General features: G+C 75.7%; 53 protein-coding genes and 1 tRNA gene (1 of these 54 only partly in view). 39 read left to right on the forward strand and 15 right to left on the reverse strand.

Features of this window, described 5'->3' with window-relative positions:
• The first annotated feature begins 145 nt into the window (after positions 1 to 145).
• From K8Z61_RS16410 to K8Z61_RS16440, 7 genes are all read left to right on the forward strand, one after another.
• The gene (locus tag K8Z61_RS16410) at positions 146 to 1,594 is read left to right on the forward strand and encodes an NAD(P)H-hydrate epimerase (protein ID WP_224131099.1); all 1,449 of its coding nucleotides are present in this window, start codon (positions 146 to 148) and stop codon (positions 1,592 to 1,594) included.
• Positions 1,591 to 2,823: an alanine racemase gene (gene alr / locus K8Z61_RS16415; protein WP_224131101.1), complete on the forward strand. Its 1,233-nt coding sequence runs from the start codon at positions 1,591 to 1,593 to the stop codon at positions 2,821 to 2,823. Before K8Z61_RS16410 ends, alr begins: the two co-directional genes overlap by 4 nt.
• A complete protein-coding gene (locus K8Z61_RS16420) occupies positions 2,820 to 3,956 on the forward strand; it encodes an alpha/beta fold hydrolase (protein ID WP_224131102.1) in 1,137 nt (378 codons plus the stop codon). Before alr ends, K8Z61_RS16420 begins: the two co-directional genes overlap by 4 nt.
• Positions 3,953 to 4,906: a tRNA (adenosine(37)-N6)-threonylcarbamoyltransferase complex ATPase subunit type 1 TsaE gene (gene tsaE, locus K8Z61_RS16425; RefSeq protein ID WP_224131103.1), complete on the forward strand. Its 954-nt coding sequence runs from the start codon at positions 3,953 to 3,955 to the stop codon at positions 4,904 to 4,906. The genes K8Z61_RS16420 and tsaE overlap by 4 nt, the downstream gene beginning before the upstream one ends.
• A 168-nt stretch (positions 4,907 to 5,074) precedes the next feature.
• On the forward strand, positions 5,075 to 8,755 hold the full coding sequence (gene mfd, locus K8Z61_RS16430; protein WP_374227987.1) for a transcription-repair coupling factor: 3,681 nt from the start codon (positions 5,075 to 5,077) through the stop codon (positions 8,753 to 8,755).
• 72 nt (positions 8,756 to 8,827) lie between these two features.
• Positions 8,828 to 9,556, forward strand: coding sequence for a SurA N-terminal domain-containing protein (locus K8Z61_RS16435; protein ID WP_224131105.1), 729 nt, complete (start codon positions 8,828 to 8,830; stop codon positions 9,554 to 9,556).
• Complete coding sequence (locus K8Z61_RS16440) at positions 9,553 to 9,981, forward strand: MazG nucleotide pyrophosphohydrolase domain-containing protein (protein WP_224131106.1); 429 nt, start codon at positions 9,553 to 9,555, stop codon at positions 9,979 to 9,981. Before K8Z61_RS16435 ends, K8Z61_RS16440 begins: the two co-directional genes overlap by 4 nt.
• A gap of 41 nt (positions 9,982 to 10,022) precedes the next feature.
• On the opposite strand, the gene K8Z61_RS19420 is transcribed toward K8Z61_RS16440, so the two are convergent.
• The 3 genes from K8Z61_RS19420 to K8Z61_RS16455 form a co-directional block, all read right to left on the reverse strand.
• A complete protein-coding gene (locus K8Z61_RS19420) occupies positions 10,023 to 10,937 on the reverse strand; it encodes a hypothetical protein (protein WP_308116793.1) in 915 nt (304 codons plus the stop codon).
• 97 nt (positions 10,938 to 11,034) lie between these two features.
• A complete protein-coding gene (locus K8Z61_RS16450) occupies positions 11,035 to 11,526 on the reverse strand; it encodes a tetratricopeptide repeat protein (RefSeq protein WP_224131108.1) in 492 nt (163 codons plus the stop codon).
• 81 nt (positions 11,527 to 11,607) lie between these two features.
• Positions 11,608 to 12,735, reverse strand: coding sequence for a hypothetical protein (locus K8Z61_RS16455; protein ID WP_224131110.1), 1,128 nt, complete (start codon positions 12,733 to 12,735; stop codon positions 11,608 to 11,610).
• Positions 12,736 to 12,847: 112 nt separating this feature from the next.
• Here K8Z61_RS16455 and eno point away from each other — a divergent pair, with 112 nt between their 5' ends.
• The 10 genes from eno (at position 12,848) to K8Z61_RS16505 (ending at position 20,043) form a co-directional block, all read left to right on the forward strand.
• Positions 12,848 to 14,125, forward strand: a complete 1,278-nt coding sequence (eno, locus tag K8Z61_RS16460; RefSeq protein WP_224131112.1) for a phosphopyruvate hydratase — start codon at positions 12,848 to 12,850, stop codon at positions 14,123 to 14,125.
• Positions 14,126 to 14,139: 14 nt separating this feature from the next.
• A complete protein-coding gene (locus K8Z61_RS16465) occupies positions 14,140 to 14,811 on the forward strand; it encodes a septum formation initiator family protein (RefSeq protein ID WP_308116794.1) in 672 nt (223 codons plus the stop codon).
• Between the two features lie 77 nt (positions 14,812 to 14,888).
• Positions 14,889 to 15,374 (forward strand): DUF501 domain-containing protein, encoded by a 486-nt coding sequence (locus tag K8Z61_RS16470; protein ID WP_224131114.1) that lies wholly within the window; start codon positions 14,889 to 14,891, stop codon positions 15,372 to 15,374.
• The gene (locus tag K8Z61_RS16475; protein WP_224131116.1) at positions 15,359 to 16,264 is read left to right on the forward strand and encodes a Ppx/GppA phosphatase family protein; all 906 of its coding nucleotides are present in this window, start codon (positions 15,359 to 15,361) and stop codon (positions 16,262 to 16,264) included. Before K8Z61_RS16470 ends, K8Z61_RS16475 begins: the two co-directional genes overlap by 16 nt.
• 193 nt (positions 16,265 to 16,457) lie before the next feature.
• Positions 16,458 to 17,030: a phage tail protein gene (locus K8Z61_RS16480; RefSeq protein WP_224131117.1), complete on the forward strand. Its 573-nt coding sequence runs from the start codon at positions 16,458 to 16,460 to the stop codon at positions 17,028 to 17,030.
• Positions 17,031 to 17,072: 42 nt separating this feature from the next.
• Positions 17,073 to 17,591 carry a glycine cleavage system protein R gene (locus K8Z61_RS19425; RefSeq protein ID WP_224131119.1) on the forward strand — a complete coding sequence of 173 codons (519 nt, stop codon included), beginning with the start codon at positions 17,073 to 17,075 and terminating at the stop codon, positions 17,589 to 17,591.
• Entirely contained in the window at positions 17,588 to 18,160 is a 573-nt protein-coding gene (def, locus tag K8Z61_RS16490) for a peptide deformylase (protein WP_224131121.1), read from the forward strand. Before K8Z61_RS19425 ends, def begins: the two co-directional genes overlap by 4 nt.
• Before the next feature lie 42 nt (positions 18,161 to 18,202).
• A tRNA-Leu gene (locus K8Z61_RS16495) sits at positions 18,203 to 18,276 on the forward strand.
• Positions 18,277 to 18,338: 62 nt separating this feature from the next.
• A complete protein-coding gene (locus K8Z61_RS16500; RefSeq protein ID WP_224131122.1) occupies positions 18,339 to 18,995 on the forward strand; it encodes a bifunctional 2-polyprenyl-6-hydroxyphenol methylase/3-demethylubiquinol 3-O-methyltransferase UbiG in 657 nt (218 codons plus the stop codon).
• A 166-nt stretch (positions 18,996 to 19,161) separates the two neighbouring features.
• Positions 19,162 to 20,043 (forward strand): Bax inhibitor-1/YccA family protein, encoded by an 882-nt coding sequence (locus K8Z61_RS16505; RefSeq protein WP_224131125.1) that lies wholly within the window; start codon positions 19,162 to 19,164, stop codon positions 20,041 to 20,043.
• A gap of 199 nt (positions 20,044 to 20,242) precedes the next feature.
• On the opposite strand, the gene K8Z61_RS16510 is transcribed toward K8Z61_RS16505, so the two are convergent.
• Positions 20,243 to 21,298 carry an SGNH/GDSL hydrolase family protein gene (locus tag K8Z61_RS16510; protein ID WP_224131126.1) on the reverse strand — a complete coding sequence of 352 codons (1,056 nt, stop codon included), beginning with the start codon at positions 21,296 to 21,298 and terminating at the stop codon, positions 20,243 to 20,245.
• Between the two features lie 87 nt (positions 21,299 to 21,385).
• Here K8Z61_RS16510 and K8Z61_RS16515 point away from each other — a divergent pair, with 87 nt between their 5' ends.
• The 3 genes from K8Z61_RS16515 to K8Z61_RS16525 all read left to right on the forward strand — a co-directional run bounded on the left by K8Z61_RS16515 (position 21,386) and on the right by K8Z61_RS16525 (position 24,593).
• Positions 21,386 to 22,786, forward strand: coding sequence for a cystathionine beta-synthase (locus K8Z61_RS16515; RefSeq protein ID WP_224131128.1), 1,401 nt, complete (start codon positions 21,386 to 21,388; stop codon positions 22,784 to 22,786).
• Between the two features lie 155 nt (positions 22,787 to 22,941).
• Positions 22,942 to 23,412 carry a Zn-ribbon domain-containing OB-fold protein gene (locus tag K8Z61_RS16520; protein WP_224131129.1) on the forward strand — a complete coding sequence of 157 codons (471 nt, stop codon included), beginning with the start codon at positions 22,942 to 22,944 and terminating at the stop codon, positions 23,410 to 23,412.
• On the forward strand, positions 23,409 to 24,593 hold the full coding sequence (locus K8Z61_RS16525; protein WP_224131131.1) for a lipid-transfer protein: 1,185 nt from the start codon (positions 23,409 to 23,411) through the stop codon (positions 24,591 to 24,593). Before K8Z61_RS16520 ends, K8Z61_RS16525 begins: the two co-directional genes overlap by 4 nt.
• A 28-nt stretch (positions 24,594 to 24,621) precedes the next feature.
• Here the strand turns inward: K8Z61_RS16525 and K8Z61_RS16530 are convergent, their stop codons facing one another.
• Positions 24,622 to 25,572 carry an adenylate/guanylate cyclase domain-containing protein gene (locus K8Z61_RS16530; protein WP_224131133.1) on the reverse strand — a complete coding sequence of 317 codons (951 nt, stop codon included), beginning with the start codon at positions 25,570 to 25,572 and terminating at the stop codon, positions 24,622 to 24,624.
• 105 nt (positions 25,573 to 25,677) lie between these two features.
• Here K8Z61_RS16530 and K8Z61_RS16535 point away from each other — a divergent pair, with 105 nt between their 5' ends.
• Genes K8Z61_RS16535 through K8Z61_RS16545 form a run of 3 tightly spaced genes read left to right on the forward strand, consistent with a single transcriptional unit; the run spans position 25,678 to position 30,120 of the window.
• Positions 25,678 to 26,703 (forward strand): universal stress protein, encoded by a 1,026-nt coding sequence (locus K8Z61_RS16535; RefSeq protein WP_224131134.1) that lies wholly within the window; start codon positions 25,678 to 25,680, stop codon positions 26,701 to 26,703.
• Between the two features lie 4 nt (positions 26,704 to 26,707).
• On the forward strand, positions 26,708 to 28,102 hold the full coding sequence (locus K8Z61_RS16540; RefSeq protein ID WP_224131135.1) for a magnesium chelatase: 1,395 nt from the start codon (positions 26,708 to 26,710) through the stop codon (positions 28,100 to 28,102).
• On the forward strand, positions 28,099 to 30,120 hold the full coding sequence (locus K8Z61_RS16545) for a VWA domain-containing protein (RefSeq protein WP_224131137.1): 2,022 nt from the start codon (positions 28,099 to 28,101) through the stop codon (positions 30,118 to 30,120). The genes K8Z61_RS16540 and K8Z61_RS16545 overlap by 4 nt, the downstream gene beginning before the upstream one ends.
• Positions 30,121 to 30,235: 115 nt before the next feature.
• Here the strand turns inward: K8Z61_RS16545 and K8Z61_RS16550 are convergent, their stop codons facing one another.
• A complete protein-coding gene (locus K8Z61_RS16550; RefSeq protein WP_224131138.1) occupies positions 30,236 to 31,099 on the reverse strand; it encodes a cobalamin-binding protein in 864 nt (287 codons plus the stop codon).
• A 134-nt stretch (positions 31,100 to 31,233) separates the two neighbouring features.
• Between K8Z61_RS16550 and K8Z61_RS16555 the strand changes: the two genes are divergently transcribed.
• Genes K8Z61_RS16555 through K8Z61_RS16570 form a run of 4 tightly spaced genes read left to right on the forward strand, consistent with a single transcriptional unit; the run spans position 31,234 to position 33,828 of the window.
• On the forward strand, positions 31,234 to 32,010 hold the full coding sequence (locus K8Z61_RS16555) for a TSUP family transporter (RefSeq protein WP_224131140.1): 777 nt from the start codon (positions 31,234 to 31,236) through the stop codon (positions 32,008 to 32,010).
• Positions 32,011 to 32,012: 2 nt separating this feature from the next.
• Positions 32,013 to 32,747, forward strand: coding sequence for a VOC family protein (locus tag K8Z61_RS16560; protein ID WP_224131141.1), 735 nt, complete (start codon positions 32,013 to 32,015; stop codon positions 32,745 to 32,747).
• Positions 32,748 to 32,794: 47 nt separating this feature from the next.
• On the forward strand, positions 32,795 to 33,310 hold the full coding sequence (locus K8Z61_RS16565; protein WP_224131142.1) for a DinB family protein: 516 nt from the start codon (positions 32,795 to 32,797) through the stop codon (positions 33,308 to 33,310).
• Positions 33,311 to 33,318: 8 nt separating this feature from the next.
• Positions 33,319 to 33,828: a GNAT family N-acetyltransferase gene (locus K8Z61_RS16570; RefSeq protein ID WP_224131143.1), complete on the forward strand. Its 510-nt coding sequence runs from the start codon at positions 33,319 to 33,321 to the stop codon at positions 33,826 to 33,828.
• Positions 33,829 to 33,871: 43 nt separating this feature from the next.
• Here the strand turns inward: K8Z61_RS16570 and K8Z61_RS16575 are convergent, their stop codons facing one another.
• The 3 genes from K8Z61_RS16575 to K8Z61_RS19430 form a co-directional block, all read right to left on the reverse strand.
• Positions 33,872 to 35,203 (reverse strand): AarF/ABC1/UbiB kinase family protein, encoded by a 1,332-nt coding sequence (locus tag K8Z61_RS16575; protein ID WP_224131145.1) that lies wholly within the window; start codon positions 35,201 to 35,203, stop codon positions 33,872 to 33,874.
• A gap of 63 nt (positions 35,204 to 35,266) precedes the next feature.
• Complete coding sequence (locus K8Z61_RS16580) at positions 35,267 to 35,881, reverse strand: hypothetical protein (RefSeq protein ID WP_224131147.1); 615 nt, start codon at positions 35,879 to 35,881, stop codon at positions 35,267 to 35,269.
• Positions 35,882 to 35,970: 89 nt separating this feature from the next.
• The gene (locus tag K8Z61_RS19430; RefSeq protein ID WP_224131148.1) at positions 35,971 to 37,059 is read right to left on the reverse strand and encodes an RDD family protein; all 1,089 of its coding nucleotides are present in this window, start codon (positions 37,057 to 37,059) and stop codon (positions 35,971 to 35,973) included.
• A 179-nt stretch (positions 37,060 to 37,238) separates the two neighbouring features.
• On the opposite strand from K8Z61_RS19430, the gene K8Z61_RS16590 reads away from it, so the two are divergent.
• The 3 genes from K8Z61_RS16590 (at position 37,239) to K8Z61_RS16600 (ending at position 39,940) form a co-directional block, all read left to right on the forward strand.
• Positions 37,239 to 37,928, forward strand: a complete 690-nt coding sequence (locus K8Z61_RS16590; RefSeq protein ID WP_224131150.1) for a hypothetical protein — start codon at positions 37,239 to 37,241, stop codon at positions 37,926 to 37,928.
• Positions 37,929 to 38,071: 143 nt separating this feature from the next.
• Positions 38,072 to 38,359, forward strand: coding sequence for a DUF1330 domain-containing protein (locus tag K8Z61_RS16595; protein ID WP_224131151.1), 288 nt, complete (start codon positions 38,072 to 38,074; stop codon positions 38,357 to 38,359).
• A 72-nt stretch (positions 38,360 to 38,431) separates the two neighbouring features.
• Entirely contained in the window at positions 38,432 to 39,940 is a 1,509-nt protein-coding gene (locus K8Z61_RS16600) for a hypothetical protein (RefSeq protein WP_224131152.1), read from the forward strand.
• A 9-nt stretch (positions 39,941 to 39,949) separates the two neighbouring features.
• On the opposite strand, the gene K8Z61_RS16605 is transcribed toward K8Z61_RS16600, so the two are convergent.
• Positions 39,950 to 40,912, reverse strand: a complete 963-nt coding sequence (locus K8Z61_RS16605) for an excalibur calcium-binding domain-containing protein (protein ID WP_224131154.1) — start codon at positions 40,910 to 40,912, stop codon at positions 39,950 to 39,952.
• Positions 40,913 to 41,375: 463 nt separating this feature from the next.
• Here K8Z61_RS16605 and aqpZ point away from each other — a divergent pair, with 463 nt between their 5' ends.
• On the forward strand, positions 41,376 to 42,104 hold the full coding sequence (aqpZ, locus tag K8Z61_RS16610; RefSeq protein ID WP_224131155.1) for an aquaporin Z: 729 nt from the start codon (positions 41,376 to 41,378) through the stop codon (positions 42,102 to 42,104).
• A 63-nt stretch (positions 42,105 to 42,167) separates the two neighbouring features.
• Here aqpZ and K8Z61_RS16615 read toward each other — a convergent pair whose 3' ends face one another.
• Entirely contained in the window at positions 42,168 to 42,716 is a 549-nt protein-coding gene (locus tag K8Z61_RS16615) for a hypothetical protein (protein ID WP_224131157.1), read from the reverse strand.
• A 178-nt stretch (positions 42,717 to 42,894) separates the two neighbouring features.
• On the opposite strand from K8Z61_RS16615, the gene K8Z61_RS16620 reads away from it, so the two are divergent.
• On the forward strand, positions 42,895 to 44,895 hold the full coding sequence (locus K8Z61_RS16620) for a fatty acid desaturase (protein ID WP_263431242.1): 2,001 nt from the start codon (positions 42,895 to 42,897) through the stop codon (positions 44,893 to 44,895).
• 33 nt (positions 44,896 to 44,928) lie between these two features.
• Here the strand turns inward: K8Z61_RS16620 and K8Z61_RS16630 are convergent, their stop codons facing one another.
• Positions 44,929 to 45,531, reverse strand: a complete 603-nt coding sequence (locus tag K8Z61_RS16630; RefSeq protein ID WP_224131158.1) for a TetR/AcrR family transcriptional regulator — start codon at positions 45,529 to 45,531, stop codon at positions 44,929 to 44,931.
• Between the two features lie 67 nt (positions 45,532 to 45,598).
• Here K8Z61_RS16630 and K8Z61_RS19435 point away from each other — a divergent pair, with 67 nt between their 5' ends.
• The 3 genes from K8Z61_RS19435 to K8Z61_RS16645 are packed head-to-tail and all read left to right on the forward strand — an operon-like array spanning position 45,599 to position 49,016.
• On the forward strand, positions 45,599 to 46,636 hold the full coding sequence (locus K8Z61_RS19435) for a patatin-like phospholipase family protein (RefSeq protein WP_224131159.1): 1,038 nt from the start codon (positions 45,599 to 45,601) through the stop codon (positions 46,634 to 46,636).
• Positions 46,637 to 46,647: 11 nt separating this feature from the next.
• Positions 46,648 to 48,180, forward strand: a complete 1,533-nt coding sequence (locus tag K8Z61_RS16640; RefSeq protein WP_224131160.1) for an NAD(P)/FAD-dependent oxidoreductase — start codon at positions 46,648 to 46,650, stop codon at positions 48,178 to 48,180.
• Entirely contained in the window at positions 48,177 to 49,016 is an 840-nt protein-coding gene (locus K8Z61_RS16645) for an SDR family oxidoreductase (protein WP_224131162.1), read from the forward strand. Before K8Z61_RS16640 ends, K8Z61_RS16645 begins: the two co-directional genes overlap by 4 nt.
• A 6-nt stretch (positions 49,017 to 49,022) precedes the next feature.
• On the opposite strand, the gene K8Z61_RS16650 is transcribed toward K8Z61_RS16645, so the two are convergent.
• Positions 49,023 to 49,472, reverse strand: a complete 450-nt coding sequence (locus K8Z61_RS16650) for a MarR family winged helix-turn-helix transcriptional regulator (protein WP_224131164.1) — start codon at positions 49,470 to 49,472, stop codon at positions 49,023 to 49,025.
• A 90-nt stretch (positions 49,473 to 49,562) separates the two neighbouring features.
• Between K8Z61_RS16650 and K8Z61_RS16655 the strand changes: the two genes are divergently transcribed.
• Complete coding sequence (locus K8Z61_RS16655; RefSeq protein WP_224131165.1) at positions 49,563 to 51,047, forward strand: MFS transporter; 1,485 nt, start codon at positions 49,563 to 49,565, stop codon at positions 51,045 to 51,047.
• A 55-nt stretch (positions 51,048 to 51,102) separates the two neighbouring features.
• Positions 51,103 to 52,818: a PP2C family protein-serine/threonine phosphatase gene (locus K8Z61_RS16660; RefSeq protein WP_224131167.1), complete on the forward strand. Its 1,716-nt coding sequence runs from the start codon at positions 51,103 to 51,105 to the stop codon at positions 52,816 to 52,818.
• Between the two features lie 10 nt (positions 52,819 to 52,828).
• Here the strand turns inward: K8Z61_RS16660 and K8Z61_RS16665 are convergent, their stop codons facing one another.
• Both K8Z61_RS16665 and K8Z61_RS16670 read right to left on the reverse strand, forming a co-directional pair.
• Complete coding sequence (locus K8Z61_RS16665; RefSeq protein ID WP_224131168.1) at positions 52,829 to 53,083, reverse strand: hypothetical protein; 255 nt, start codon at positions 53,081 to 53,083, stop codon at positions 52,829 to 52,831.
• A 78-nt stretch (positions 53,084 to 53,161) separates the two neighbouring features.
• Positions 53,162 to 54,304 carry an acyl-CoA dehydrogenase family protein gene (locus tag K8Z61_RS16670; protein ID WP_224131170.1) on the reverse strand — a complete coding sequence of 381 codons (1,143 nt, stop codon included), beginning with the start codon at positions 54,302 to 54,304 and terminating at the stop codon, positions 53,162 to 53,164.
• A gap of 119 nt (positions 54,305 to 54,423) precedes the next feature.
• On the opposite strand from K8Z61_RS16670, the gene K8Z61_RS16675 reads away from it, so the two are divergent.
• Together K8Z61_RS16675 and K8Z61_RS16680 are read left to right on the forward strand one after the other, a co-directional pair.
• On the forward strand, positions 54,424 to 55,014 hold the full coding sequence (locus K8Z61_RS16675; protein ID WP_224131172.1) for a TetR/AcrR family transcriptional regulator: 591 nt from the start codon (positions 54,424 to 54,426) through the stop codon (positions 55,012 to 55,014).
• Positions 55,014 to 55,635 carry the 5' portion of a nitronate monooxygenase family protein gene (locus tag K8Z61_RS16680; RefSeq protein WP_224131174.1) on the forward strand. It continues 359 nt past the right edge of the window, so only the first 622 of its 981 coding nucleotides appear in the window; the start codon lies at positions 55,014 to 55,016; the stop codon falls past the right edge of the window. Before K8Z61_RS16675 ends, K8Z61_RS16680 begins: the two co-directional genes overlap by 1 nt.

The following is a 55,635-nucleotide window of genomic DNA, read 5'->3' on the forward strand; positions in this document are numbered from 1 at the left end:
GCCGCCCCCCCCCCCCCTGCCCCCCCCCCCCGGGGGGGGGCCCCCCCGCCCCCCCGCCCCCCCCCACGCCCGCCGACCAGCTCGCCGACCAGCGCTGCCGGCGTCGCAGGCGGAGACGCGCGGCGGCAGCGGCTACGGTGGCCGGATGCGCCAGGCCCACTCCGTCGAGCAGATCCGGGCGGCCGAGGCGGCGCTGATGGCCCGCCTGCCCGAGGGTGCGCTGATGCAGCGGGCGGCGACCGGGCTGGCGACGGCCGTCCTCGACCTGCTCACCGGCACCGGCGGCGCCTACGGACGCCGGGTGCTGCTGCTCGTCGGCCCCGGGGACAACGGCGGCGACGCGCTGTGGGCGGGCGCGCGGCTCGCGCGGCGCGGGGTGGCGGTCGAGGCGTGGCAGCTCACCGAGCGGGTGCACCGCGAGGGCGCGCAGGCGCTGCGGGCGGCCGGCGGCCGGATCCATCGCCGCACGAGGAGCCTGGCCGCGGCCGAGGCGCCCGACGTCGTCCTCGACGGGATCCTCGGCATCGGCGGACGCCCCGGCCTGCCCGGCGCCGCGCAGGAGGCGCTGGCCGCGATCGACGCGCTGCCGCGGCGTCCGCTCCTGGTGGCCGTCGACCTCCCCTCGGGCGTCGCCGCCGACACCGGCGAGCTCGACGGGCCGCACGTTCGCGCCGACCTGGCCGTCACCTTCGGCACGCACCGCGTCGCCCATCTCGTCGACCCCGCCGCGGGGGCCTGCGGGACGGTGCACCTCGTCGACCTCGGCCTGGACGCGCACCTCCCCGACCCACGGGTCGAGGGGGTGCAGCCGGCCGACGTCGCGGCGCTGCTGCCGCGACCGCGACCCGAGGACCACAAGTACACCCGCGGCGTCGTCGGCGTGCGGGCCGGCTCGGCGACGTACCCGGGCGCGGGCCTGCTGTCCGTGGCCGGCGCCGCCTGCGGACTGGCCGGGATGGTGCGGTTCGTCGGGGACGCCGCCGTGGCCGAGCGCGTCCGTCAGGCGCACCCCGAGGTCGTGGGCGAGGGACGCGTGCAGGCCTGGACGGTCGGCTCCGGCGGCGGGGACGACGCACAGCGCCACCTGCGCGAGGCGCTCGCCGACGGCGTCCCGACGGTCGTCGACGCCGACGCGCTCGCGCACCTCGAGCCCGGCGACGGCCGCGACTCCCTCGTCCTCACCCCGCATGCCGGCGAGCTCGCCCGCCTGCTCGGGGTCGAGCGCGCCGCCGTCGAGGCCGCCCCGCTGGCGCATGTGCGCCGCGCCGCCGAGCAGCACGGCAGCGTCGTGCTGCTCAAGGGCGCCCGCACCCTCGTCGCGCATCCGGACGGGCGGGTGCGCGCCACCGCGAGCGGCCCGCCCTGGCTGGCCACCGCCGGCGCCGGCGACGTGCTCGGCGGGCTGATCGGCGCGCTCCTCGCCGCCGGGCTGGCCCCGCTCGACGCGGCGAGCGTCGGCTCCTGGCTGCACGGGGCGGCAGCGACGCGAGCCTCGGCCGGCGGTCCGATCGTCGCCGGCGACGTCGCCCGGGCGCTGTCGCAGACCCTCCGCGACCTCCTCCGCCCGCCGGGTTCGGCACAATCACCCGCATGACCGCGGAGGAGAGGGCGCAGATCGTCGTCGACCTCGCGGCGATCCGGCACAACGTCGCCCGGCTCCGCGAGGTCGCCGGCGTGCCGGTGATGGTCGTGGTCAAGGCCGACGCCTACGGCCACGGCATGGTGCCGGCGGCCCGCGCGGCCCGCGAGGCCGGCGCGACCTGGCTGGGGGTCGCGAGCCTGGACGAGGCGGTGGCGCTGCGGGCTGCGGGCGACGAGGGTCGGCTGCTCGCGTGGCTCGTCGTGCCCGGCGAGGACTGGGCGCCGGCGATCGCCGCGGACGTCGACGTCACCGCCTACGACCTCGACCACCTCGAGGCCGTCGCCGAGGCGGTGGCCGTCACCGGTCGTCCCGCCCGTCTGCAGCTCAAGGTCGACACCGGCCTCTCCCGCGGGGGCGCTCGCCGCGAGGAGTGGGCCGCGCTCGTGGCCGCTGCCCGGGCCGGCGAGGTGGCCGGCACCTGGCGCGTCACCGGCATCTGGTCGCACCTGGCCTGCTCCGACGAGCCCGAGCATCCGGCGAACGCCCGGCAGGAGGCCGCGTTCCGCGAGGCCCTGGCGGTCGCGGACGACGCCGGCCTGCGCCCCGAGGTGCGGCACCTGGCCAACTCCGCGGGCGCCCTGCTGCTGCCCTCGACCCGCTTCGACCTCGTCCGCTGCGGGCTGGCCGCCTACGGCCTCGACCCCGCGCCCGGACGCCTGCCGGCCGGGGTCGACCTGCGTCCGGCGATGACGGTGCGCGCCCGCCTGGCGCTGGTGAAGCCGATCGCCGCCGGTGACGCGGTCTCCTACGGCCACACCTGGACGGCCGCCGCGCCCACGGTCGTCGGGCTCCTCCCCGTCGGGTATGCCGAGGGCGTGCCGCGGGCGGCCGGCAACCGCGCCGAGGTGACGGTGGCCGGGCGCCGCGCACCGGTGCGCGGCGTCGTGTGCATGGACCAGCTCGTCGTCGACCTCGGCCCCGAGGCCGCCGAGCACGCCGGCGAGGACGCCGTCCTCATCGGCCCGGCCCCCGCGCCCACCGCCCAGGAGTGGGCGGGGTGGTGCGACACCATCTCCTACGAGATCGTCACGCGGCTCGGCGGCCGGTTCGCGCGGCGCCACGTCGACTCCGCGCCGGCGTCCGGCACCGCCGAGCCGACCGAGCCGACTACCGAGCCGACCACCGAGATGACCACCGAGCCGGCCTCGGTGCCGACCGCCGTGGGGGAGGGCGGGCGATGAGCGAGGAGTCGGGCCCCGGCGCGCGGGTGCGCCGCGTCGTCCTGCGGGCCGCCGGCGCGGCCGCCGGCCTCGCGCTGGCGGGCACCGCGGTGCAGGTGGCACGGCAGAACCGCGTCATCCACCGCCGCGACGCCGGCGAGCGCGTCCCGCTGGGCTCCCTGCGCGCGCCCGCGCGGACCGTGGTGGCCGACGACGGCCTCGCGCTGCACGTCGAGGTCGACGAGCCGGAGTCCGCGGTCGGCGGGCCGCAGGGGGAGCGCCCGGGCCGGGTCGCACGCCTGGCCGGCCGGAGCGCGCCGCCGGCGCTGACGGTCGTCTTCGTGCACGGCTACGCGCTGAGCCTCGACTGCTGGCACTTCCAGCGCGCGGCCTACCGGGGCCTGGTGCGCACCGTCTTCTACGACCAGCGCTCGCACGGGCGGTCGGGCCGCTCCGACCGCGAGCACGCGACCATCGACCAGCTCGGCCTCGACCTGCTCGCCGTCCTCGACTCCGTCGCCCCGGAGGGCCCGGTCGTGCTCGTCGGGCACTCGATGGGCGGCATGACGATCGTCGCGCTCGCCGAGCAGCACCCCGAGCTGTTCGGCGACCGGATCGTCGGCACCGCCCTGATCTCCACCACGGCCGGCGGGCTCGACCCCGGCCGGATCCTGCTCCCGATGGTGCCCGCCCGGCTCGGCGGCCGCGCCGTCGCCGGCACCGTCGGCGTGCTCTCGCACGGCCACCGCTCGGTCGACCGGCTGCGCCGGGTCGGCCGCGCCGTCGCCACGGTCGCCACCGACGCCTTCGCGTTCGGCGGCGAGGTGCCCGCCGAGCAGGTGCGGTTCGTCGACGCGATGCTCTCGGCCACCCCGTTCGAGGTGGTCGCCCAGTTCTTCCCGTCCTTCCGCAGCCTCGACAAGTTCCACGCCGTCGAGGTGCTGGGCCGGGTGCCGACGTCGATCGTCTGCGGCACCGCCGACCGCCTCACCGGCATCGGCCACAGCCGCAAGCTGCACAGCCGGATCGCCGGATCGCGGCTGCTCGAGTGCGAGGGGGCCGGACACATGGTGATCATGGAGCGCCACGGGCAGGTGGACGCCGAGCTCGACCAGCTGCTCGCGGCCGCCGCCGAGCGGGTGGCGCGCCGGTGAGCGGCGTGGCCTTCGCGGTGCGGCCCGCCGGCGTCGAGGACGCCGCGGCCGTGCTGGACGTCGTCCGGACGGCCTTCGCGGCGCGCCCCCCGCTGGACCCGCCGGCCGACGCGCTCGCCGAGACCGAGGCCGGCATCGCCGCGCGCCTCGCCGCCGGCGGCGGCCTGGTGGCCGAGGTCGACGGCCGGGCGGTCGGCACGGTCCTGCTCGACCGGCAGGACGACGTCGTGTGGCTGCGGCGCTTCGGCGTGCTGCCCGAGCACCGGGGCGCCGGCATCGCCAGCGGGCTGGTCGACGCCGCCGTCGACGCCGTGCGCGAAGGGCACCCGGACGTCGCGGCGCTGGCCGTCGTCGCCCGCGAGGAGCTGCCGCGCACGGTGCGGTTCTGGGAGGCGCACGGGTTCCGCGAGGTCGGACGCGCCGCACCGCTGGTGCACCTGCGCCGGCCGCTGCGGCTGGAGCGGCGCGGCGTCCCGACCGCGGAGTCGATGCGCGAGCTCGGACGCGAGCTGGCCGGGCGTCTGGGCCGCGGCGACCTCGTCGTGCTCACCGGCGACCTCGGCGCGGGCAAGACGACGCTCACCCAGGGCCTCGGCGAAGGCCTCGGCGTGCGCGGCGGCGTCACGTCCCCGACCTTCGTCATCGCCCGCGTCCACCCGTCGCTGGCCGACGGGCCCGCGCTCGTGCACGTCGACGCCTACCGCCTCGGCGGCGTCGCCGAGCTCGACGACCTCGACCTCGACACCTCCCTCGACGACGCCGTCACGGTCGTCGAGTGGGGCGAGGGGCTGGCCGAGGGGCTCGCGGAGTCGCGGCTGGAGGTGCGGATCGTCCGGCCCGCGGTGGCGCCGGGCGACGACGGCCTCGACCCGCGGATCGTGGAGGTGCTCGGCGTCGGGCCCCGCTGGGCGGACGTCGATCTCGGCCGCGCCGCGCCGGCCGACGCCTGACCGCCCGACCCCGCCGAGCCCGCCCACCCCGCCGACCCCGCCGTCCGGGCGGTCCGGACGTCGGGCCCGGCCCGTAGGATCGACCCGGCCGCGCGGCCCTCGCGCCGGCCCCACCCCCGTCCGTCGCCGGACCGGGGGCGATCGTGCTGCACCCCCGGAGGAAGCCCCGTGCCCACCACCGCCCCGTCCGACGCGTCCGTCGCCGCGCCCGCCTGCGCCTCCGGGTTCACCCGGGCCGTGCTGGCCCAGCCCGTGCTCGCCGAGGTCCTCGACGCCGCCGGCGGATCCGGCCCGGGCCGGCTGCGCACCCTCGACCTCACCGGTCCGGAGGGGCTGCGGCCGTTCCTGGCCGCGGGGCTGGCGGCCGGCGGCCGGACGCTGCTCGTCGTCACCGCCACCAGTCGCGAGGGCGAGGACCTCGTCGCGGCGCTCGCCGACCCCGCCTTCGCCGGTCTCCTCGACCCCGCGCAGGTGGCGTACTACCCGAGCTGGGAGACGCTGCCGCACGAGCGGCTGAGCCCGCGCAGCGACACCGTCGGACGCCGGCTCGCGGTGCTGCGGCGCCTGCAGAACCCTGGCGACGACGCCGCGAGCGGGCCGGTGCGGGTCGTCGTCGCGCCGGTGCGCTCGGTGCTGCAGCCGCAGGTCAAGGGGCTCGGCGACCTCGCGCCGGTCGAGCTCTCGGTCGGCGACTCCGCCGAGCTCGACGACCTCGTGACCCGCCTGGCCGGCGCCGCGTACAGCCGGGTCGACCTGGTGGAGAAGCGCGGCGAGTTCGCGGTGCGCGGCGGCATCGTCGACGTCTTCCCGCCCACCGAGGAGCACCCGCTGCGCGTCGAGCTCTTCGGCGACGACGTCGAGGCCATCCGCTCCTTCTCCGTGGCCGACCAGCGCACCATCGAGCCGGTCGACCGGCTCTGGGCGCCGCCGTGCCGCGAGCTGCTGCTCACCGACGCCGTCCGCGCCCGCGCGGCCGAGCTCGGCCGCGCCCACCCCCGGCTGCTCGAGCTCACCGACAGGATCGCCGCCGGCATCGCGGTCGAGGGCATGGAGTCGCTCGCCCCCGTGCTCGTCGACGAGATGGAGCTGCTGGTCGACGTGCTGCCGGCCGACGCCCAGGTGCTCGTGCTCGACCCCGAGCGGGTCCGTCGCCGGGCGCACGACCTGGTGGCCACCAGCGAGGAGTTCCTCGGCGCCAGCTGGGCCGCGGCCGCGTCGGGCGGCGAGGCGCCGATCGACCCCGTCGACCTCGGCGCGGCGTCGTACCGCAGCCTGGCCGACGTCCGCGAGCACGCGCTCGAGCGCGGCCAGGCCTGGTGGTCGATGAGCCCCTTCGGCCTCGCGCCCGACGTCGACGAGCCGGCCGGGACGGGCCACGCCGGCGCCGCCGTCAGCGCGGCCGACGCCGGCGTCCCGACCCGGGCGCTCGGCGCCCAGCCCGCCGAGGCCTACCGCGGCGACCTCGAGCGCGCCGTCGCCGACGTCGCCCGGTGGCGCGCCGACGGCTACCGGGTGCTCGTCGTCCAGCCCGCGCCCGGCCCGGCGCAGCGCACCGTCCAGGTGCTCGGCGAGGCCGACGTCCCGGCCCGGCTCGACCTCGAGGCGGGCGTCGAGGACGGCGTCGTGACGGTCTCGTGCGGCACTCTCGCGCACGGCTTCGTCGACGACGAGCAGCGGCTGGTCCTGCTGACCGGCGAGGACCTCACCGGCCAGCGCTCCTCCACCCGCGACATGCGCCGCATGCCGGCGCGCCGCAAGCGGCAGATCGACCCGCTCGAGCTCAAGGCCGGCGACTTCGTGGTGCACGAGCAGCACGGCGTCGGCCGGTTCGTGGAGATGAGGCAGCGCGAGGTGCAGGGCGCCACCCGCGAGTACCTCGTGCTCGAGTACGGCGCGTCCAAGCGCGGCGCCCCGCCGGACCGGCTCTACGTGCCGGCCGACGCGCTCGACCAGGTCACCCGCTACGTCGGCGGCGAGCAGCCCAGCCTCGACCGGCTCGGCGGGGCCGACTGGGCCAAGCGCAAGAGCCGCGCGCGCAAGGCGGTGCGCGAGATCGCCGCCGAGCTGATCAAGCTCTACGCGGCGCGTCAGGCCACGCAGGGCCACGCCTTCGGCCCCGACACCCCCTGGCAGCGCGAGCTCGAGGACGCCTTCGCGTTCACCGAGACCGTCGACCAGCTCGTCACGGTCGACGAGGTCAAGCGCGACATGGAGCGCACCGTCCCGATGGACCGGCTGATCTGCGGCGACGTCGGCTACGGCAAGACCGAGATCGCGGTGCGCGCGGCGTTCAAGGCGGTGCAGGACGGCAAGCAGGTGGCCGTCCTCGTCCCGACGACGCTGCTGGTCACCCAGCACCTCTCGACCTTCACCGAGCGGATGTCGGGCTTCCCGATCGTGCTCAAGGGCCTCTCGCGGTTCCAGAGCGACAAGGAGGCCGCGGAGGTGCTCAAGGGCCTGGCCGACGGCAGCATCGACGTCGTCGTGGGCACGCACCGGCTGCTCAACCCCGACATCCGGTTCAAGGATCTCGGGCTGATCATCGTCGACGAGGAGCAGCGCTTCGGCGTCGAGCACAAGGAGCAGATGAAGCGCCTGCGCACCAGCGTCGACGTGCTGTCGATGAGCGCGACGCCGATCCCGCGCACGCTCGAGATGGCGATCACCGGCATCCGCGAGATGTCGACGATCACCACGCCGCCCGAGGAGCGCCACCCGGTGCTCACCTACGTCGGCGCCTACGAGGACCGTCAGGTGGTGGCGGCGATCCGTCGCGAGCTGCTCCGCGACGGCCAGGTGTTCTACATCCACAACCGGGTCAACTCGATCGAGAAGGCCGCCTCGCGCCTCACCGAGCTCGTCCCCGAGGCGCGCGTGGCCACCGCGCACGGCCAGATGAACGAGAAGCAGCTCGAGCAGGTGATGCTGGACTTCTGGGAGAAGCGCTTCGACGTGCTCGTCTGCACCACGCTGGTGGAGTCGGGGCTGGACGTCTCCAACGCCAACACGATGATCATCGAGCGCGCCGACACCCTGGGCCTCAGCCAGCTGCACCAGCTGCGCGGCCGGGTCGGACGCTCCCGCGAGCGCGCCTACGCCTACTTCCTGTACCCGGCCGAGAAGCCGCTCACCGAGACCGCGCACGAGCGGCTGGCCACCCTGGCCCAGCACTCCGACCTCGGCGGCGGCATGGCGATCGCGATGAAGGACCTCGAGATCCGCGGCGCCGGCAACCTGCTCGGCGGCGAGCAGTCGGGCCACATCGCGGACGTCGGCTTCGACCTCTACGTGCGCCTGGTCGGCGAGGCGGTCGCCGACTTCAAGGGCGAGGCCGAGCAGGAGCTGGACGAGGTGCGCATCGAGCTGCCCGTCGACGCCCACCTGCCGCACGACTACATCCCCTCCGAGCGCCTGCGCCTGGAGATGTACAAGCGGCTCGCCGAGGTCCGCACCGACGAGGACGTCGACGCGATCGAGGAGGAGCTGCGCGACCGCTACGGCGAGGCGCCGCTCGTCGTCCTCTCGCTGCTGCTGGTCGCGCGCTTCCGCGCCCGGGCCCGGCAGGCCGGCATCGGCGAGGTGACGATCGCGGGCCGCAACGTGCGCTTCGCGCCGGTCTCGCTGCCGGAGTCGCGGCAGGTGCGGCTGCAGCGGATGTACCCGAAGTCGCTGATCAAGGCGAACGTCGACACCATCCTCGTGCCGCGTCCGCAGACCGCGGTGATCGGCGGCAAGCCGCTGGACGGCATCGCGCTGCTGCAGTGGGCGCGCCAGGTGATCGACGCCGTGATCGACCCGGTGGCCGAGGCCCAGCCGGCAGCCTCGGGCGGGTCCGGGCGCGGGGCCTGACGTCGGGGGCGGACCGGTGCTTCAATGGCGCCGGTCACACCCGTCCCGGCCCCGTCGCCACCAGGAGATCCCGTGCGCCGCTCCGTCACCCGGTCCGTCCTCCCGTCCGTGCTGCGGTCCTCGCTCCGCCCCGCCGTGGCCGCCACGGCGCTCGGACTGCTCGCCGCGTCGACCACCGGCTGCGGGGTGTCCGACCGGACGCTGCGGCCCGGCGTCGCGGCCGTCGTCGACGGCACGACGATCTCCCAGCGCGACGTCGACGACGCCGCCCAGCCCACCTGCGACGTCCTGCGCCTGGACCCCAGCCGGATCGGGCCGGGTCTCACCGGCTACCAGCTGCGGGCCGCGGTGCTCGGCCGGCTCACGCTGAAGGTGATCGGCGACCGCGTCGCGCGGGAGAACGGCGTCGACGGCGCCGCCCTCTACCGGCAGGTCGAGGACGCCGTCCGGTCCAGCCTGCCGGCCTCGCTGCCGCAGGCCACCCGGGACGCCGCGACACCGGTCTTCGCCGCCGGCGACTACGTCAACGAGGTGCTCGACCGCGCCGTCACGGCTCGCCTCGGCGCGAGCGCGCCCGCCCAGGTGCGCACCGCGGCGGGCCAGCAGATCCTGGCGAACGCGCGGGCCGCGACGACGACCGAGACCTCGCCGCTGTTCGGCCCGATCGACCCCGACGCCGCGCCCAGCCCGCCGGCCGGCCTGTCGGTGCCCGTCAGCGAGGTCGCCGCCGCGGCGGCCGCTGCGAGCCCGGCGCCGGAGGCGATCGCGGCGCTGCCGGCCGAGCAGCGCTGCACCGCGTGACGTCCGGATCGGTGCCGCCCGAGGCCGCGGGCGAGCGCGGGGAGCCGCTGCTGGAGTTCCGCGCGATGATACGGCTGCTACGCGCGGAGTGCCCGTGGAAGCGCGCGCAGACCCACGAGAGCCTCCTGCCGTACCTGCGCGAGGAGGCCGACGAGGTGGCCGAGGCGATCGCCGAGGGCGACCCCGACCACCTGCGCGAGGAGCTCGGCGACCTGCTGCTGCAGGTCTACTTCCACGCCGCGATCGCCGAGGAGGCCGGGCGGTTCACGATCGACGACGTCGTGGCGGGGCTGGCGGAGAAGATGCGCCGCCGCAACCCGCACGTGCTGGGCACGCCGGAGCAGGTCGCGGCCGCCCGCGGCCTCGACGCCGAGGGCGTCTCCGCGGCCTGGGAGCGGATCAAGGCCGCCGAGCGCGAGGGGTGACCTCGCGCCCGACGGCCTCCTCGACGGCGTCGCTCAGGGGATCAGGCCACCGGCGCCGTCGCGCAGATCACGTACAGGGTGACCGGGTTCGAGTTCTGGGCGTAGGCGGCGGCCGCCCAGTACCGCGCGGTCGAGCCGTCGGTCGCCGGGGTCCCGGCCGAGTCGGTGGCGGGGTAGGTGTCGCCGGTGATGTCCGACATGCCCTTGTACCCGCCGCCGATGGCGACCTCGCCGAGGTTGCAGGCGACGGTGCGGGTCGACGGGCCGGGCACGTCGTAGGTGACGGACGCCGTCCGCACCGTGATCGATCCGGCGAGGCTCCCCGCCGGCCCCGTGGCTCCGGTCGGTCCCGTCGGGCCGGTCGCGCCGGCGGCTCCGGCCGGGCCCGTGGCGCCGTCCGTGCCCGCGATGCCCTGCGGGCCCGTCGGACCGGTCGGTCCGGTGGCGCCCGTGGCCCCGGTCGCGCCGTTCGTGCCGGCGATGCCGGGGGTGCCGGGCAGGCCCGGGAGGCCCGGGGTGCCGGGCAGGCCGATCGGGCCGGTCGGGCCGGTCGGGCCCGTGACGCCGTTCGCGCCCGCCGGGCCGACGAGGCCGTCGAGGCCCGCAGCGCCGGTCGGACCCGTGGGGCCGGTCGCGCCGGTGGCTCCGGTCGCGCCCGTGGCGCCCGTGGCGCCGGCCGGGCCGGCCAGGCCGTTCTCGCCGGCGGGGCCCTGCGGGCCGGTGGCGCCGCGGCCGTTCCAGGCGATCGGCGTCTCGCCGGCCTTGCACGCGCGACCGGCCGGGACGACGCGCAGCACGCCGTCCTTGCTGAAGCAGCCGGTGACGACGCCGTTGCGCTGGCCGGGCACGGAGTCGTCGGGCGCGGCGAAGGCCGGGGCGGAGGCCAGGAGGCCGGCGGAGGTGGTGGCGAGGAGCGCCACCGAGGTCAGGACGTTGCGGGTCCGTCGAGGGGTCATGCGGGGATCCACCTTCCATGGTGTGGCCCGCGCCGGTCGATCCGGGCGGGTCGGCGCGGCGTCGCTCTCGGGACGACGCCGCGGGCTCGGGTGCGGCTCAGCTCGCCGCGAGGCGGCGCTCGGCCTGGGTCAGACGGGAGCGCGCGGCCGCGTCGGTCGGCTGGAGCCGGACGACGCGGCGCCACAGGGCGACGGCGCCGCGCAGGTCCTCGGTCTCGGTGAGCACGGCCAGGTTGTGCAGGGCCGGCACGTACCGCGGGTCGAGGCGCAGCGCGGTGGCGTAGTGGCGCACGGCGTCGAGCCGGCGTCCGGTCTGCTGGGCCACCAGCCCGAGGTCGTAGTGGCCGTAGACGTTGTCGGGCTCGCGCTCGACGACGGTGGTGAACGCGGCCTCGGCGGCCTCGACGTCGCCGGCCCGCAGGTGGGCTGCGCCCTGGTCGAGCAGCTGGTCGGTCGGCACCGGCGCCGACTGCGCTGCGGGCTGCTCGTGGGAGCAGCCGGCCAGCGAGCCCAGGGCGCCGGTGAGCAGCAGGGTCGGCGCGAGCGCGAGGGCCGCACCGCGGACGCGGAGCCGGGAGCGAGTGGTCACGAGCCGCCGATCGGCCCCGCGTCCGGACGCCTGAGGGGTTCTCGGCCCCGATCTGAAGAGGGGTCCTAGTGCCCGTCAGCGTCAGGCGGGCTCGGCCCGGAGGGCCTCCACGGCGTAGCGCAGGTTCTCCTCGATCCGCGGCCGGTGCTCCGCCGGCAGGTCGGGGTGCGCGAGCGCCTGCTCGGCCGCCGCCCGCGAGGTCGTCGGGTCGCCGATCCAGTAGGCCGCGATCGCCAGCTCGTCCAGCGCGCGCCAGCCGTGGGCCGAGGCGTCGACGAACAGGACGTCGGTGGTCGGCGGCAGCGCGACCGCCTGTCGGGCGACCAGGGCGGCGAGCGGCCAGCGCGGACCGTGCTCGCGGCACCAGCGGGCCAGCTCGACGAGCGGCTCGGCGCGGGTCGGCCGGCTCGCCCAGGCGTCGAGGTGGCGCCCGATGACGACCTCGGGCGGCAGGTCGAGCCGCTCGGAGAGCAGCGCCACCTGGAAGCGGGAGAACCAGACCTCCTCGTCCCAGCCGCCGAGCGCGACGCGACGCTCGTAGGCCGCCAGCGCGTCGGCGTGCCGGCCGAGGTCGCGCAGGGTCTGGGCGAGGTAGAAGGCCGAGCGGGCGTCGTCGGGGTCCTCGGCCAGCGCCCCCTCGAGCAGGCGCAGGTCGCGCTCGAACTTGACCGTGCGGCTCGAGCCGTCGGCGTGGTCGACGAACCACGCCCCGGTGACCAGCGTCGGCGTCACGCCGTCGACCGCGACGTGCTCGTGGGTGACGCCGTGGTAGCGGGCCTCGGCGTCGGCGCGCACCAGGCGCACGTTGGCGTAGTGCAGCGCGCCGGCCCGCTGCTCGAGCAGGTGCAGCGGCAGGGTCAGCCGCTCGCGGAAGGCGGGGTCGTCGACCCGCAGCTCCATGTCGGCGTCGCACAGGAGCAGGTACGTCGGCCGGCCCTCGGGGTCGGGGTGCTCGGCGCACCAGGCGCGGGCGAGGTCGAGCCCGTCGTTGCGCGCCTGCGCGAAGTCGCGGAACGCGCCGTGCCCGACCGTGCCCGGCACCCCGTGCCGCTCGAGGACGCCGCGGATCACCTCCGGCGTGCCGTCGGTGGAGCCGGTGTCGAGGATCGCGCAGGCGTCGATCCAGGGGGCGGCGGCGGCGAGCGAGCGCTCGATGATCGCCGCCTCGTCCTTGACGATCATGGTCAGGCACAGCCGGACGTCGCTCACGGGCCACGACTCTAGGGCGCGCTGTCCAGCGCCCCGGCTCCCGGCGGCGCCGGGGCGGCGCGCGGCACTAGGCTGCGGCTCGTCCGTCACCCTCGCTCAGGAAGTGTTCACCGTGGCATCCATCGAAGCAGTCGGCGCCCGCGAGATCCTCGACTCCCGCGGCAACCCCACCGTCGAGGTCGAGGTCGTCCTCGACGACGGCACCTTCGCCCGCGCGGCCGTCCCGAGCGGCGCGTCCACCGGTGCGTTCGAGGCCGTCGAGCTGCGTGACGGCGGCGACCGCTACGCCGGCAAGGGCGTCGAGAAGGCCGTCGACGCGGTCAACCTGACGATCGCCCCCGCGGTCGAGGGGCTCGACGCCGATGACCAGCGCCTGCTCGACCAGACGATGCTCGACCTCGACGGCACCCCCAACAAGGCGCAGCTCGGCGCGAACGCCATCCTCGGCGTCTCGCTCGCCGTGGCGCGGGCCGCGGCCGACTCCGCGGGCCTGCCGCTGTTCCGCTACGTCGGCGGCCCCAACGCCCACGTGCTGCCGGTGCCGATGATGAACATCCTCAACGGCGGCGCCCACGCCGACACCAACGTCGACATCCAGGAGTTCATGATCGCTCCGGTCGGCGCCCCCACCTTCAAGGACGCCCTGCGCAGCGGCGCCGAGGTCTACCACGCGCTGAAGTCGGTGCTGAAGGCCCGCGGCCTGGCCACGGGCGTCGGCGACGAGGGCGGCTTCGCCCCCGAGCTGCCGTCGAACCGCGCGGCGCTCGACCTCATCGCCGAGGCGATCGAGAAGACCGGCCAGACCCTGGGCCGCGACGTCGTGCTCGCGCTCGACGTGGCCGCCACCGAGTTCCACTCCGAGGGCCGCTACGCCTTCGAGGGCGCGCAGAAGACCGCCGAGGAGATGACGGCCTACTACGCCGAGCTCGTCGCCGCCTACCCGATCGTCTCCATCGAGGACCCCCTCGACGAGGACGACTGGGAGGGCTGGAAGGCGATCACCGACCAGCTGGGCTCGAAGACCCAGCTCGTCGGCGACGACCTCTTCGTCACCAACGTCGAGCGGCTCTCCCGCGGCATCGCCGGCGGCCAGGCCAACGCCCTGCTGGTGAAGGTCAACCAGATCGGGTCGCTCACCGAGACCCTCGACTCCGTCGACCTCGCGCACCGCAGCGGCTACCGCTGCATGATGAGCCACCGCTCCGGCGAGACCGAGGACACCACCATCGCCGACCTCGCCGTGGCCACCAACTGCGGCCAGATCAAGACCGGCGCCCCCGCGCGCTCGGAGCGGGTCGCGAAGTACAACCAGCTGCTGCGCATCGAGGACGTCCTCGGCGACGCGGCGCGCTACGCCGGTGTGTCGGCGTTCCCGCGCTTCGCCTCCTGAGTCACTCTAGGCACGTGAGCCCCGATCCCCGACGCACCGCGCCCCGGGGGTCGGGCCCCCGTGCCCGCACCGGCCCCGGCCGTCCCGAGGCCGGACGGGTCTCGACGGGCTCGACCACCATGCGGGGCGGCTCGACCACCGCGCGGGGCGGCTCGACCACCGCGGCGGGCTCCGGCGCAGTCGGCCGGGGTTCGCTCGGCGGCGGTGCCGGCCGGGGCGAGACGGGCGGACGTCGTCGGCCCCGGCTCACCGGCCGGGCGGCGATCCTCGTCCTCGTCCTCGCGGTGCTGACCGTGTCCTACGCCTCGTCCGCCCGGGCCTACCTGCGGCAGCGGGCCGATCTCGAGCAGGTGCAGGGCGACATCGCCCGCAAGCAGCAGGAGATCAAGCGGCTGCAGGCCGAGAAGGACCGCTACCAGGACCCCGCGTTCCTCGCCCAGACCGCGCGCGAGCGGTTCGGCTACTGCGCCGCCGGCGACACCTGCTACGTCGTCCTCGACCGCGACGGCACCCCGCTGCGGGCCGAGTCGCGGCTCGGCGACCCGACCGACGTGGGCGGTCCGACCACCCCGCGCGCCTGGTGGGACGACGCGTGGCGCTCCGCCCAGGTCGCCGGCGACCCGCCGCAGGACTCCCAGGCGCCTCCGGCCACCCTGATCGACGGCTCGAAGGAGCCCCGGGGCTGAGCCCGGGCGAGCCCGACCCGCCCCCACCGCGTCCCGCCCCCACGCCCACCCAGACCCCCGCCCATCGAAGGACCACCGTGATCGATCCCGCCGACGAGGCGGCCGTCGAGGCCCAGCTCGGTCGCGCTCCGCGCGGCATCCACGCCGTCGGCCATCGCTGCCCCTGCGGCAGCCCCGACGTCGTCACCACCGAGCCGCGCCTGCCCGACGGCACGCCGTTCCCCACCACCTACTACCTGACTTGCCCGCGGGCGGCCTCGCGCATCGGCTCGCTCGAGGGCGGGGGGCTGATGAAGGAGATGGAGGCCCGGCTGGCCGAGGACCCCGAGCTCGCCGCGGCCTACGCGGCGGCGCACGAGCGCTACCTCGCGGCCCGCGCCGAGCTCGGCGAGGTCGAGGAGATCGCCGGCATCTCGGCGGGCGGCATGCCCACCCGCGTCAAGTGCCTGCACGTGCTGGCCGGGCAGTCGCTGGCCCAGGGTCCGGGCGTCAACCCGCTGGGCGACGAGGTGCTCGAGCGGCTCGGCGCCTGGTGGGAGGAGGGGCCGTGCGTGCCCCGGTAGCCGCCATCGACTGCGGCACCAACACGATCAAGCTGCTCATCGGCGCGCTGCCGGACGTCGCGGTGCGCACCTCGCGGATGGTGCGGCTCGGCCAGGGCGTCGACGCCACGGGGCGGCTCGCCCCGGAGGCGCTGGACCGGGCGTTCGCGGCGATCGAGGAGTACGCCGACCTGATCGCCGCTCACGACGTCGCGCCCGAGCACGTCCGCTTCTGCGCCACCTCCGCGACCCGCGACGCCGAGAACGCCGCCGAGTTCGCGGCCGGGGTCGAGGCCCGGCTCGGCGTGCGGCCCGAGGTGCTCAGCGGCACCGAGGAGGCCGCGCTGGCCTACGCGGGCGCCGTCCGCGGGCTCGCCGACGCCGCGCGTCCGGTGCTCGTGATCGACGTCGGCGGCGGCTCCACCGAGCTGATCCTCGGCGACGCCGAGCCCACCGCGGCGCACTCGATGGACATCGGCTCGGTGCGGCTGACCGAGCGGTTCCTGCGCTCCGACCCGCCGACGGCCGACGAGGTCGCCGCCTGCGTCGCGCACGTCGACGCCCAGCTCGACGCCTGCCCGGTCGACCCGGCCGCGGGCGCGACCGTCGTCGGCGTGGCCGGCACCTTCACCTCCGTCGCCGCCGGCGTGCTGCGGCTCGCCGCCTTCGACCCCGACGCGATCGACCACGCCCGGCTGCCGCTGGCCGACGTCCACCGGCTGTGCGACGCGCTGGTGGCGATGACCACCGCCCAGCGCCTCGAGCTCGGCTGGATGCACCCGGGGCGGGCCGACGTCATCCCCGCCGGGGCGATCATCGTCAGCCGGGTGCTGGCCCGGGCGAGCGTCGGGCACCTGGTCGTCGCCGAGGCCGACATCCTCGACGGCATCGCCTGGTCGATCCCGACCTGACCCCGGTGCCCGGCTCCGGCGCCGCTCACGGTGATCGAGCCGCGGTCACGGTGATCGAGCCGCGGTCACGGTGATCGGGCCGCGGTCACGGGGATCGAGCCTGTCGAGATCCGCACGCAGCAGGGCCCGTCCGGGCCATGGCGGGGCGTCGCGGGCCGTCCCTAGCGTGGGCAGCCCGTCGTCAGGAGTCCCCATGCCGTCCGAGCCCGTCCGCACCGCCGTCGTCGCGACCCTCGCCGCCCTCGGCGGCGCGCTGCTCGCCGTCCCGATCGCCGCGACCGCCCGCGGCGCCGATCCGGCTCCCGCGCCCGCCGCCACGAGCCCCGAGCGGGCGACCGCCCCGGTGGTGCTCTGCGTCGCCCGACGCGGGGGAGCGGTGCGGGTCGTCTCGAGCACCGCGCGCTGCCGCGACGCCGAGCGGGCGGTTGTCGTCCCGACCGTACGACGCGGGCCCGCCGGACCGGCGGGACCCGCCGGTCCGGGCGCTACCGTGCTCGGCACCGACACCTCGGACGCGGCCGAGGGACGTCAGGCCGACTGCACCGTCGGCGAGGTGCGCCTGTTCGCGGGGGCGGTCGGCGACGCCGTGCCCGCCGACGGCCGCGAGCTGTCGATCAATCAGAACAACGCCCTGTTCGCCCTGATCGGCAACCGGTTCGGCGGCGACGGCCGGACCACGTTCGCGCTCCCCGATCTGCGGGCGGCGGCGCCGAACGGCCTCACCTACCAGATCTGCACGACCGGCACGTTCCCGACCGCGCCCTGAGGTCGGGCCGGGCTCGGGTCCGCGGGCTGCCAGAATGCGCCCGTGACCTCGCTCGCCATCACCGTCCTCGGGCACGACCGGCCCGGCATCATCGCCGAGACCACCGGACGCCTCGCCGACCTCGGGCTCAACCTCGAGGACTCCACCATGACGCTCCTGCGCGGCCAGTTCGCGATGATGCTCGTGTGCGCCGGCGACGTCGCGCCCGCCGCGATCGAGGACGCGCTGGCCCCGCTCACCGCCGACGGCACGCTGGACGTCAGCGTGCGCGAGGTCGTCCCGGGGGCCGCCGGCGCGGCGGTCGGCAGCAGCTGGGTGCTCACCGTGCACGGCGGCGACCGTCCCGGCATCGTCTCCTCCGTCGTCGGCCGGGTGGCCGCCGTCGGCGGCAACATCACCGATCTGACGACGCGCCTGGCCGGCGACCTCTACCTGCTGGTCGCCGAGATCGACCTCCCGGCCGGCACCGACGTCGACGCCGTCCGCGCCGCGATCGCCGAGGCCGCCGAGGCCCTCGGCGTGGGCGCGTCGCTGCGCGCGGCGGAGGCCGACGACCTGTGAGCACCGCACCGGCCGGCGTCAACGAGCGGGTCGCGACCTGGACCGAGGCCGAGCTCGGCCTTGAGGGACGCGTGCTCGACGTCGTCCGCGCGCCCGCGTCCGTCCTCTCGACCGTCGGCGCGCCGGTCGACCCGACGTCCGAGGAGTCCGTCCGGCTGGCCGCCGACCTGGTCGCCACCATGCGCGTCAGCCCCGGCTGCGTCGGCCTGGCCGCCCCGCAGGTGGGCGTGAGCGCGCAGATGTTCTGCGTCGACGTCTCCGAGCACCCCAAGACCCGCGAGCACCACGGCACGTTCGTGCTCTGCAACGCCGAGGTGGTGGAGTCCAGCCGCAACGAGAAGGCGCGGGAGGGGTGCATGAGCGTCCCGGACCTCACCGGCGACGTGAAGCGCGCGTCCCGCGTCACCGTGCGCGGGCAGCTGCCCGGCACCGGGGAGGAGGTCGTCCTGGCTGCCGTGGCGTTCGAGGCGCGGGCGCTGCAGCACGAGATCGACCACTGCCAGGGGCTGCTCTTCCTCGACCGGGTGGCCGGGGCGCACGCGATCTACCAGCGCAAGACCTACCTGTAGCGCCTGCGTGCCGCGACGTCCCGTGCTTCGCTGACGGGCGAGGCCCCCGTATCCCAATCGGCAGAGGAAGCCGTCTTAAACACGGCGTGGTGTGGGTTCGAGTCCCACCGGGGGCACCGAGCCGACGTCCGCGCGACGGCCGGCGGGCGACACGCTCCGGATCTGGGAGGATCGGCCGGTGACCCACCACCACCATGACCCCGCCGCGCACGACGCCGACCCGACCTGGGTCTACAGCGCCGGCTACTGGGACGAGCGGTACGCAGGCGACCGCGTGTGGAGCGGGCGGGTCAACAGCCGGCTCGTCGAGCAGACCGCCGACCTGACGCCCGGCCGGGCGCTCGACGTCGCCTGCGGGGAGGGCGGGGACGCCGTCTGGCTCGCCGCGCAGGGCTGGGAGACCTGGGCGGTCGACGTCTCGCCGGTGGCCGTCGCGCGCACCGGGGCCCATGCCGCCGAGCGCGGCGTCGCCGTCACGGCGCGGGTGTGGGACGGCCTGTCCGGCGACCCGCTGCCCGGGGCACCGTTCGACCTCGTCACCGCGCACTTCCTCCACCTCCCGCCGCAGCTGCGCGCGGTCGTGTACCCCCGGCTGGCCGACGCCGTCGGCACCGGCGGACGGCTGCTGGTGGTCGGGCACCACCCGTCCGACGTCGAGACCGGAGTCCGGCGTCCGCACGGCGACGGCCTGCTGCTCACGGCCGCCGACGTCGTCGGCCTGCTGGACGCCGCCGCCTGGGAGGTCGAGGTCGCCGACGAGCCGACCCGCGAGCAGCTCGTCGACGGCGCTGCGGTCGTCGTCCGCGACACCGTGGTGCGGGCGCGACGGCGCTGAGCTGCCCGGGCCGATCACGGCCGGCCAGGGCCGATCCGGGCCCACCCCGCCAGGTGCTGTGGATCTCCTGAGATCGGGAACCATCCCAGCGTGACCGGCGTTGACCCGGTACACGGCGAGTCGTCACGGAGGCGACCGCCAGGCCTCCAGGGAGGAGACCGAGACCATGCAGAGCAACAACCCGGTGTTCCGCCGGTCCGAGGAGTTCAACCGCTCCGGCGCGAACGCGTACGGCACACAGACCTACCCCGGCTACGGCAGCGACCCCTCCACGTGGGGCGTCGGCTCGCCGGGAGACCCCCAGGGCTACGGCCTCGCCCCCACTCCCACCGCCTCCGGCGGTCGGATGACGATCGACTCGGTCGTCCAGAAGACGGGGGTGAGCATCGGCCTGGTCGTCCTGGCCGCCATGGCGACCTGGATCCTGACGCCGAGCATCGAGACCCTGCCCGACGGCACCGTCGACACCAGCGGCCTCGGCACGCTGTTCGCCGCCGCCACGCTCGGCAGCCTCGTCGCCTTCGGCCTCTCGATGGTCAACTCCTTCAAGCGGGTCGTGAGCCCCGGCCTCGTGATGGCGTTCGCCGTCGCCGAGGGCGTCGCGCTCGGCGGCCTCAGCAAGGTGTTCAACATCGTCTACCCCGGCGGCAACGTCGTGCAGGGCGCCGTGATCGGCACCTTCGCCGCGTTCGGCGGCACGCTCGCGGCCTACAAGTTCCTGAACATCCAGGTCGGCGACAAGTTCCGTCGCTTCGTGTTCGCCGCCGTGCTGGGCATGGTCGGCCTCTCGCTCATGGAGCTCGTGCTCAGCCTGTTCGGCGCCCAGATCGGCCTGTTCGGCGTCAGCGGCCTCGGCATGCTGACCGCCGTCGCCGGCCTCGTGCTCGGCGTGTTCATGCTGATCCTCGACTTCGACTTCGTCGAGCAGGGCATCCGCAACGGGCTGCCCGAGCGCGAGTCGTGGACCGCCGCGTTCGCGATGACCGTCAGCCTGGTCTGGATCTACACCAACCTGCTGCGCATCCTCGCCTACTTCCAGCAGGACTGATCGCGACGCGGGTCCGTCCCGTGGCCTGATCGGAGGGCCCGTCCGAGCTCCGGCTCGGGCGGGCCTTCGTCGTTCCCGGGGCTCGGTTCGCCGACGTCCGGGCCGACATGTCAGGGGAAGCTGGACGTTGTCAGGGGAAGTTTCACCTGACAACGTCCGGTTTCCCCGGATATCCGGGGAAACCTGCGCGCGCGCCGGATCAGCCGACCGGCACCGGCGCACCGGCGTCGGCGGCGCCGTCGCCCGAGTCGGTCTCGACGTCGTCGGGGGCCTCGCTGGCGGTGTCGTCGCGGCGTCGGCGATGCCGCAGCTCGACCCAGCGGCCCCGGACGCCGAGGCGGGCGCCGCCGATCTCGGTGCCGCCGAGCTCGGTGCCGGGGTGGTTGACGGCGCGGATCGCGGCGTCGGTGATCGGCAGGACGCCCTCGCCGCGGACGGTCTCGAGGGACAGCTCGCGCTCGTCGACGACGCCGAGCGCGGCGAGCGTGCTGGGCAGCAGCACCGAGGCGAGGCGTCGGTAGCCCTCGGCGGAGGGGTGGAACTGGTCGGGGCCGAACAGCAGGGCGGGGGTGGCGGCGAACTCCGGGCCGAGGATCGAGCCGAGCGAGACCGTGCGTCCGCCCTCCTCGAGCACCGCGATCGTCTGGCCCGCGGCGAGCCGACGCGACCAGGCGCGCGCCACCTGCTTGAGCGGCGGGGCGATCGGCTTGATCGTGCCGAGGTCGGGGCAGGTGCCGACGACCACCTCGACGCCGGACTCGCGCAGCCGACGCACCGCCTCGGCGAGGTGGCGCACCGAGACGGCCGGCGGCGTCACGTGCGTGACGTCGTTGGCGCCGATCAGCAGCACGGCGACGTCGGGCTGCGAGGGCAGGATGCGGTCGATCTGCTCGTCGAGGTCGCCGGTGCGCGCGCCGACCACGGCCACGTCGCGCAGGTGGACGCGGCGGTCGGCGTGGGCCGCGACCCCGCTGGCCAGGAGCGCGCCGGGCGTCTCCTCGACCCGCTCGACCCCGTAGCCGGCGGCGCTGGAGTCGCCGAGCACCGCGATCTTGATCGCCGGGCCGGGACGTCCGCGGCCGTACCAGCCGGTGGGGTCGGGGGGCGGGGTGGTGAGGATCGGGCCGATCGCCTTGCGGGCCCACTTGGCCTCCAGGGTGAGGACGCCGTAGAGGCCGGCGCCCAGCACCGAGACCCCGCCGCCGCCGAGGGCGGCCGCGGATGCCAGACGTCGCGCCGCGCTCGCTCTGCTCACGCTCGCAGTCTAGGGATCCGCAGCACCGCCCGTCGGGGGCTGCTCCTCGGGGTGAGGGCGGCGCCCCGGCGGGCCTAGGGTGACGACGTGGACTACGTCGACTCCCTGCTCGACCTCATCGGCGACACCCCGCTGCTGAGGCTCGGACGCACCCTGGACCTGCCCGCCGACACGGACCCGACCGGTCCGCTCGTGCTGGCCAAGATCGAGTACCTCAACCCCGGAGGCTCGGTGAAGGACCGCATCGCGACCCGGATGATCGAAGCCGCCGAGGCCTCCGGCGAGCTGCAGCCGGGCGGCACGATCGTCGAGCCGACGTCCGGCAACACCGGCGTCGGGCTGGCGATGGTGGCGCAGGCGAAGGGCTACAAGTGCGTCTTCGTCTGCCCCGACAAGGTCAGCGAGGACAAGCGCAACGTGCTGCGGGCCTACGGCGCGGAGGTCGTCGTCTGCCCGACGGCCGTGCCCCCCGAGCACCCCGACTCCTACTACAACGTCTCCGACCGGCTCGCCTCGCAGCCCGGCGCCTGGAAGCCCAACCAGTACGCCAACCCGCACAACCCGCGCTCCCACTACGAGACCACCGGCCCGGAGATCTGGCGCCAGACCGAGGGGCGGATCACGCACTTCGTGGCCGGCGTCGGCACCGGCGGCACGATCTCGGGCATCGGGCGCTACCTCAAGGAGCAGAACCCCGACGTCCGCATCATCGGAGCCGACCCGGCCGGGTCGGTGTACTCCGGTGGCACCGGGCGTCCGTACCTGGTCGAAGGCGTCGGCGAGGACTTCTGGCCCGACACCTATGACCGCGGCCTGCCCGACCGGATCATCGAGGTCTCCGACGCCGACTCCTTCGCCTACACCCGCCGGCTGGCCCGCGAGGAGGCGCTGCTCGTCGGCGGCTCGTCCGGCATGGCCGCCTTCGCCGCGCGTCAGCTGGCCCACGAGCTCGCCGGCACGCCGGAGGGACGCGACGCGGTGATCGTGGTGCTGCTGCCCGACTCCGGACGCGGCTACCTGACCAAGGTCTTCAACGACGAGTGGCTCGCGCAGTACGGCTTCCTCACCGGCGCCGAGCGCGACGGCCGGACGGTCGGGGAGGTGCTGCGCGGCAAGTCGGGCGGTCTGCCCGACCTGGTGCACACCCACCCGGCCGAGACCATCGCCGAGGCCGTGGCGATCCTGCAGGAGTACGGCGTCTCGCAGATGCCGGTCGTGCGCGCCGAGCCGCCGATCGTCGCCGCCGAGGTGGCCGGCTCGGTCTCCGAGCGGGCGCTGCTGGATGCGCTCTTCGCCGGCCACGCCCGGCTCACCGACCCGGTCGAGGACCACATGTCCGGCCCGCTGCCGACGATCGGCTCGAACGTCCCCGCGCAGGACGCCGTCACGCTGCTGGAGTCGGCCGACGCCGTGCTCGTGCACGAGGACGGCAAGCCGGTCGGCGTGCTCACGCGTCAGGACCTGTTGGCGTTCCTGGCGCAGGGGTAGGCGTCAGGACGCGTGACAGTTTCATCGGTCAGCCGATGAAACTGTCGCTTGCACGCTGAAGTTTCAGCGTCCAGGTGACAGTTTCGTCGGTCAGCCGATGAAACCGCCCGGCCCAGCCCCCTAGAATCAGAACACGTTCTAGTTCTGGAGGCACCATGACCGCCACGCCGGCGATCGAGGGCTGGTTCACCACCGACCCCGAGCCCGCGCTCACCGCCGACCGCTGCACCACCTGCGGCACGGTGTTCTTCCCGCCCACGGCCGCGGCCACCGGGTTCTGCCGCAACCCGGGCTGCGACGGCGAGACGTTCGAGTCCGCGTCGCTCAGCCGCCGGGGGACGGTGTGGTCGTACACCGACGCGCAGTACCGGCCGCCGGCGCCGTACGTGCCGGCCACCGACCCCTACGAGCCGTTCGCGCTCGCCGCCGTCGAGCTGCCCGAGGGCCTGGTCGTGCTGGGCCAGGTGGCGGAGGGCTTCGGCGTGGCCGACCTGCGGGTCGGGGCCGAGGTCGAGGTCGTCGTCGAGACGCTCCACGTGGAGCAGACCGACGACGGACCGGTCGAGCGCACCATCTGGCGCTGGCGTCCCATCGCCCCGGCGCGCGCCGAGGAGGTCGTGGCATGAGCGACGTGGTGGTGGCCGGCGCGGGCATGCACCCGTGGGGCAAGTGGGGCCGCAGCTTCGTCCAGTACGGCGTCCACGCGGCGCGCGCGGCGCTGGCCGACGCCGGCGTCCCGTGGACCGACGTCGACCTCGTCGTCGGCGGCGAGACCGTCCGCAACGGCTACGGCGGGTACGTGGCCGGCTCGACGTTCGCCTCGGCGCTGGGCTGGAACGGCGCGCGCATCGCGACGTCCTACGCCGCCTGCGCCACGGGGGCGCAGGCGATCGACACCGCGCGGGCGCGGATCCTGGCCGGCCTGAGCGAGGTGGCGCTGGTGGTCGGCGCCGACACCACGCCCAAGGGGTTCCTCGCGCCGAACGCCGGCGAGCGCTGGGACGATCCCGACTGGCTGCGCTTCCGCCTGCTGGGCATGACCAACCCCGCCTACTTCGCGCTCTACGCGCGGCGCCGCATGGACCTGCACGGCGCGACCAGCGAGGACTTCGCGCGGGTCAAGGAGAAGAACTCCCGCCACGGCCTGCACAACCCCCACGCGCGCTACCGCAAGGAGGTCAGCGCCGGCGAGGTGCTCGCCTCGGCGATGGTCAGCGACCCGCTGCACCTGCTCGACATCTGCGCCACCAGCGACGGCGCGGCGGCCGTCGTCCTGTGCAGCCGGGACTACGCCGAGCGCCTCGGGCTGCGGGAGCCGGTGCGGGTGGCGGCCGTCTCGACCGTGGCGCCCACCTTCCCGAACACGGTCATCGACATGCCGCTGCTGGCCACCGACGCCTCCGGCGGCGCGGCGCCGGCGCGCACGTTCAAGGAGTCGCTCGCCGACGCCGCCTACGAGGAGGCCGGCCTCGGACCGGAGGACGTCGACGTCGCGGAGGTCTACGACCTCTCAACCGCGCTGGAGCTGGACTGGATCGAGGACCTCGGGCTGTGCAAGCCCGGTGAGGCCGAGGTGCTGCTCCGGGCGGGGGACACGACGATCGGCGGGCGCATCCCGGTGAACCCGTCGGGCGGGCTGGCCTGCTTCGGCGAGGCCGTCCCGGCGCAGGCGATCGCCCAGGTCTGCGAGCTCACCTGGCAGCTGCGCGGGCAGGCGACCGGACGTCAGGTCGAGGGCGCCCGGGTCGGCATCACCGCCAACCAGGGTCTCTTCGGCCACGGCTCGAGCGTGATCCTGACGCGCTGAGCCGGGCGTCGCAGCACTGGGGCCGCGCTCAGTCCCGGGAGTCGGTGCCGGGCAGGACGCCGGCGGCGTCCTGAGCAGCGTCCGCTGCGGCGTCCCCCGGGAGCCCGTCGCGCGCGGCGGCGTCCCAGCGCAGCCGCCACAGCCGGTGGCGGCCGGGCAGGCCCTTGAGCTCGGCGTCCCCGGCCGACTCCACGACCACCTTGCGGTGCCCGCGCGCGGCCTGCGCCACGGCGTCGCTGAGCAGCACCTCGCCGCCGCCGGCCAGCGACGCGACGCGCGCGGCCAGGGCGACGTTGCGGCCGAAGTAGTCGCCGTCGCGGGAGATGACGGTGCCGGTGTGCACGCCGATGCGCACCCGCACCGGCGTCAGGCGCAGCCGCGGGTCCAGCGAGCGGGCCAGGGAGCGCTGGATCGAGCGGGCGGCGAGCACGGCCGCGGTCGGGTCGCGGAAGGCGACCATGAACCCGTCGCCGGCGGTCTTGACGACCTGCCCGCGTCGTCGCTCGATCGCGCCGCGCACCAGCGCGTCGTGCGCCTCGAGCACCTTGACCCAGGTGCGGTCGCCGAGCCGGTGGTTGAGCGCGGTGGAGTCCTCGATGTCGGAGAAGAGCAGCGTGACGCTGCCGTCGGGCGCCGCGATCTCGAGGATGTCGGGCCGCCGCTCCAGCGCCCAGGCGGTGAGGTCGTCCAGCGACATCGCCAGCAGGCCGGTGACGCCGTGCCGCCGCACCCGGGCGGCGGTCTCGACCGCGGTGCCCACCATCGTCCGCAGGGCCCGCTCGGCCGTCGTGGCGCCGGTGGCCGGACGCAGCGCGGTGTCGAGGTCGGCCTCCAGGCGTCCGATCCGCTCCCGGGCCGCGGCGAGGTCGGCCGCGAGGCCGGAGGCGCGGCGCCGCAGCGCCAGCACGAGGACGCCCAGCGCCACCGCCGCGACCGCCACGACGGCCAGCGCGAGCCGGGTGGCGGCGAGCGTCGTCACGCAGCAGAGGGTAGCGATCGGCCCGGCCGCAGCGGGACCAAAGGACCCCGCGGCGGGGCTCCGCGCCCCTGCCGCGCGGACCCCGCCGACGGTTGGCTGTCCACCATGACCTCCCCGTCCGTCCACCCGACGCTGTCGTCCGACGACCCGACGCCGCTGGAGCCCGGCTCGGTGGTCGTAGGCGTCGACGGCTCGGGCGCCTCCGACCACGCGCTGCGCTGGGCCGCGGAGCAGGCCGTGGGCCTGCGTCGGCCGCTCGCGGTGGTGCACGCGGTGCCGCCCGTCGCCTCGCCCGTCGCCGGGTGGCGGGAGTCCGCCGACGTCGACGTGCTGCGCGACGCGCTGAGGGTCGAGGGTCGGGCCCGGCTCCTGGCCGCCCAGCTGCGGCTGCACGAGCGCCACCCCGGGCTCGCGGTGCGCGTCGTGCTGCGCGACGGGGACCCGCGGGTCGTCCTGCCGGAGGTCGCCGCGGACGCCGCGCTGCTCGCTGTCGCCCCGCGCGGGGTCGGCGGCGCCGCCCACCTGCTGCTCGGCTCGGTGAGCGCGACCCTCGCCCGGCACGCGGTGGTGCCGACCGCCGTGGTGCGCCGCGGCCCGGGTCCGAGCCGCGGCGTGCTCGTCGGCGTCGAGGGCACCCCGGCGGGCTGGGACGTGCTCGAGGCGGGCTTCCGGCTCGCCTCGGCCCGCGGCTGGCGGCTGACCGCCCTGCATGTCGTCGCCTGCGGGGCCGGCGCCGACGACCTCGCCGAGCACGAGGACGGGCACGGGCACGGGCGCGGGCACGAGTACCGACACGAGCACCGGCACGACCACGGTCACGCCGAGGCCGCCGCCGAGCTGGACGCCGTGCTCGCGGGGTTCGTCGAGAAGTTCCCGGACGTCGAGGCGCTGGGCCGGGTCGCCGTCGGACGGCCCGACGAGGTGCTCGTGCGCGCCTCCGAGGGACGCGCGCTGACGGTCGTCGGGGCCGAGCGCCGCGGTCCGGTCGGCACCGCGCTGTTCGGCTCGGTGGCCGGCGCGGTGGTCGAGCACGCGGCATCGTCGGTGGTCGTCGTCCCGATGGCGTCGTCGGCCGGTCGGCGGCCGACCCGCTCGGGCGGGGAGCGGGGCTGGGGTGCGGCGCTAGCGTGAGGTGGTGAGCACCTCCCCCTTCAGCGACATCCGCACCGTAGGCCAGCTGCGGGCCTCCGGCCACGAGCAGCGCAGCCTGCGCGCCGAGCTCCGAGAGAACCTCCTCGCCGCCCTCCGCGAGGGCCGCGACCCGTGGCCCGGCCTGCACGGCTTCGAGGACACCGTCATCCCGCAGGTCGAGCGGGCCCTGCTCGCCGGTCACGACATCGTGCTGCTCGGCGAGCGCGGCCAGGGCAAGACCCGCCTGCTGCGCACCCTGATCGGCCTGCTCGACGAGTGGACGCCGGTCATCGACGGCTCCGAGCTCGGCGAGCACCCGTACGAGCCGATCACCGTCGGCAGCCGCCGGCGGGCTGCCGAGCTCGGCGACGACCTGCCCGTCGCCTGGCGGCACCGCTCCGAGCGGTACGCCGAGAAGCTCGCCACTCCCGACACCTCGGTGGCCGACCTGATCGGCGACGTCGACCCGATGAAGGTGGCCGAGGGCCGCAGCCTCGGCGACCCCGAGACCATCCACTTCGGGCTCATCCCGCGCAGCCACCGCGGCATCGTCGCGATCAACGAGCTGCCCGACCTCGCCGAGCGCATCCAGGTCGCGATGCTCAACGTGATGGAGGAGCGCGACATCCAGATCCGCGGGTACGTCCTGCGGCTGCCGCTCGACGTGCTCGTGGTGGCCAGCGCCAACCCGGAGGACTACACCAACCGCGGCCGGATCATCACCCCGCTCAAGGACCGCTTCGGCGCCGAGATCCGTACCCACTACCCGACCGCGCTCGAGGACGAGATCGCCGTGATCCGGCAGGAGGCCGAGCTCGTCGCCGCGGTGCCGGACGCGGTGCTGGAGATCCTGGCGAGGTTCACCCGCAACCTGCGCGAGTCGTCCGCCGTCGACCAGCGCTCCGGCGTCAGCGCCCGGTTCGCGATCGCCGGCGCCGAGACGATCGCTGCCTCGGCCCTGCGTCGCGCCACCACCCAGGGCGAGGACGCCGCCGTCGCCCGGCTGGTCGACGTCGAGACCGCCGTCGAGGTGCTCGGCGGCAAGGTGGAGTTCGAGTCCGGCGAGGAGGGCCGCGAGACCGAGATCCTCACCCACCTGCTGCGCACCGCGATCGCCGAGACGGTGCGGGCGCACTTCCGCGGCGTCGACTTCGCCCTGCTCGTCGAGGCGCTGGAGAACGGCCAGATGGTCACCACCGGCGAGAAGGTCACCGCGCGCGACGTCCTGCAGGGCCTGCCGCGGCTGGGGGAGTCCGACCTCTACGACCAGGTCTGCGAGCGGCTCGGCGCCACCGACGACGGCACCCGCGCCGCGGCCATCGAGCTCGCGCTGGAGGGGCTCTACCTGGCCCGCAAGATCGGCAAGGACACCGACGGCTCGGAGACGGTGTACGGATGAGCCGCCCCTCGCGCTACCGCCGCTACACCGGCGGCGACCCGCTCGCCCCGCCGGTCGACCTCGCCGAGGCCCTCGAGGCGATCGGCGAGGACGTCATGGCCGGCTACAGCCCCGAGCGGGCGATGCGCGAGTTCCTGCGCCGGGGCGGCCGCGACCAGGCCGGGCTCGACGACCTCGCGCGGCGCGTCGCCGAGCGGCGGCGCGACCTGCTGCAGCGCACGAACCTCGACGGCACCCTGCAGGAGGTCCGCGAGCTGCTCGAGCGGGCCGTCCTGGAGGAGCGCAAGCAGCTGGCCCGCGACGCGATGATGGACGACGGGGAGCGGGCGCTGCGCGAGATGCAGCTCGACTCCCTCCCGCCCTCGCCGGCCGCCGCCGTCAGCGAGCTCGCGCAGTACGACTGGCAGAGCCGCGAGGCCCGCGAGGCCTACAAGCAGATCAAGGACCTGCTCGGCCGCGAGCTGCTCGACCAGCGCTTCCAGGGCATGAAGCAGGCCCTCGAGGGCGCCACCGACGAGGACCGCGCGGCGATCAACGAGATGCTCACCGACCTCAACGCGCTGCTGGCCAAGCACGCCCGCGGCGAGGACACCCCCGAGGACTTCGCCGCGTTCATGGAGAAGCACGGCGACTTCTTCCCCGAGCAGCCGCAGGACGTCGACGAGCTGATCGATGCGCTCGCCCAGCGCTCGGCCGCCGCCCAGCGGATGATGAACTCGATGACGCCCGAGCAGCGGCGCGAGCTGATGGAGCTCTCCGCGCAGGCGTTCGGCTCCCCGCAGCTGATGGAGTCGCTCGCCCAGCTCGACGCCAACCTCCAGGCGCTGCGGCCCGGCGAGGACTGGTCGGGCTCGGAGCGCTTCGGCGAGGGCGGCGAGGGCGTCGGCCTCGGCGACGGCACCGGCGTCCTGCAGGACCTCGCGGAGCTCGACCGGCTCTCCGAGCAGCTCTCGCAGGGCTACGGCGGGGCGCGGCTCGACGACGTCGACCTCGACGCGCTGGCCCGTCAGCTCGGCGAGGACGCCGCCGTCGACGCCCGCACCCTGCAGGAGCTCGAGCGGGCGCTGCGCGACTCCGGCACCCTGCAGCGCGGCTCCGACGGCCAGCTGCGGCTGACGCCCAAGGCGATGCGCCAGCTCGGCAATGCGCTGCTGCGAGACGTGGCCCAGCGGATGTCGGGCCGGCAGGGCCAGCGCGACATGAACAAGGCCGGTGCGGCCGGCGAGCGCTCGGGCGCCACGCGGGCCTGGGAGTTCGGCGACACCGAGCCGTGGGACGTCACCCGCTCGGTCACCAACGCGATCGTCCGCACCGTCGCCGAGGGCGGCTCGGCCGCGTCCGGCGTGCGGCTCTCGATCGACGACGTCGAGGTGCAGGAGACCGAGGCCCGCACGCAGGCCGCCGTCGCGCTGCTGGTCGACACGTCGTTCTCGATGGCGATGGACGGCCGCTGGGTGCCGATGAAGCGCACGGCGCTGGCGCTGCACACGCTGATCCGCTCGCGGTTCCGCGGCGACGCGCTGCAGCTGATCGGCTTCGGCCGGCACGCCGAGGTGATGGAGATCGAGCAGCTCACCGCGCTCGACGCCATGTGGGACAAGGGCACCAACCTGCACCACGGGCTGCTGCTGGCCAACCGCCACTTCCGCAAGCACCCCAACGCCCAGCCGGTGCTGCTGATCGTCACCGACGGCGAGCCCACCGCCCACCTGGAGTCGTCCGGCGAGGTGTGGTTCTCCTATCCGCCCCACCCGCTGACCATCGCCCACGCCGTCAAGGAGCTCGACGCCGCGCAGCGCCTCGGCGCCCAGACGACGTTCTTCCGGCTCGGCGAGGACCCCGGCCTGGCGCGGTTCATCGACTCGATGGCCCGGCGCGTCGACGGCCGGGTCGTGGCGCCCGAGCTCGACGACCTCGGCGCGGCCGTCGTCGGGTCGTACCTCGGCGACCGGTCCCGCGGCCGGGGCGGGCCGTCGTACGGCGACCTGTTCGGCGGGCGCGGGTTCTGGGTGGGCTGAGGCTGCTCCGGGCGTCGGCCCTGGCGTGGGTCGGCGTCGCCGGCCGCATGTAACGCGGGGTTCGCCCCATCTACGCGCCCCATATTCAGGGTGCGAAGGTGGTGCGAACCCCGCGTTACAGCCGGGCGCCGGCCAGCACCGAGGCCAGCTCCTCGACGCCGTCCACCAGGCGCGGGCCGGGCCGAGCCCACATGCCGTCGGCGTCGACGGCGTGCACCCGGACGCCGTCGGGCAGGACCCCCGCGGCCAGCAGCGCGTCGGCCTGGGCCTGGGCGCCGGCGCGGTCGAAGCCGCACGGGGCCACGACCACGACGTCCGGCCGCGCCGCGTGCAGCGCCTCGACGGTGGTGCGCACCGAGCGGGCGCCGGCCGTGCCGAGGACGTTGACGCCGCCGGCCAGCTCGACCATCTCGGGGATCCAGTGGCCGGGCGCGTACAGCGGGTCGGTCCACTCCAGCACCGCGACGCGGGGGCGGCCCTCGGCCGGACGCGTCGCGACGTCGCGGGCCACCGCGTCGAGGCGGGCGCGCAGCGAGGCGACGAGCTCGGCGGCGGCTCGCTCGCGTCCGGTCGCGGCGCCCAGCGTGACGACGCTGGCCAGCACCTCGTCGAGCGTGTGCGGGTCGATGGTGAGGACGTCGGCGGTGCAGCCGAGGTGGGCCATCGCCTCGGAGACGGTGTCGACGTCGAGGGCGCAGACCGCGCAGAGGTCCTGGGTGACGACGAGCTCGGCGTCGAGGTCGGCCAGGGCGCCGGCGTCGAGCCGGTAGAGGTCCTCGCCGCGGCCCATCGCGGCGGAGACGAACGCGTCGATGCCGGCCGGGTCGAGTCCCTCCGGGAGCGCGGTCGACGACACGATGCGACGCTGCCGCGCCTCGGCCGGCGTGTCGCACTCGAACGTCACGCCGACGACGTCGTCGCCCGCCCCGATCGCGAACAGGATCTCGGTGGTCGAGGGCAGCAGGGAGACGATGCGCACGGGGCCGAGCGTAGGTCGCGATCCGATGTAACGCGGGGTTCGGATCATCTACGCGCCCCATATTCAGGGTGCGCAGATGCGTCGAACCCCGCGTTACATGCCGGCGCCGGCCCGCCACCTAGGCTGACGCGACCATGACCGACCCCAGCGCGACCGTCCTGGCCCTCCTGGCCCTCGCCGGCCTGACGGCGGGGTTCGTCGACAGCGTGGTGGGCGGGGGCGGGCTGGTCCAGCTGCCGGCGCTGCTGCTGGGGCTGCCGGGAGCCTCGCCGGCGCAGGTGCTGGCCACCAACAAGCTCGGCTCGGTGTGCGGCACGGCCACCAGCTCGCTCACCTACTACCGGCGGGTGCGGCCGGAGCCGCGCACGTTCGTGCCCCTGATGGCCACGGCGTTCGCGGGCTCGACAGCCGGGGCGCTCGTGGCGTCACGGATCCCGAGGGTGGCCTTCGAGCCGATCGTCCTGGTGGCGATCCTGGCGGTGGGGGCGTTCGTGCTGCTGCGTCCCGACCTGGGGGAGACGACCCGGCTGCGGTTCGCCGGACGGCGGCACACGCAGGTGGCGCTGCTCGGCGGCGCGGCGATCGGCTTCTACGACGGGGCGCTCGGGCCCGGCACCGGCAGCTTCCTGGTGATCGGCCTTGTCGGCCTGGGCTACGCGTTCGTGGAGGCGTCCGCCCACGCGCGGCTGGCGAACTTCGCCACCAACTTCGCCGCGTTCGCGGTGTTCGTGCCGCAGGGCGCCGTGCTGTGGCAGGTGGGGCTGGTGGTCGGGGTCGCGAACCTCTGCGGCTCCTACCTCGGCGCCCGGACGGCGGTGGCCCGCGGCTCGCGGTTCGTGCGCGGCCTCTTCCTGGCGGTGGTCGGGGGATTCGTGGTGCGCCTGGGCGGCAGCGTCCTGGGAGTGTGGTGACCATGTGGCTCACCGCCTTCCTCGACCATCCCCGCGCCGTCGCGGCCGCCGCCGAGTCGTTCTGGGCGGCGGCGACCGCTACGACCCCGTCGCCGGACCGCGGTGAGGACGCCGAGTTCGCGACCCTCCTGCCCGGCGACGGCGACGCGCACCTGCGGGTGCAGCGGCTCGCGGCCGGGCCGGCCGGCGTGCACCTCGATCTCCACGACGCGGAGCCGCGAGCCCTGGCCGACCGGGCCGTGACGCTGGGCGCGACCGAGGTGGCCGACCTCGGGCACGTCGTGCTGCGCTCCCCGGGCGGGCTCGCGCACTGCGCCGTCCCGGCCGGCGAGACCCGGCGCAGCGCCCCCGTGGCGGTCGACGGCGGCCCGGCGAGCCTCGTCGACCAGGTCTGCCTCGACGTGCCGCCGCGGCTCCTCGACGCCGAGCTGGCCTACTGGTGCCGGCTCCTGGAGCGGGAGCCGGTGACGTCGTCGGCGTCGACGTTCCTGCCGCTCGCCCGTCACGACGACGAGCCCCTGCGCCTGATGCTGCAGCGCCTCGACGCCGACGAGCCCGCGGTGCGGGCCCATCTCGACCTCGCCTGCGACGACCGCCCCGCCGAGGTCGCGCGGCTCGTCGCCCTCGGCGCCCGCGAGGTCGGCGGCGGACCCCGCTGGACGACGCTCGTCGACCCGGCGGGCCGTGCGTTCTGCGTCACCGATCGCGACCCGCGCACCGGCCGCCGGCCGACGTGAGGCGGGATCGGGGCGCGTCGTCCCCGACGTCCTGCTTGGCTGGGCGCATGACGTCGCTCGCGGCCGACGAGGCCACCCTGCTGCGCCGGTTCCTCGCCGAGCAGCGGGCCGCGGTGCGCGAGCGCTGCGCCGGGCTCGACGCCGCGGCCCTCGCCACCGCCGTGCCGCCCTCGACGATGACCCTCGGCGGGATGCTCAGCCACCTCGCCTACGTCGAGGACTACTGGCTCGGCGAGGTGCTGCTCGGCCGCGGCCCCGCCCCCGCGTGGGCCGAGGTCGACTGGCGCGCGACGCCCGACCACGACTGGCACGTCGCCGCCGGGCAGCGGCCCGAGGCGCTGCTCGCGCAGTACGACGCCGCGGTCGCGGGCTCGGACGCGATCCTGGACGAGGTCCTCGCGCGGCCCGCGGGACTCGGGACGTCCGCCGCCCGGGCCCGGCGCTCCGACGGGGAGCGGGCCAGCCTGCGCTGGATCCTCCTGCACCTGATCGAGGAGACCGCCCGCCACGCCGGCCACGCCGACCTCCTGCGCGAGGCCCTCGACGCCGGGGCGGCGCGATGACGAGCGGGATGAGCGCGGGAGCCGTCGAGATCCGGGAGGCGACGCGCGCCGACTGGCCGGCCATCTGGGCCTTCTTCGCCCCGATCGTCGCGGCGGGCGAGACCTACGCCTACCCCGAGGACCTCACCTCGGCGCAGGCCGAGGACCTGTGGTTCAAGGAGCCGCCGGGACGCACCGTGGTGGCCGTCGACGCCGCCACCGGTGCCGTGCTCGGCTCGGCCGGCATGGGCCCCAACCGCCCCGGCCGCGGCGACCACGTCGGCACGGCGTCCTTCATGGTCTCCCCGAACGCGCGCGGCCGCGGCGTGGGCCGGCTGCTCGGCGAGCACGTCGTCGCCTGGCACCGGGCGCAGGGCTACGCCGGCATCCAGTTCAACGCCGTGGTCGAGACCAACACGGCGGCCGTCGCGCTGTGGCGCTCGCTCGGCTTCGAGATCGTCGGGACGGTGCCCGGCGCCTACCGATCCCGTGCGCACGGGCTCGTCGGGCTGCACGTCATGCACCTCGACCTGCGCTGACGCGCGCGCAAGGCGGCTCGCCGGGGCGTCGACGGGCGGTGGCTCAGCCCTCGGCGAAGCCGGGCAGGGCCTCCATGAGCATGGCGCGCAGCGGCATCCGGGTGCCGAGCTGGCTGAGCATGCCGAGCCCGCCCAGCCAGGTGCGGTGGATGAGCAGGTACGACGGCGGGAGGTTGAGCTTCATGCCGACGGTGAACTCCGGCGAGCGCGGGTCGTTGAGCGCGGCGAACGTCTGCTGCATCCAGGTGCGGGAGAACTGGAACTCCTCGGTGCGCGCCGGCTCGACGAACGGGCCGAGGTAGGTGAGCACCAGCTGCGGGTCGAGGGTGATGCGGTCGCGGATGAACCCCTCCTGCCGTAGCACCGCGACGAGGCCCTCGGCGTCGCCGTCGGCGGCCACGCGCAGCAGCCGGCCCATGGCGCTCGGCCAGCCGCCCTCGAGCCGCGCGACCGCGCCGAAGTCGAGGACGCCCAGGCCCCCGAGCCCGCCGTCCGCGGCCGGGACGACGCGGAAGTTGCCCGGGTGGGGGTCGGAGTGGAGCATCCCGGTGATCGCGGGGCTGGTGAAGAGGAAGCGTGCGAAGAGCGCGCCGTAGTGGTCGCGCTCCTCCTGGGTGCCGTCGGCGATCACCTTCGCCAGCGAGTGCGGGCTGTCGAGCCACTCGGTGACCAGCACCTTCTCGGCGGCCTCGACGACGCCCGGCACCGCGAGGTCGGGGTCGTCGGCGTAGGCGGCGGCGAAGACCCGCTGGGCATCGGCCTCGAGCCGGTAGTCGAGCTCCTCGACGGCACGGGCCTGCAGCTCCTCGATCAGGGGCTTGACCTCGATGCCGGGGACGAGCGGCCCGATCGTGCGGGCCACCCGCGAGAGCGCCTTGAGGTCGGAGAGCAGGGCGTCGGCCGCACCGGGGTACTGCACCTTGACGGCGACGTCGCGGCCGTCGACCCAGGTGCCGCGGTGCACCTGCCCGATCGACGCGGCGGCCGTCGGGCCGCCGTCGAGCCAGGTGAGCCGGGAGGCCCAGTCGCGGCCGAGACCGGCGGCGAGCTGGTCGCGGACGACCGCCGTCGGCATCGGCGGGGCGGCGTCCTGCAGCTTGGTGAGCTGCTCGCGGTAGGGGCCGGCGAGCTCGTCGGGGAGCGCCGCCTCGAGCACCGAGAGCGCCTGGCCCAGCTTCATCGCGCCGCCCTTGAGCTCGCCGAGGGTGCGGAAGAGCTGCTCGGCGGTGCGCATCTGGATCTCGCTCATCACCGTCTCGGCGGGCTTGCCGCCCAGCCGCTTGCCGAGCCCGACGGCCTTGCGGCCCCCGTACGCGACGGGCAGCGCCGCGAGGCGCGCGGTGCGGCGTGCTGCGCTGCGAGGGAGATCGGCCACCCGCCCAGTGTGCCCGGACCCGCCAACCGGCGGGCCCGGGCCGGACGCCCGGGGGAGGGGGGCTCAGCCGACGGCGGCGTCGCCGATCGCCCAGCCGCGCAGGGTGCAGGGAGCGATCTCGTCCTCGGCCACGAGCTCGACCACGACGATCGCGCCGGCGTCGTTGACGTAGCGCAGGTGCCCGATCTGGTCGCCGGAGTCGCCGAAGGTCAGCGTCTTGGCCTGACCGCTGCCGAAGGAGTCGGCGAAGCCGGAGGTGCTCTGCGGGTTGGAGTCGGCGTCGGTGGCCACCCACGAGATCTCCGCGGCGGGCACCTGTGAGGTGGCGCGGAGCGTGATGACCTGCGACACCGCGTCGCAGGACGCGCGCAGCGTCAGGCCGTCGAGGCTCAGCACCTGGGTGCCGCCGTTCGGCTCGAAGCCGGGCTTGGCGTAGGAGATGCGCCGGATCACCGCGCCGCCGAGCGCGGGCAGGGTGAGGGTCGACTCCTTCACCTCCGCCCCGGTGACGGTGTTCTTCGCCAGGTCCTTGCCGAGCAGCGAGCGGTCCTTGACCTCCTTGGTGGTGACCACCGTGGCGGCGTAGGCGGTGCCGCTGGAGGCGACGACCAGGGCGAGCAGCGCCAGCCAGAAGGCGGGCGTCGCGCGGCGGAGGCGGGAGAGGAGAGCGTGGATCATGGGGGTCCTTCCGGTCGGGGGGTGCGCCCGACCGTAGGGATGGCGCCTTGTGGAAACCTTGAACCCCCGGTGCGACGTCAGGCGCGGCGTCAGGTCCGGGCGTCCCCGCCCTCGACGCCCGGACGCGCGCCGGTGCGCGTCAGGAAGTCCGAGAGCGGCCCGGGCAGCAGCGCCGAGCGCTCGCCCCAGTCGTAGACGACGCAGGTGCCGGCCAGCAGGTCGTGCAGCGAGCGGTTGTCGCGCTGCACGACCGCGAGCAGGAAGCCCGCGCCGAACAGCACGGCGCTCAGCGGCAGCAGCAGGGTGCGCAGCAGCGCCTGCGGCACGGTGACCGGACGGCCCGAGCGGGCCAGCACCTGCAGGCCCACGACCGCCTTGCCGAGGGTGCGGCCGGCGACCGCCAGGCTGCCGAAGACGTAGAGGAAGCCCCACACGACGAGCAGCGTGGCGGCGACGGGGGAGGAGTACTCGCCGCTGAGCTGCCGCTGCAGGAGCGCCTTGCTCAGCTGGTCGAGACCGGCGTACCCGATCGTGTAGCTGGTGACGATCGTGACGGCGTCCAGCGCGAGCGCCGCCGCCCGGCTCAGCGCGCCGGCGTAGTGGCCGCTGACGTCCATCCGCACGCCGTCGCTGATCACCGGGCCCTCGATGTCGAGCGCCGGCGGGCCGTTGCGGCGCTCGAGGCCGCCGCGGCGCAGCAGCCGCACGAGCACGAGGTCGACGACCCGGTCGACGACGCTGTCGACCAGCACGTCGAGGCCGACCAGCTGGCGGCGGGCGAGGTCGAGCGCGGAGCCGGCCACGCGTCCGGTGCTCTCGGCGACGATGTCGGGGATGCCGGAGCGCCGGACGATCGCCTCGAGGTCGACGCCCGCGAGCAGCCGCTCGACGTCGATCCGCGCCGCGAGGCGGTCGACGTCGACCCGGTCGAGGAGCCGGTCGACGTCGACCTGCTCGAGGAGGCGGTCGACGTCGACGCGATCCAGCAGCCGGGTGGTGTCGACCCGGTCGAGCAGCGCGTTGACGTCGACCCGCTCCAGCAGGGCGTCGACGTCGACGTGGTCGAGCACGAGGTCGTCGACGGCGTCGACCATCCGGCCGGTGACCGAGCCGGCCACCCGGCCCAGGAGGCCGCGGGGGTCCCGGGGGTCGCGGGACGGATCGGGCGTGGCGTTCACGCGGCCGATGCTAGGCGCGCCGGCCGGGTCGCGGCCGACGGTTCGGGTGAGCGTCCCGATGAGAGCCGGATGAGAGATCCGGCGATCCCCTCCGGTGGTCCGCACCGCGGCCGATCCGTCCTCCGTGCCCGGCTCGGGACGCCCCCGGCACGTCCACCGCCATCCCTGGGAGGGAACCCATGCACCGCTCGCTCCGCACCCGCGCCGGCCTGCTCGCCGCCGCTGCCGTGCTCACCCCGGCGCTCGCCGCCACGCCCGCGCTCGCCGGCCCCGGCCACCACCGCGACGGCCGGGACGACGCGCCCGGCCTCGGCGGCCGCGGCCACCACGGCGACCACGGCGGCCGCGGCGACCACGGGTCCGCGCCCGGCGTCAGCCTGGCCGCCGTGCAGGCCAAGCTGGTCAAGGTCGTCGGCCGGGTCGGCGACCAGGTCGACCGCGCCGTCTCCGACCGCGCGCTCCGCGGCCTGGACGCCGACGCCGTCACCGCCCTGCGCGCCAACGCCGCCGCCGACCACGCCGCGCTCGACGACCTCGCCACCCAGGCGGCCGCCGCCACCGACGCCGCCGGTCTCCAGGCCGTCTTCGCCGGGCTGAAGGCCTACCGGCCCGACGCCTACCGCTTCGCGGCGCAGGCCGTCCGCGCCACCGCGCGGCTCGGCGCCGACGTCACCGAGCTCACCACGACCCTCGCCGACGACCCCGACGCCCAGACGGCCCTCGCCGACGCGCAGACCGCGCTGGACGCCGCCCGCAGCGGCGCCCTCGCCCTGCACGCCACGAGCACCCGCGACGACGTCGTCGCCGTGCGCACCTCCCTGCAGGACGCCCGCGACCTCCTCGAGCCGTACGCCGACCAGCTGGCCTGAGCGTCAGGGCCGACGAACCCTTGTAACGCGGAGTCCCGTGAACTGACCACCACTCCTGACGGGTGGGAGGTTCACGGGACTCCGCGTTACATGCCTCGCGAGGCCCGCGACCACGGCCCTCCGGCGTCCGGCAGGATGACGGCATGAGCGCGTACTGGATCAGCACCTACGTCGAGATCACCGACGAGGAGAAGGTGGCCGCGTACGCCGCCCTCGCCGGGCCGGCCCTGATCGGCGCCGGCGGCACCTTCCTGGCCCGCGGCATCCCCGAGCAGGTCTACGAGGCCGGCCGGCCGACCCGCAGCGTGATCATCGAGTTCGCCTCGGTCGAGGCGGCCCGCGCCGCGCACGACTCCCCGGCCTACCAGGAGGCCCTGGCCGCGCTGGGCGACGGCGCGGTGCGCGACCTGCGGATCGTCCCCGGCGTATGACGCGCGGCCGGCGAGACCGTCGCGCGGTCGAAATCACAGTGACCTGATCGACTTCATCTCGTTAGGGCGGACGTGAAGCCTCGCGTCCCCCTCCCCAGGCCCCTCCCGGGGCACCCGTCCCGCACCGCCCGCACCGCCCGCACCGCCACCGCGCTCGCCGCGGGCGCGCTGGCGGTCGTCCTCGCGGCGCCGCTCGCCCTGCCGGCCGACGCGCGCACGGCGTCGGCGTCGGTGTCGCCGTCGAGCCAGCAGGCGGGCGCGGGCCGGCCCGACGTCGGCCCCGACGGCACGTCCTCGATGCACGGCGACGCGGCGGCGTCCGACACCACCCCGAACGCGGGCCCGGGCCCGGACGCGCAGCCGGTGCAGCCGGTCGTGCTCGGTGCGGTCTGCCCGACGATCCTCGCCGGCCGCGACCGCATGCCCCTCGCGCTGTGCACGGAGTACGTCGACCGCGCCCCGACGGCCAACCTGCTCGACCCCACGACCCTGCTGCCGGTGGCGCGCCTCCACCTCAGCGCGGGCGCGCTGCTCGGCGGCGTCTACGCCTACGTCGACGGCTCCGACCGTCTCGTCACGGTCGACGGCGGCACGGGCGACATCGTCCGCATCGCCCACGACCGGGGCGGTCCGGGCGGCACCTGGCAGATGCGCATCGACGACCGGTTCCCCGTCGCCCCCGCCCTGACGCGGGCCTGCGGCGCGCCGGGCTGCGACGCGATCGTCAGCGTCGCGCCCGGCCACGACGGCCGCATCTGGTTCGCCACCGCGAAGGCGCGCGCCGGCTACGTCGACCCGCGCACCGGTCGCGTGCGGGTGCGGGCGCTGGCTCCCGCGGGGCGCACCGAGACCGTCGCCAACAGCATCGCCACCGCGCCCGGCGGCGTCGCGATCACGACCGACCACGCGCTCGTCCTCGTCCGGGCGGACGCCCGCGGCGCGATCCGCACGGTGTGGCGCCGGGCCTACGAGCGCGGCCCAGCGCGCAAGCCCGGCCAGCTGACCCACGGCAGCGGCGCGACGCCGACCTTCCTCGGCCCGCGCACGGGCGGCGAGCTCGTCGCGATCACCGACGACGCGTCCCCGCGCGAGCACCTGCTGGTGTACCGCTCCGACACCGGACGCCTGGTGTGCCGCCAGCCGCTGTTCCGCTCCGGGGCCTCGGGCACCGAGAACTCCCCGATCGGGCTCGGCTCGAGCGTCTACGTCGCCAGCACCTACGGCTACCCGTACCCGGCCGGCACCGACGGGCCGTCCGAGCCGGCGTCGGCCCCGATCGCCGGCGGCCTGGAGCGCATCGACCTCACCGCCGACGGCTGCCGCACCCGGTGGCGCAGCGACGTCGCGTCCGCGGCGGTGCCGCGGCTCTCGCGGGCCGAGCGGGTGATCTACACGGTGATCCGCGACGGCCAGTCCTACGCGCTCGGACGCATCTCCCCGCGCACCGGTCGCGTGCTCAGCAGCCAGCCGATCGGCGTCGGCCCGGCGTCCGACACCCTCCAGATGGTCGGCACGATCCTGCCCGACCGCACTTTGCTGCAGGGGACGATGACCGGCTTCGTCGCCGTGCGCGCCCGCTGACGCAGGCGGCTACTCGCAGACGATCCCGTCGCCGTCGGCGTCGCGGTACCAGGCGTACTCGGGGTCGCGGCCGCGCACGTACGGCCCGTATCCGTGGGCCTTGGCCTCCTTGCAGGTGCCGTAGCGCGGGTCGGTGCCCGACGACGAGCCGCCGCCCGAGCCACCCGACGACGAGCCGCCGGAGCCCCCGGAAGAGCCGCCCGAGCCGCCGGACGACGAGCCGCCGGACGAGCCGCGCGTCACGAACGTGACCGACGCGCGGTGGGTGCGGATCGTGGTGTCGGGGCAGACCCGGGCCTTGCGCGTGAGCACGTCGCGCTCGCGCCGGTCGACGCTGAGCGACCAGCGCAGCTTCACCGTCACCCAGCGCTTCACGTAGGAGCACTGGCGCTCGGCGGGCAGCCACTCGGCGGGGTCGCTGTCGCCCTTGCTGCGGTTGGAGGAGGCGGTCACCGCGAGGAGGGTGTTCGGGTCGGTGAGGTCGTTGGCGAACGCCTCGCGCCGCGCGGCCGACCAGCCGCGCGCGCCCGAGGCCCACGCCTCGGCGAGCGGCACGACGTGGTCGACGTCGAGGCGGCTGGCCTGACGCACGGTCACGCCGTCGTACTCCGAGACCCAGCGGCCGGTGGTGACGGTGCAGCCGGCGTTCGTCCGCACCCGCGACTCGGCCCGCAGCACCTCGGCGCGCGCGCTCTGGCAGTCGCCGTCGACGTCGTCCCAGTGCTTGAACCGCTCGCGCTGGTAGCCGATGCGGTTCGGGGTGGCGACCTTCAGGCGCGCCACCGCCGAGCGGAGGCTGAGCGTCACGGACTGGCCGTTGACGGCCTTCGGGACGGTGGTGGCCGCCTGCGCGGCCGGCGCCGTGCCCGCGCCGACGCCGGCCAGCAGGCCGACGAGCAGGGCGCCGACGCCGGCGAGGCGGGCCGCGGGCGGGACGGGCGGGACGGGCGGGCGGGGGCTCCGAGAGGACATGACGCTCCAGTGCGTGGGGTCGCCGTCCGCGATGCGATCGGACGGGTGGGTCGGTGGCGGCCGGCGGTCGCCTGCGCCATCCTCGCCCCCGATCGTCGAGCCCGGAGGCGTTTCGGCCACGGAGGGGTGATCTGCGCGACAGCCGCGTGCCGAACCCCGTCCGAGCCGCGACCCACCGGTGCTCGCCGATCGGAGCCCGGGGCCGATCGGCGTCGCCCGCCGCCACGTCGATCCAGCCGGGTCGCGTGTCCACGCCACCACCCCGTCACAGAAGGAGGCCGTCATGGCCCACCCCAAGCGCAACCTCTTCGCCGTCCTCGGCTGGATCGTCTGGAAGCTGCTGGCGATCTTCGGCGTGCCCGCCGCGAAGCGGAGGCTGCAGGAGCGGAACCGCTGACCCTGACCGTCCCGCCCTCCCCGACCTCTCGGAACCACCCGAACGACGACCCCACAGGAGCACACCATGAGCACTGACGCCGTCGAGCGGCCCGCAGCCGCTCCCGCCCAGCCCGCCCTCGTCCGTCGCCTCGCCGCCGAGCTGCTCGGCACCTTCTGGCTGGTGCTGGGCGGCTGCGGCACCGCCGTCCTGGCCGGCAAGGAGGTGGGCTACCTCGGCGTGGCCCTCGCCTTCGGCCTCACCGTCGTCACCGGCGCCTACGCGTTCGGCCCGATCTCCGGCGGCCACTTCAACCCGGCCGTCTCGGTCGGTCTGGCCACCGCCAAGCGGTTCGACTGGCGCGACGTGCCGGCGTACGTCGGCGCCCAGGTCGTCGGCGGCGTGATCGCCGCGGCCGTGCTGTTCGCGATCGCCAGCGGCAAGGACGGCTTCGACGTCAAGACCGGCTTCGCCACCAACGGCTACGGCTCCGCCTCGCCCGACGGCTACAGCCTGGCCGCCGTGCTGCTCGTCGAGGTCGTGCTGACGGCCGTCTTCCTGCTGGTCATCCTCGGCGTCTCGGCCAAGCGCGCCGCGGTCGGCTTCTCCGGCCTCGCGATCGGCCTCGCGCTGACCCTGATCCACCTCATCTCGATCCCGGTCAGCAACACCTCGGTCAACCCGGCCCGCTCGATCGCCGTGGCGGTGTTCGCCGGCGGTGACGCGCTGAGCCAGATCTGGGTCTTCATCCTCGCGCCGGTCGTCGGCGCCGCGATCGCGGGCGTCGCGCACGTCCTGCTGTTCGACGAGGACTGATCACCCGCACCCTCCCGGAGCCGACCGGCTCGGCCCGGTCCGGCTCACCACGGCCCGCCGAGGTCAGGGGCGCAGGCGCCGCAGCGCGCCGCGTCCGACCTCGGCGGGCCGTTGCTGCTCCCCGGCCAGCGCCGTGACGACGATCAGCCCGCCGGTCAGCGCCGGGATCGTCCACTGCAGGACGCGCAGCCGCTGCTGCGCCCGGGCCACCGGCGGGGGCGTGCCCTGCTCGGGCCTGGTGCCGGACGCCACCGGCATGCGGTGCTCGGCGTCGACGACGCGCCCCAGCGCGCGGGCGTAGGCGGTGGCGCCGAGGGCGGCGCCCGTCAGCGCGGTCTTGGCCAGCGCCATCGAGCCGACGCCGCTCTGCCCGGCCACGCGCCGCCGATTCGCGGCGAGCTGGCCCACCGAGCCGACGAGGTGGGCGCCGATCGCGGCGGCGTTGACCGGCGTCCAGCGGTCCCAGGCGCTGTTGGCGACCGCGCCGCGGCCGGTGGCGTCGTCGGCCTGCGCCGCGGCCGGGTTCACCGCCACCGCGCCGGCCAGGGTGCCGCCGAACCAGGCGGCGAGGCCGACGTCGTGCAGGGATCGGGTCAGGGTGCTGCGGGCCATGGGGGCTCCTCGGAGGTCGGTGGTGCCGACAGCCGCGGCGGTACGCGCGGCCGGAGAGGTCCGGTGACCCGTCGAGTCGGGCCCAAGCCCTGCGCACGCTCGCTCACCCCTTGTGTGACGCCCACCGCACCTGCCATTCTGCTTGACATACAGCCCCCATTTGTCAAGTGAGCGAGCGATGACGACGACCCCCACCGCCCCTCGGCTGCGGCCCGTGCTCGGCCTGCCCGACCCCGCCGAGCGGGTGCCCGCGCTGGCCTGGCCGACGGCGGCGCTCTACGCCGGCTCGCTGGCGCTGTTCGGCGTCGAGCTGCTGGGCCTGGCGCGCGGCTGGACGCCGTGGCTTCTGGTGCCGCTCGGCGGCGCGGTGACCTACCTGATGTTCACGGTGCTGCACGAGTCGGTGCACCACGCCGTCAGCACCCGCACGCGGCTCAACGACGCGTTCGGCCGGGCGTCGGTGCCGTTCGTGGCGCCGTACGCGGGGTTCGCGCTGATCAAGTTCATCCACATCGAGCACCACCGCAACACCAACGAGCCGAAGTCGATCGATCCCGACCAGTGGACCAGCGAGGGCCCCGCCTGGCAGCTGCCGCTGCGCTGGGCGACGCTCGACGTCTGGTACCTCGTCTTCTACCTCGGCACGGTGCGCACGCGGCCGCGGCGCGAGGTGGTCTCGACGTTCGCGACCTTCCTCGTCGCGATCGCCGCCCTGGGCGGCATCGCCGCCGCGGGCTACGGCGCGCAGGTGCTGCTGTGGCTGGCCGGGCAGCGGCTGGGCATCCTCGTGCTGGCCTGGTGGTTCGACTACCTGCCGCACCACGGGCTGCCGTTCACCCAGCGCGAGCACAAGTACGGCGCGACGCGGGTGCGAGTGGGCCGCGAGGGCTGGATGACGCCGCTGTTCGTCTACCAGAACTACCACCTCGTGCATCACCTGCACCCGAGCGTCCCCTTCTACCGCTACGTGCGGGCGTGGCGGCGCAACGAGCAGGCCTACCTCGACCGCGACGCCGCGATCTCCACGTGGTTCGGCCGCTCGCTCACCGCCGACGAGTACCGCACGTGGCGGCGGCTCACCGAGCCGTCCGACGCGCGTGTCGCGGGCTCGGCGACCGACCCGGCGCCCGGCGAGCCCCGGGCCGTGGCCGAGCCGCACGCCCTGCGGGTGCGGGCCGTCGAGGCGCTCACCGCGGAGAGCCGGCTGGTCACGTTCGAGGTGCCCGACGACCTCGCCGAGGTCTACGCGCACCGGCAGGGTCAGCACGTCACGCTGCGGGCGATCGTCGACGGACGTCCCGTCGCCCGCACCTACTCGATCGTCGACGCCGCGTCACCGCAGCGCTGCCGCGGGACGCTCTCGGTGGCGGTGCGGCACGTCGAGGGCGGCGTGTTCTCCACCTACGTGCGCGACGAGCTCGCTCCCGGCGACCTGCTCGACGTGCTGCCGCCGGCCGGCCACTTCCGCACCGAGCTCGACGCCACCGCGCGCCGCCGCTACGTCGCGGTGGCCGCGGGCTCGGGCGTCACGCCGATCCTCTCGATCGCCCGCACCGTGCTCGCCGAGGAGCCGCACTCGACGCTCACCGTCCTCTACGGCAACCGCACGTCCGCCTCGACGATGTTCCGCGCCGAGCTCGACGCCCTGGCCGACGCCTCGGCCGGACGCCTCGAGGTGCACCACGTGCTCTCGCGCGCCGACGCTGCCGCGATGGTCGCGGGGGAGCGGCCCGGCCGGATCGACGCCGCCCTGGCCCGCGAGCTGGCCGGCGCCGAGCCCGTCGACGCGTGGTTCCTCTGCGGCCCGCAGATCCTCGTCGACCACCTCGCCACCGAGCTCGGCACCACCGAGCGGGTGCTCACCGAGGTGTTCCACGCCGAGGCCGCCGCCCCCGCGCTCGACGTCGAGAGCCGCGTGACGATCGCCGTCGACGGCACCGAGGCCACCCTCGACCTGCGCTCCACCGGCGACACGCTCCTCGACGCCGCTCTGCAGGCCGGCCTCGAGCCGCCCTACTCCTGCGCCGGCGGAGCCTGCGGCACGTGCCGCGCCAAGGTCGTGCTCGGCCGCGCCGTCATGGACCAGAACCACGCCCTCGGCGACGCCGAGATCGCCGCAGGCTACGTGCTCACCTGTCAGGCGCACCCGGTGAGCGAGGAGGTGCGGGTCGAGTACTGACCCGCGCCGCACGCGACCCGGCCGCCGCGCTCCCTATCCGCCCGCGGGCAGCAGGCGCTCGATCTCCTCCAGCAGCACCTCGAGCCCGAGCTCGGGGTCGAACGCGCGCTGCACGCCCAGGCCGACGCCGAGCGCGAGCAGGTGGGTGGCGACCCGCTCGGGCGGCCCGGGCAGCGTGACGCCGAAGGACGTCGCGACGTGGCTCAGCAGCAGTCCGACGCCCTCGGTGAGCGCGCGGCGTCGCTCGGCGAGCCGGCCGGTGACGTCGGGGTTGGCGCGGGCGCTGGTGGCGAACTCGACCTCGAAGGCGGTCCACCCGACGTCGCCGATGTTGGCCTCGGCCCACGCGCGGAACGCCTCGACGGCCTCGTCGCGGGAGGTCGCGCCCGCGAGCCGCTCGACGAGCGGGCCGGCGCGCTGGTCCTGCACGGCCTCGAGCACCGCGAGGCCGAGCTCGTGCTTCGTCGCGAAGTTGGAGTAGACCGCGCCCTTGGTGAACCCCGCGGCCTCGGCCACCTGCAGCAGCGACGTCGCGTTGTAGCCCTCGGTGAGGAACAGGCGGGTGCCGGTCTCGACCAGCGCCGCGCGGGTGCGGGCGTGCGTCTCGCGGCGGGTGGGCCGGGACGCGGAGGGCATGGACACGACCCTACCAGTGCGATACCGTCGGTATTCGGATACCGATGGTCTTTGAAAGGGGATGGCGGTGGAGCCTCGATGCGGGATCGCGGTCGGCTGCGGCGGCCTCCTCGGCTACGCCTGGTCGGCGGTCGTGCTCGACGAGCTCGAGCGCGCCCTCGGGTGGGACGCGCGCTCCGCGACGGTGCTGCTCGGCACCTCCGCCGGCGCCGAGGTCGTCGCGGCGCTCGGCTCGGGACGACGTCCGGCGCAGCTGGTGGCCGCGCTCGAGGGAGCGGGCGAGGGGCAGCCGAGCGGGGGCGAGGCCGACGTGGTCCTCGCCCGCCACGCCGCGCACGCGGTGCCCGGTCTGCCCCGGCCGCCCCGGCTGCTCGACCCGCCCGGCCTGCTCGGCCGCGGCGCGCCGGCGCCGGGCGTCGTCCGGGCGGGTCTGCGCGAGCGCACGGCCTACACCGCGCTGGCCGGACTGCTGCCCCGCGGCCGCGGTGACGCCTCCTGGCTGCGACGCCACGGCGACGACCTCGCCGGCGGGGAGGCCTGGTTCTCCCACCCGGCGACGTGGCTGGTCGCCACCGACGCCGCCACCGGCGCGCGCGTCGCCCTCGGCGCGCCGGACGCGCCGGCCGCGACCCCCGGCGAGGCGCTCGCGGCCTCGTGGGCGATCCCGGGCTGGTACCCGCCGGTGCGCGTGGCCGGCCGCCACCTGGTCGACGGCGGCACGAGCTCCTCGGTCTCCGCCGACCTGCTCGCGCCGCTCGGGCTCGACGAGCTGGTCGTGATCGCCCCGATGACCTCCGCCGGCGGCGCGCCGGCACGCGGCGCCGCCCGGCTCGAGCGCCTGCTCCGCGTGCCGATGACCCGTCGCCTCGACGCCGAGGTCGCGGTGCTCGAGGCGGCCGGCACCCGGGTCGTCCGCCTCGAGCCGAGCGCGGCCGACCTGGCCGCGATGGGCGCCTCCTTCATGGACGTGCGCCGCCGACCCGCGACCGTCGCCGCCGCCCGGCGCAGCGCGCCCGGCCTCGTCGCCGCCGCCCTCGTCCGCGCCGGCGTCCCCACAGACCACCGACCCGCCTCCCCGGCCGTCCACCGTCCCGCCCGTCCGTGAAGGAGCACCCCGTGACCAGCAGGCCCTCCCCACCGCAGGCGTCCGCGCCGCCGGCCGACGTCCTCGAGCACCACGAGGTCGTCGTCGTCGGCGCGGGCGTCTCCGGCATCGCCGCGGCGATCCGGCTGCGCGAGGCCGGCGTCGACGACGTGGTGCTGCTCGAGCGCGCCGACGCCCTCGGCGGCACCTGGCGGGCCAACACCTACCCGGGGTGCGCCTGCGACGTGCCGTCGGCGATGTACTCGTTCTCCTTCGCGCCGCACCCGGGCTGGACGCGCCTGTTCGCCACCCAGCCCGAGATCCTCGCCTACGTGCAGCGCGTCGCCCGCGAGCGCGGCGTCGACCGGCTCGTCCGGCTCGGCACCGAGCTGCTCGAGGCCCGCTGGAGCGGCGACCGGTGGCACCTCGACACCGACCGCGGCCCGCTGACGGCGCGGTTCCTCGTCAGCGCCGCCGGCCCGTGGAACGAGCCCCAGGTGCCCGACCTGCCGGGGCTGGCAGAGTTCCCCGGCACGGTCTTCCACTCCGCCCGCTGGCGCCACGACCACGACCTCGCCGGACGCCGGGTCGCGGTGATCGGCAGCGGCGCCTCGGCCGTGCAGTTCGTGCCGGCGATCGTCCCCGACGTCGCCGCGCTGCACCTCTTCCAGCGCACGGCGCAGTGGGTGCTGCCCAAGGCCGACGCGCCCGTGCCGGCCCCGGTGCGCGCCGCCCTCGCCCGGGTGCCGGGCGCCCACCGCGTGCTGCGCGGCGTCCAGTACGCCGCGATGGAGGCGCTCGGCGTCGGGTTCCGCCACCCCAGCCCGGTGATGGACGCCGTCCAGACGGTCGGCCGCGCGCACCTGCGGGCCGTCGTCCGCGACCCGGAGCTGCGGGCCCGCCTGACGCCCGACTACACGATCGGCTGCAAGCGGATCCTCTTCTCCAACTCCTACCTGCGCTCCCTGACCCGCCCGCACGTCACGGTGCACGCCACCGGCGTCGCGCGGATCGAGGGGTCGGAGGTGATCGGCGTCGACGGCTCCCGCGCTGCCGTCGACACGATCATCCTCGGCACCGGCTTCCGCATCCTCGACCTCCCGATCGCCGACCGCGTCCGCGGCGCGGACGGTCGCTCCCTCGCCGAGGTCTGGCAGGGCTCGCCGGAGGCGTACCTCGGCACCGCCGTCGCGGGCTTCCCGAACGCCTTCGTGGTGCTCGGCCCCAGCCTCGGCACCGGGCACTCCTCGGCCTTCGCGATCCTCGAGGCCCAGGTGGCCCACGTCGTCGAGGCGGTCGGCCACGCCCGGCGCACCGGCCTGGCGCTCGACGTGCGCCCCGACGCCCAGGCCGCCTACGTCGCCCAGGTGCAGGAGGCCCTCGCCGGCACCGTCTACGAGCGCGGCGGGTGCGCCAGCTACTACCGCGACGTCAACGGCCGCAACAGCTTCAGCTGGCCGTGGTCGACCGGCGCGCTCGTGCGTCGCGTCAGCCGCTTCGACCCCGGCGCCTACCGCTCGTCCCGCACCGCCGCCGCCCCCGCCAGCCAGGAGATCCCCGCATGAGCCGCTACCCCCGCATCGACCTCGACGGCGCGCTCGTCGCGATCACCGGCGGCGCCCGCGGCATCGGCCGCGCGACCGCGCTCGCCTTCGCCGCCCGCGGCGCCCGGGTCGCGCTCGGCGACCTGGACGAGGACCTCGCCGCCGCCACCGCCGCCGAGATCGGCCCCGCCGCCTTTGCGCACCGCCTCGACGTGCGCGACCGCGCGTCCTTCGACGCCTTCCTCGCCGCCGCCGAGGCCCACCACGACCGACCGCTCGACGTGCTGGTCAACAACGCCGGCGTGATGCCCACCGGCGCCTTCCTGGAGCAGGACGAGGCGCTCGACCGGCTCACCGTCGACGTCAACCTGCACGGCCTCGTGCACGGCCTGCGGGCCGCCGCGCCCGGGATGATCGGGCGCGGACGCGGGCACGTCGTCAACGTCTGCTCGCTGGCGGGCAAGTTCCCGGTCAAGGGCCTCGCGGTCTACAACGCCAGCAAGTTCGGCGCCGTCGGGCTCACCGCCGCGACCCGGCTCGAGCTCGACCGCACCGGCGTGAGCGTCAGCGCCGTGCTGCCGAGCGCGGTGCGCACCGAGCTCTCGGCCGGCATCGACTACGGGCCGCTGCCGGCCGTCGACGCCGAGGACATCGCCGCCGCGATCGTCGGCTCGGTGCGCAGCCGCGCCGCCGAGATCGCGGTGCCGGGCTACGTGGGCGCCGCCCAGACGCTCTCGACGCTCCTGCCCGAGCCGGTCATGCGGACGCTGCGGGCGCTGGCCCGCGACGATCGCGCGCTCACCGCCGTCGACGCCGGCGTGCGGCGGCGCTACCTCGAGCGGATCACTCGGGGCTGAGGCGCCTCAGTCGTCGTCGACGGAAGCGTCGAGCCCGGCCAGCGTCTCCAGCAGCCCGCGCAGCGCCTCGGCGTCCGCTCCCAGGTGCGCCCGGACGACGTCCTCGAGCGCGGAGACCTCCGCGTCGGCCGCCTCGAGGTGCGCGCGTCCGGCGTCGGTCAGGTGCAGCTCGCGGACGTGCGGGTGCCGCTCGTGGGCCTCGCGGGTGATCCAGCCGACGTCCTCCATCCGCGTCGCCATGGTCGCGACGTTCTGCGGGGAGACGCCGAGCCGGCGCGCGATCTCCGACGCCGTGAGGCCCGCAGTGCCGGCCACGTGCATGAGCAGGCCGTACTGCGCGGGGGTGACGCCGACGGTGCGCAGCCGCTGGTCCTTGACGTGCTCGACGGCCACGAACGCCCGGCGCAGGGCCCAGACCACGCGGCTCGGAGCAGCAGGATCGACCACGGGGCTCACCCTAGCGACCCTTTCGTGAGTTGATCCGATTCAATACCTTGAAACCGCCCGCGTCCTCCCCGCCCGCCCCGAGCCAGGAGTCCTCCCCGGATGAGCACCGTCCCCACCGCGCCCACGGGCGCCCCCGCCGGGCTCTCGCGCCACCGCGCGATCGCCGTCGGCGTCCTCTTCGTCGCCAGCTTCATGGACCTCCTCGACACCACGGTGGTCAACGTCGCGTTCCCGTCCATCCGCCGCGACCTCGACGCCAGCCCGGCGCAGCTGGAGTGGATCGTGTCGGGCTACGTGCTGACCTTCGCGGTCGCGCTGATCACCACCGGACGCCTCGGCGACCTCTACGGCCGCAAGCGGGTCTTCCTGATCGGCGTCGCCGGCTTCACCCTGGCCTCCGCGCTCGCCGGCCTCGCGCCGACCGCGGACACCCTGGTCGTCGCCCGCTTCGTGCAGGGCGCCTTCGCGGCCGCGATGATCCCGCAGGTCCTCTCGATCGTGCAGGTCATCTTCGCGCCCAGCGAGCGCGCCGGCGTGCTCGGCGCCTACGGCGCGGTGACGGGCGCGGCCGCCGTCGCGGGCCCGCTCCTGGGCGGGCTGTTCAGCACCTACGACGTGCTCGGCCTGGAGTGGCGGGCGATCTTCGTGGTCAACATCCCGGTCGGCATCGCGCTGCTGGTCGCCGGCAACGCGGTCATCCCCGAGTCGCGCTCGGAGTCCGCGCGCCGGCTCGACCTGCAGGGCGTCGCGCTGTCGGGCGCCGCGCTGTTCCTCGTCGTCTTCGCGCTGATCGAGGGCCGGCCCGAGGGCTGGCCGTGGTGGATCTGGACGATGCTCGCCGCCGGCATCGCGTTGGCCGTGGCGTTCGTCCTGGTGCAGGGACGCCGCGAGTCGGCCGGGCAGGACCCCCTGCTGCCGCTCTCGCTCTTCCGCGACCGCGCCTTCAGCGCCGGCTCCATCACGCACCTCGGCTTCTTCGGCTCCCTCGGCGCGTTCTTCTTCGTGCTCACCTTCTACCTGCAATTCGGCCTCGGCTTCAGCCCGATCAAGGCCGCCCTGGCGGTGCTGCCCTACAGCCTCGGCGCGTTCGTCGCCTCCGCCGCCTGCGTGCCGCTCGTGACGCGGCTCGGCAAGGGCCTGGTGCTCATCGGCCTGGTGTCGATCACCGGCGCCACGGCCTGGCTCGCGCAGACCGTCGACCACCACGGCGACGCGCTCGGCGGCCTGGACCTCATCGGCCCGATGGTGCTCGGCGGCGTCGGCCTCGCGCTCACCGCGGTGCCGCTGCTCGACGTCGCCCTCGCCACCGTGCCGCTGGAGTCGGCCGGCTCCGCGTCGGCCGCGCTCGGCACCTTCGACCAGATCGGCAGCGCGATCCTGCTGGCGGTCGTCGGCGTCGTGTTCTTCGGCGCGATCGACGGCCCGCCGAGCCCGGAGACCGTGCGCCACGCGCTGCTGCTCGGCCTGCTCGTGCCGGGTGTCGCCTGCCTGGTCGCCGCGCTCTGCGCGCTGCTGCTGCCGGACGTCGAGGCCGTGCGTCGCCGCAAGGCGGAGGCCGAAGAGGCCGGGATCGTCGTCGGCTGAGGCCAGCCTCGGGGGAACGGCCACGCAGGAGCCCGCGGCCTGACAGGCTGGCTCCGTGGCTCTCCCTGGCTGGCTCCTGCGCGCCCGCGCGCTGACGGGCGCGTCGGGCGAGCCGCGGTCCGGACGCGGCTCCCTCCTGTCCGTGGGCATCCTCGTGGTCGGGGTCGTCGTCACCGGTCTGCTCGCCTGGTCGTGCCACCGGGCCGACGAGGGCACCGAGCGGCGGCTCCTCCGGGTGCGTGCCGACCAGGCGGCCGTCGTGCTGCAGGCCGCGGTGGGCACGATCGTCGAGCCGCTGGAGTCGACCGTCGCGGCCGAGGCCACCGTTCCCGCCGGGCGACGCCGGCCCGCCTTCCCGGTGCTGCTGGCCCCCGAGGTCGGCGACGGCCGGCTGTTCGTGCACGCCTCGCTGTGGGAGGTGCGGTCCTCCGGCGTCAGGATGGTCGCCTCCCTCGGCGAAGACCGTCTCCTGGTCCGGCGCCGGCTCGAGACCAGGCTCCGCGTCGCCGCCGCGAGCGCGGCGCCGGCTCCCCGCACGGTGCCGGCCCGCGCGCCGAACGTGACGGTCCAGCGCATCACGGGCGCGGGTCAGGACCGCATCGGCTACGCCCTCGGCCGCGACCTCTCCGGCGGGGGCCAGCTGGTGGTCTACGCCGAGCGCCGCATCCCCGCCGACCGCCGCGCGGCGGTCGACCGGGACCCCGCCTTCGTCGGACTCGACTACGCGATCTATCTCGGCACGCCGTCCGCGGACGCCCTCACCACCACCGACCAGCAGCCGGCCTCGCTGCCGCTGGACGGTGTGACCGCGACCGTCCCCGTGCCCTTCGGCGACCAAACCCTGACGCTGGTCGTCCGCGCCCGGGAGCGGCTCGGCGGTCGCCTCTCCGGCGATCTGCCGTGGCTGGTGCTCCTCGCGGGCGCGGCGATCACCGCCGGCGCCCTCCTGACCGGGCGCCGGCTCACCCGCGCGCGCCTGTCCGCCGAGCGGGACGCCGGGACGATCGACGGGCTCTACCGTGACCTGGACGCGGCGTTCGCCGTTCAGAGCGACTCCTTCGGGCGACTGCAGCGGGCCCTCCTGCCCAGGACGACGCCGCAGGTGTGCGGCCTGGAGGTGGCGAGCCACTATCGGGCGGCGGCGACCGAGACCGAGGTCGGCGGCGACTGGTTCAGCGCGCTCGGCGTCGCCGAGCGCTCGATCGCCGTCGTCATCGGCGACGTCTCCGGCCACGGCATCGACGCCGTCGCCGAGATGGCCCGTGCCCGCTTCACGCTGCGCGCCCTCCTGGCCGAGGGCCACGGCCCCGGCGAGGCCCTCGCCCGCACGGCCGCCCAGTTCGCCGACGGCGAGGACTGGCGGATCATCACCGCGGCCGTCGGCGTGCTCGACGCCGACAGCGGGGAGGCGACGATCTGCTCGGCCGGCCATCCGCCGCCGCTGCTGGTGCACGCCGACGGCCGCGCCTCCCTGCTCGATCTCGTGCCCGCCGCGCCGCTCGGGCTGGTCGCGACCCGGTACCCCGAGCACCGGTTCCGGCTCGAGCCGGACGAGAGCCTGGTCCTCTACACCGACGGGCTGGTCGAGCGTCGCGCGGAGAGCCCCGAGGTCGGCCAGGCGCGCCTCCTCGAGGTCGTGTCGCGGCTCGCGGGCCGGCCCGTCGACGACTTCGCCGAGGCGCTCGTGTCGGCGATGACCGGGGACGCCGCGGGAGACGACGTCGCGGTGCTCGTCGTCCGGCGCGCGGGCGCTCCGGCGCCGCCAGGCTGAGGTCGGCCGCCTAGGAGAGCCAGTGCGCGACCAGCGCCGGTGCGAGCACGATCGCGGCCAGGGCCGTCAGGCCCAGCGCGATCCCGATCGGGATGCCGAGGGCGAGCAGGAGCGCGTCGAGGCTCCGGTCGGCGTCCGAGTCCGCGGAGCGGGGCGGCCGGCGTCGCCGCGACCCCTCGGCGAGAGGTCGGACGACTCGATCGGGAGAGCGGCCGGAGCGCGCGGCGTCCGCGGTCGGGCCGGTCGGGCCGGTCGGCCCGCTCATCCCGGGCCCTGCCGCTCGACGCTCACAAGGGCGGTTCGACGCCCGGGCCCACGTCGGATTGGTCGACGGGCCCGAGGATCAGCGGGCGAGGTGGCGGCCGATGATCATCCGCTGGATCTGGTTGGTGCCCTCGAAGATCTGCATGACCTTGGCCTCGCGCATGTAGCGCTCGGCGGGGAAGTCCTTGGTGTAGCCGGCGCCGCCGAGCACCTGGACGGCGTTGGTGGTGGTGGCCATGGCGGCGTCGGTGGCGACGAGCTTGGCGATGGAGGCCTGACGGCTGTAGGGGCGTCCGGCGTCGCGCAGGCGGGCGGCGTGGAGGTAGGTGGCGCGGGCGGACTCGACGGCGGCGGCCATGTCGGCGAGCAGGAAGGCCAGGCCCTGGTGCTCGATGATCGGCTTGCCGAAGGTCTCACGCTCGCGGGCGTACCGGACGGCGGTGTCGAGGGCGGCCTGGGCCAGGCCGGTGGCGACGGCGGCGATGCCGAGACGTCCGGCGTCGAGGCCGGCGAGCGCGATCGGGAGGCCCTGGCCCTCGGCGCCGAGCCGGCGCTCGACGGGCACGCGGACGCCGTCGAAGAGCATGGTGGCGGTGGTGGAGCCGGTGAGGCCCATCTTGTCCTCGGGGTGGTCGGCGCTGAGGCCGGGGGCGTCGGCGGGCACGAGGAAGCAGGAGATGCCGCGGCCGCCGTCGTCGCTGGTGCGGGCCATGACCTTGTAGAAGTCGGCCTGGCCGCCATGGGTGGTCCAGGCCTTGGCGCCGTCGAGGACGTACTCGTCGCCGTGCCGCACCGCACGGGTGCGCATGGCGGCGGGGTCGGAGCCGGCGTGGGCCTCGGAGAGGCAGTAGGCGCCCAGCAGCTCGCCGCCGAGCATGTCGGGCAGCCAGCGCTGCTGCTGCTCGGGGGTGCCGGCGTGGAAGAGGCCGAAGCAGGCCAGGGCGTGCACCGACGCGCCGACGCCGACGCTGGCCCAGGCGGTGGCGATCTCCTCGATCACCTGCAGGTACACCTCGTAGGTCTGCCCGCCGCCGCCGACCTCCTCGGGGTAGGGCAGGCCGAGCAGGCCGGCGCGGCCCAGGGTGGTGAAGACGTCGCGGGGGAAGGTCGCCGAGGCCTCGTCGGCGGCGGCCCGCGGCGCGAGCTCCTTGGCGGCGATCGCGCGGACGAGCTCGATCAGGTCCTCGGCCTCGGGGGTGGGCAGCAGGCGCTCTGCGGGCATCGGAGATCTCCTCGACGACGGTGCGGGACGCCGACAGCGTACCAGCGGCAGTACTCATGACAGTACCGAGGAGCGGTTCTCGGTACGGATGACCCCGATCTGCGCTAGGGTCGGCGCCCGTGACCACCGAGACGCCCCGGCGCGGCAGCGCGCGCCGGGCCCAGGTGCTCGACGGTCTCGTCGAGGTGTTCCTGGCCGAGGGCTTCGCGGGCTTCAGCCTCGAGGAGCTCGCCGCCCGGCTGCGCTGCTCGAAGACCACGCTCTACGCGGTCGCGGCCAGCAAGGAGCAGCTGATCAGCGTGGTCGTGCGGGAGTTCTTCCGGCGCTCGACCGCCCGGGTCGAGGAGCGCCTGGCCGGCGCGTCCGACCCGGTGGTGCGCATCCGCACCTACCTCGAGGCGATCTCCGAGGAGCTCGCCCCGGCCTCGCCGGCGTTCTTCGCCGACCTGGCGGCCTTCGCGCCCGCCCGGGAGGTCTACCAGCGCAACACCGCCATCGCGGCCGAGCGCGTCCAGGCCCTCGTCGCCGACGCCGCGCGTCCCGGCTCGGGCGTCGACGCCCGGTTCGTGGGCGCGGTCGCCGGCGTCGTCATGGCCGCCATCCAGTCCGGCGACCTCGCGGCCGCCACCTCCCTCACCGACGCCGCCGCCTACCGGCGGCTCGCCGATCTCGTCGTCGCCGGAGCAGCCGGCGCAGAGAGGACGTCCTGATGATCCGCACCCGCTTCACGGAGGAGTTCGGGGTCGAGCACCCCATCGTCTGCGGCGGCATGACCGGCCTCGGCACCGCGCCGCTGATCTCCGCGGTCGCGAACGCCGGCGCCCTGGGCTTCCTCACCGCGCTCACCCAGCCGACGCCGGAGGACCTCGTCCGCGAGATCGAGCGCACCCGCGAGCTCACCGACCGGCCGTTCGGCGTCAACCTGACGATCCTGCCCACGATCAAGCCCGTGCCCTACGCGGAGTACCGCGCGGCGATCGTCGAGGCGGGCATCCGGGTCGTGGAGACCGCCGGCTCGAGCCCGGCCGACCACCTGCCCGACTTCCACGCCGCCGGGGTGAAGGTGATCCACAAGGCCACCAGCGTCCGGCACGCGCTCTCGGCCGAGCGCAAGGGCGTCGACGCCATCAGCATCGACGGCTTCGAGTGCGCCGGCCACCCCGGCGAGGACGACGTGCCGGGCCTGATCCTCATCCCCGCGGCCACCCGGCGGCTCTCGGTGCCGGTGATCGCCTCCGGCGGCATCGCCACCGCCCAGGGCCTGGTGGCGGCCCTCGCGCTCGGCGCGGACGCCGTCAACATGGGCACCCGCTTCGTCGCGAGCGCCGAGG

Source organism: Nocardioides sp. TRM66260-LWL (assembly GCF_020075545.1).
Taxonomy (GTDB): domain Bacteria; phylum Actinomycetota; class Actinomycetes; order Propionibacteriales; family Nocardioidaceae; genus Nocardioides.

What these genes read in the sequence shown, in the direction of transcription:
- K8Z61_RS16580 (WP_224131147.1), bottom strand. Translation starts at nt 35,881, where the DNA reads ATGATCCACGCTCTCCTCTCCCGCCTCCGCCGCGCGACGCCCGCCTTC.
- K8Z61_RS16555 (WP_224131140.1), top strand. Translation starts at nt 31,234, where the DNA reads ATGACCGACCCCAGCGCGACCGTCCTGGCCCTCCTGGCCCTCGCCGGC.
- K8Z61_RS16410 (WP_224131099.1), top strand. Translation starts at nt 146, where the DNA reads ATGCGCCAGGCCCACTCCGTCGAGCAGATCCGGGCGGCCGAGGCGGCG.
- K8Z61_RS16545 (WP_224131137.1), top strand. Translation starts at nt 28,099, where the DNA reads ATGAGCCGCCCCTCGCGCTACCGCCGCTACACCGGCGGCGACCCGCTC.
- K8Z61_RS16615 (WP_224131157.1), bottom strand. Translation starts at nt 42,716, where the DNA reads ATGGCCCGCAGCACCCTGACCCGATCCCTGCACGACGTCGGCCTCGCC.
- K8Z61_RS19420 (WP_308116793.1), bottom strand. Translation starts at nt 10,937, where the DNA reads ATGACCCCTCGACGGACCCGCAACGTCCTGACCTCGGTGGCGCTCCTC.
- K8Z61_RS16665 (WP_224131168.1), bottom strand. Translation starts at nt 53,083, where the DNA reads ATGAGCGGGCCGACCGGCCCGACCGGCCCGACCGCGGACGCCGCGCGC.
- K8Z61_RS16630 (WP_224131158.1), bottom strand. Translation starts at nt 45,531, where the DNA reads ATGCCCTCCGCGTCCCGGCCCACCCGCCGCGAGACGCACGCCCGCACC.
- K8Z61_RS16480 (WP_224131117.1), top strand. Translation starts at nt 16,458, where the DNA reads ATGCCGTCCGAGCCCGTCCGCACCGCCGTCGTCGCGACCCTCGCCGCC.
- K8Z61_RS16595 (WP_224131151.1), top strand. Translation starts at nt 38,072, where the DNA reads ATGAGCGCGTACTGGATCAGCACCTACGTCGAGATCACCGACGAGGAG.
- K8Z61_RS16560 (WP_224131141.1), top strand. Translation starts at nt 32,013, where the DNA reads ATGTGGCTCACCGCCTTCCTCGACCATCCCCGCGCCGTCGCGGCCGCC.
- K8Z61_RS16525 (WP_224131131.1), top strand. Translation starts at nt 23,409, where the DNA reads ATGAGCGACGTGGTGGTGGCCGGCGCGGGCATGCACCCGTGGGGCAAG.
- K8Z61_RS16590 (WP_224131150.1), top strand. Translation starts at nt 37,239, where the DNA reads ATGCACCGCTCGCTCCGCACCCGCGCCGGCCTGCTCGCCGCCGCTGCC.
- K8Z61_RS16670 (WP_224131170.1), bottom strand. Translation starts at nt 54,304, where the DNA reads ATGCCCGCAGAGCGCCTGCTGCCCACCCCCGAGGCCGAGGACCTGATC.
- K8Z61_RS16605 (WP_224131154.1), bottom strand. Translation starts at nt 40,912, where the DNA reads ATGTCCTCTCGGAGCCCCCGCCCGCCCGTCCCGCCCGTCCCGCCCGCG.
- K8Z61_RS16535 (WP_224131134.1), top strand. Translation starts at nt 25,678, where the DNA reads ATGACCTCCCCGTCCGTCCACCCGACGCTGTCGTCCGACGACCCGACG.
- K8Z61_RS16520 (WP_224131129.1), top strand. Translation starts at nt 22,942, where the DNA reads ATGACCGCCACGCCGGCGATCGAGGGCTGGTTCACCACCGACCCCGAG.
- K8Z61_RS16420 (WP_224131102.1), top strand. Translation starts at nt 2,820, where the DNA reads ATGAGCGAGGAGTCGGGCCCCGGCGCGCGGGTGCGCCGCGTCGTCCTG.
- aqpZ (WP_224131155.1), top strand. Translation starts at nt 41,376, where the DNA reads ATGAGCACTGACGCCGTCGAGCGGCCCGCAGCCGCTCCCGCCCAGCCC.
- alr (WP_224131101.1), top strand. Translation starts at nt 1,591, where the DNA reads ATGACCGCGGAGGAGAGGGCGCAGATCGTCGTCGACCTCGCGGCGATC.
- K8Z61_RS16565 (WP_224131142.1), top strand. Translation starts at nt 32,795, where the DNA reads ATGACGTCGCTCGCGGCCGACGAGGCCACCCTGCTGCGCCGGTTCCTC.
- K8Z61_RS16645 (WP_224131162.1), top strand. Translation starts at nt 48,177, where the DNA reads ATGAGCCGCTACCCCCGCATCGACCTCGACGGCGCGCTCGTCGCGATC.
- K8Z61_RS16620 (WP_263431242.1), top strand. Translation starts at nt 42,895, where the DNA reads ATGACGACGACCCCCACCGCCCCTCGGCTGCGGCCCGTGCTCGGCCTG.
- K8Z61_RS16570 (WP_224131143.1), top strand. Translation starts at nt 33,319, where the DNA reads ATGAGCGCGGGAGCCGTCGAGATCCGGGAGGCGACGCGCGCCGACTGG.
- K8Z61_RS16505 (WP_224131125.1), top strand. Translation starts at nt 19,162, where the DNA reads ATGCAGAGCAACAACCCGGTGTTCCGCCGGTCCGAGGAGTTCAACCGC.
- K8Z61_RS16655 (WP_224131165.1), top strand. Translation starts at nt 49,563, where the DNA reads ATGAGCACCGTCCCCACCGCGCCCACGGGCGCCCCCGCCGGGCTCTCG.